At 62.5% G+C, this 53791-nt stretch carries 59 protein-coding genes and 1 pseudogene (2 of these 60 running past the window's edge); 29 read left to right on the top strand and 31 right to left on the bottom strand.

Annotation, left to right across the window (positions count from 1 at the left end):
• The 3 genes from NKH73_RS17295 to NKH73_RS17285 all read right to left on the bottom strand — a co-directional run.
• Nucleotides 1-446: the 5' portion of a DUF4142 domain-containing protein gene (locus tag NKH73_RS17295; RefSeq protein WP_352933771.1), read on the bottom strand. Its footprint begins 106 nt before the window's first position; the window shows 446 of its 552 coding nt (coding positions 1-446); the start codon lies at nt 444-446; its stop codon lies beyond the left edge, outside the window.
• A gap of 135 nt (nt 447-581) precedes the next feature.
• Nucleotides 582-1325, bottom strand: a complete 744-nt coding sequence (locus NKH73_RS17290) for a DUF899 family protein (RefSeq protein ID WP_352933768.1) — start codon at nt 1323-1325, stop codon at nt 582-584.
• Between the two features lie 297 nt (nt 1326-1622).
• Complete coding sequence (locus NKH73_RS17285; protein ID WP_352933766.1) at nt 1623-2063, bottom strand: lysozyme inhibitor LprI family protein; 441 nt, start codon at nt 2061-2063, stop codon at nt 1623-1625.
• A gap of 197 nt (nt 2064-2260) precedes the next feature.
• Here NKH73_RS17285 and NKH73_RS17280 point away from each other — a divergent pair, with 197 nt between their 5' ends.
• Nucleotides 2261-2602 (top strand): hypothetical protein, encoded by a 342-nt coding sequence (locus NKH73_RS17280; protein ID WP_352933764.1) that lies wholly within the window; start codon nt 2261-2263, stop codon nt 2600-2602.
• Between the two features lie 364 nt (nt 2603-2966).
• Here NKH73_RS17280 and NKH73_RS17275 read toward each other — a convergent pair whose 3' ends face one another.
• Together NKH73_RS17275 and NKH73_RS17270 are read right to left on the bottom strand one after the other, a co-directional pair.
• A complete protein-coding gene (locus NKH73_RS17275) occupies nt 2967-3455 on the bottom strand; it encodes a GNAT family N-acetyltransferase (protein ID WP_352933762.1) in 489 nt (162 codons plus the stop codon).
• A 110-nt stretch (nt 3456-3565) separates the two neighbouring features.
• Nucleotides 3566-4426: a transglycosylase SLT domain-containing protein gene (locus tag NKH73_RS17270; RefSeq protein WP_352933759.1), complete on the bottom strand. Its 861-nt coding sequence runs from the start codon at nt 4424-4426 to the stop codon at nt 3566-3568.
• Nucleotides 4427-4770: 344 nt separating this feature from the next.
• Here NKH73_RS17270 and NKH73_RS17265 point away from each other — a divergent pair, with 344 nt between their 5' ends.
• Nucleotides 4771-5340 carry a methylated-DNA--[protein]-cysteine S-methyltransferase gene (locus tag NKH73_RS17265; RefSeq protein ID WP_352933756.1) on the top strand — a complete coding sequence of 190 codons (570 nt, stop codon included), beginning with the start codon at nt 4771-4773 and terminating at the stop codon, nt 5338-5340.
• 12 nt (nt 5341-5352) lie between these two features.
• Here NKH73_RS17265 and NKH73_RS17260 read toward each other — a convergent pair whose 3' ends face one another.
• Nucleotides 5353-5679 (bottom strand): hypothetical protein, encoded by a 327-nt coding sequence (locus tag NKH73_RS17260; protein WP_352933753.1) that lies wholly within the window; start codon nt 5677-5679, stop codon nt 5353-5355.
• A 330-nt stretch (nt 5680-6009) separates the two neighbouring features.
• Between NKH73_RS17260 and NKH73_RS17255 the strand changes: the two genes are divergently transcribed.
• From NKH73_RS17255 to NKH73_RS17245, 3 genes are all read left to right on the top strand, one after another.
• Nucleotides 6010-6222, top strand: coding sequence for a cold-shock protein (locus tag NKH73_RS17255; RefSeq protein ID WP_023678332.1), 213 nt, complete (start codon nt 6010-6012; stop codon nt 6220-6222).
• A 258-nt stretch (nt 6223-6480) separates the two neighbouring features.
• Complete coding sequence (locus tag NKH73_RS17250) at nt 6481-6681, top strand: hypothetical protein (RefSeq protein ID WP_352933750.1); 201 nt, start codon at nt 6481-6483, stop codon at nt 6679-6681.
• The gene (locus tag NKH73_RS17245; RefSeq protein ID WP_352933747.1) at nt 6678-6932 is read left to right on the top strand and encodes a type II toxin-antitoxin system RelE family toxin; all 255 of its coding nucleotides are present in this window, start codon (nt 6678-6680) and stop codon (nt 6930-6932) included. The genes NKH73_RS17250 and NKH73_RS17245 overlap by 4 nt, the downstream gene beginning before the upstream one ends.
• A gap of 14 nt (nt 6933-6946) precedes the next feature.
• Here the strand turns inward: NKH73_RS17245 and NKH73_RS17240 are convergent, their stop codons facing one another.
• The 3 genes from NKH73_RS17240 to NKH73_RS17230 all read right to left on the bottom strand — a co-directional run bounded on the left by NKH73_RS17240 (nt 6947) and on the right by NKH73_RS17230 (nt 9406).
• Nucleotides 6947-7558 carry a glutathione S-transferase family protein gene (locus tag NKH73_RS17240; RefSeq protein ID WP_352933744.1) on the bottom strand — a complete coding sequence of 204 codons (612 nt, stop codon included), beginning with the start codon at nt 7556-7558 and terminating at the stop codon, nt 6947-6949.
• A 103-nt stretch (nt 7559-7661) separates the two neighbouring features.
• Nucleotides 7662-8516: an EAL domain-containing protein gene (locus tag NKH73_RS17235; RefSeq protein ID WP_352933741.1), complete on the bottom strand. Its 855-nt coding sequence runs from the start codon at nt 8514-8516 to the stop codon at nt 7662-7664.
• The gene (locus NKH73_RS17230; RefSeq protein WP_352933738.1) at nt 8513-9406 is read right to left on the bottom strand and encodes an EAL domain-containing protein; all 894 of its coding nucleotides are present in this window, start codon (nt 9404-9406) and stop codon (nt 8513-8515) included. Before NKH73_RS17230 ends, NKH73_RS17235 begins: the two co-directional genes overlap by 4 nt.
• 206 nt (nt 9407-9612) lie before the next feature.
• Here NKH73_RS17230 and NKH73_RS17225 point away from each other — a divergent pair, with 206 nt between their 5' ends.
• Nucleotides 9613-10815, top strand: coding sequence for a pyridoxal phosphate-dependent aminotransferase (locus tag NKH73_RS17225; protein WP_352933735.1), 1203 nt, complete (start codon nt 9613-9615; stop codon nt 10813-10815).
• A 64-nt stretch (nt 10816-10879) separates the two neighbouring features.
• Here the strand turns inward: NKH73_RS17225 and NKH73_RS17220 are convergent, their stop codons facing one another.
• Both NKH73_RS17220 and NKH73_RS17215 read right to left on the bottom strand, forming a co-directional pair.
• Nucleotides 10880-11275 (bottom strand): (R)-mandelonitrile lyase, encoded by a 396-nt coding sequence (locus NKH73_RS17220; protein WP_352933732.1) that lies wholly within the window; start codon nt 11273-11275, stop codon nt 10880-10882.
• Between the two features lie 150 nt (nt 11276-11425).
• Complete coding sequence (locus tag NKH73_RS17215; protein WP_352933729.1) at nt 11426-12004, bottom strand: methyltransferase family protein; 579 nt, start codon at nt 12002-12004, stop codon at nt 11426-11428.
• Nucleotides 12005-12152: 148 nt separating this feature from the next.
• On the opposite strand from NKH73_RS17215, the gene NKH73_RS17210 reads away from it, so the two are divergent.
• The 3 genes from NKH73_RS17210 to NKH73_RS17200 all read left to right on the top strand — a co-directional run bounded on the left by NKH73_RS17210 (nt 12153) and on the right by NKH73_RS17200 (nt 16676).
• Complete coding sequence (locus tag NKH73_RS17210; RefSeq protein ID WP_352933726.1) at nt 12153-13019, top strand: alpha/beta fold hydrolase; 867 nt, start codon at nt 12153-12155, stop codon at nt 13017-13019.
• Nucleotides 13020-13420: 401 nt separating this feature from the next.
• Complete coding sequence (locus tag NKH73_RS17205) at nt 13421-15472, top strand: elongation factor G (RefSeq protein WP_352933723.1); 2052 nt, start codon at nt 13421-13423, stop codon at nt 15470-15472.
• A 706-nt stretch (nt 15473-16178) separates the two neighbouring features.
• Nucleotides 16179-16676 (top strand): methyltransferase family protein, encoded by a 498-nt coding sequence (locus tag NKH73_RS17200; protein ID WP_352933721.1) that lies wholly within the window; start codon nt 16179-16181, stop codon nt 16674-16676.
• 234 nt (nt 16677-16910) lie between these two features.
• Here the strand turns inward: NKH73_RS17200 and NKH73_RS17195 are convergent, their stop codons facing one another.
• Together NKH73_RS17195 and trxB are read right to left on the bottom strand one after the other, a co-directional pair.
• Nucleotides 16911-17807: a LysR family transcriptional regulator gene (locus NKH73_RS17195; protein ID WP_126105318.1), complete on the bottom strand. Its 897-nt coding sequence runs from the start codon at nt 17805-17807 to the stop codon at nt 16911-16913.
• Nucleotides 17808-17892: 85 nt separating this feature from the next.
• Entirely contained in the window at nt 17893-18867 is a 975-nt protein-coding gene (trxB, locus tag NKH73_RS17190) for a thioredoxin-disulfide reductase (RefSeq protein ID WP_352933716.1), read from the bottom strand.
• A gap of 261 nt (nt 18868-19128) precedes the next feature.
• Between trxB and NKH73_RS17185 the strand changes: the two genes are divergently transcribed.
• Entirely contained in the window at nt 19129-19605 is a 477-nt protein-coding gene (locus tag NKH73_RS17185; protein ID WP_352933714.1) for an Lrp/AsnC family transcriptional regulator, read from the top strand.
• A 48-nt stretch (nt 19606-19653) separates the two neighbouring features.
• Here the strand turns inward: NKH73_RS17185 and NKH73_RS17180 are convergent, their stop codons facing one another.
• The 5 genes from NKH73_RS17180 to NKH73_RS17160 form a co-directional block, all read right to left on the bottom strand.
• Entirely contained in the window at nt 19654-20295 is a 642-nt protein-coding gene (locus NKH73_RS17180) for an HAD family hydrolase (RefSeq protein ID WP_352933711.1), read from the bottom strand.
• Nucleotides 20288-20860 carry a D-sedoheptulose-7-phosphate isomerase gene (locus NKH73_RS17175; protein ID WP_352933708.1) on the bottom strand — a complete coding sequence of 191 codons (573 nt, stop codon included), beginning with the start codon at nt 20858-20860 and terminating at the stop codon, nt 20288-20290. The genes NKH73_RS17180 and NKH73_RS17175 overlap by 8 nt, the downstream gene beginning before the upstream one ends.
• A gap of 7 nt (nt 20861-20867) precedes the next feature.
• Entirely contained in the window at nt 20868-22358 is a 1491-nt protein-coding gene (gene rfaE1, locus NKH73_RS17170; protein WP_352933706.1) for a D-glycero-beta-D-manno-heptose-7-phosphate kinase, read from the bottom strand.
• A gap of 149 nt (nt 22359-22507) precedes the next feature.
• Nucleotides 22508-23140, bottom strand: coding sequence for a LysE family translocator (locus tag NKH73_RS17165; RefSeq protein WP_352933703.1), 633 nt, complete (start codon nt 23138-23140; stop codon nt 22508-22510).
• 126 nt (nt 23141-23266) lie between these two features.
• Entirely contained in the window at nt 23267-24169 is a 903-nt protein-coding gene (locus NKH73_RS17160) for an alpha/beta fold hydrolase (protein ID WP_352933701.1), read from the bottom strand.
• 337 nt (nt 24170-24506) lie between these two features.
• On the opposite strand from NKH73_RS17160, the gene rfaD reads away from it, so the two are divergent.
• From rfaD to waaC, 3 genes are read left to right on the top strand one after another with little or no spacing between them, the layout of a single operon-like run.
• Nucleotides 24507-25457, top strand: a complete 951-nt coding sequence (gene rfaD / locus NKH73_RS17155) for an ADP-glyceromanno-heptose 6-epimerase (protein ID WP_352933698.1) — start codon at nt 24507-24509, stop codon at nt 25455-25457.
• Nucleotides 25430-26437, top strand: a complete 1008-nt coding sequence (gene waaF / locus NKH73_RS17150; RefSeq protein ID WP_352933695.1) for a lipopolysaccharide heptosyltransferase II — start codon at nt 25430-25432, stop codon at nt 26435-26437. The genes rfaD and waaF overlap by 28 nt, the downstream gene beginning before the upstream one ends.
• Nucleotides 26434-27408 carry a lipopolysaccharide heptosyltransferase I gene (gene waaC / locus NKH73_RS17145; RefSeq protein ID WP_352933692.1) on the top strand — a complete coding sequence of 325 codons (975 nt, stop codon included), beginning with the start codon at nt 26434-26436 and terminating at the stop codon, nt 27406-27408. Before waaF ends, waaC begins: the two co-directional genes overlap by 4 nt.
• A gap of 27 nt (nt 27409-27435) precedes the next feature.
• On the opposite strand, the gene greA is transcribed toward waaC, so the two are convergent.
• Together greA and NKH73_RS17135 are read right to left on the bottom strand one after the other, a co-directional pair.
• Entirely contained in the window at nt 27436-27909 is a 474-nt protein-coding gene (greA, locus tag NKH73_RS17140; RefSeq protein WP_065012064.1) for a transcription elongation factor GreA, read from the bottom strand.
• 262 nt (nt 27910-28171) lie between these two features.
• Nucleotides 28172-28708, bottom strand: coding sequence for a tetratricopeptide repeat protein (locus NKH73_RS17135; RefSeq protein ID WP_352933688.1), 537 nt, complete (start codon nt 28706-28708; stop codon nt 28172-28174).
• A gap of 197 nt (nt 28709-28905) precedes the next feature.
• Between NKH73_RS17135 and NKH73_RS17130 the strand changes: the two genes are divergently transcribed.
• The 3 genes from NKH73_RS17130 to NKH73_RS17120 all read left to right on the top strand — a co-directional run bounded on the left by NKH73_RS17130 (nt 28906) and on the right by NKH73_RS17120 (nt 31292).
• Entirely contained in the window at nt 28906-29331 is a 426-nt protein-coding gene (locus NKH73_RS17130) for a DUF3775 domain-containing protein (protein WP_352933685.1), read from the top strand.
• A gap of 75 nt (nt 29332-29406) precedes the next feature.
• On the top strand, nt 29407-30372 hold the full coding sequence (locus NKH73_RS17125) for an extensin-like domain-containing protein (protein ID WP_352933682.1): 966 nt from the start codon (nt 29407-29409) through the stop codon (nt 30370-30372).
• A gap of 119 nt (nt 30373-30491) precedes the next feature.
• Nucleotides 30492-31292: an extensin-like domain-containing protein gene (locus NKH73_RS17120; RefSeq protein ID WP_352933679.1), complete on the top strand. Its 801-nt coding sequence runs from the start codon at nt 30492-30494 to the stop codon at nt 31290-31292.
• A 1-nt stretch (nt 31293) separates the two neighbouring features.
• On the opposite strand, the gene NKH73_RS17115 is transcribed toward NKH73_RS17120, so the two are convergent.
• Entirely contained in the window at nt 31294-31611 is a 318-nt protein-coding gene (locus NKH73_RS17115; protein WP_352933676.1) for a gamma-glutamylcyclotransferase, read from the bottom strand.
• Nucleotides 31611-32069 carry a gamma-glutamylcyclotransferase gene (locus NKH73_RS17110; RefSeq protein ID WP_352933673.1) on the bottom strand — a complete coding sequence of 153 codons (459 nt, stop codon included), beginning with the start codon at nt 32067-32069 and terminating at the stop codon, nt 31611-31613. The genes NKH73_RS17115 and NKH73_RS17110 overlap by 1 nt, the downstream gene beginning before the upstream one ends.
• A gap of 53 nt (nt 32070-32122) precedes the next feature.
• Here NKH73_RS17110 and NKH73_RS17105 point away from each other — a divergent pair, with 53 nt between their 5' ends.
• Nucleotides 32123-32830, top strand: coding sequence for an LssY C-terminal domain-containing protein (locus NKH73_RS17105; protein WP_352933670.1), 708 nt, complete (start codon nt 32123-32125; stop codon nt 32828-32830).
• Nucleotides 32831-32855: 25 nt separating this feature from the next.
• On the opposite strand, the gene NKH73_RS17100 is transcribed toward NKH73_RS17105, so the two are convergent.
• Entirely contained in the window at nt 32856-33113 is a 258-nt protein-coding gene (locus tag NKH73_RS17100) for a hypothetical protein (protein ID WP_352933668.1), read from the bottom strand.
• 77 nt (nt 33114-33190) lie between these two features.
• Between NKH73_RS17100 and NKH73_RS17095 the strand changes: the two genes are divergently transcribed.
• Nucleotides 33191-34501: a hemolysin family protein gene (locus NKH73_RS17095; RefSeq protein ID WP_352933665.1), complete on the top strand. Its 1311-nt coding sequence runs from the start codon at nt 33191-33193 to the stop codon at nt 34499-34501.
• A gap of 342 nt (nt 34502-34843) precedes the next feature.
• On the opposite strand, the gene NKH73_RS17090 is transcribed toward NKH73_RS17095, so the two are convergent.
• Entirely contained in the window at nt 34844-35638 is a 795-nt protein-coding gene (locus NKH73_RS17090; RefSeq protein WP_352933662.1) for an alpha/beta fold hydrolase, read from the bottom strand.
• 144 nt (nt 35639-35782) lie between these two features.
• Between NKH73_RS17090 and NKH73_RS17085 the strand changes: the two genes are divergently transcribed.
• Nucleotides 35783-36253, top strand: coding sequence for a MarR family winged helix-turn-helix transcriptional regulator (locus NKH73_RS17085; RefSeq protein ID WP_352933659.1), 471 nt, complete (start codon nt 35783-35785; stop codon nt 36251-36253).
• Between the two features lie 23 nt (nt 36254-36276).
• Here NKH73_RS17085 and NKH73_RS17080 read toward each other — a convergent pair whose 3' ends face one another.
• Both NKH73_RS17080 and NKH73_RS17075 read right to left on the bottom strand, forming a co-directional pair.
• Nucleotides 36277-37056, bottom strand: a complete 780-nt coding sequence (locus tag NKH73_RS17080; RefSeq protein WP_352933656.1) for an SDR family oxidoreductase — start codon at nt 37054-37056, stop codon at nt 36277-36279.
• Nucleotides 37053-37376, bottom strand: coding sequence for a nuclear transport factor 2 family protein (locus NKH73_RS17075; RefSeq protein WP_352933653.1), 324 nt, complete (start codon nt 37374-37376; stop codon nt 37053-37055). Before NKH73_RS17075 ends, NKH73_RS17080 begins: the two co-directional genes overlap by 4 nt.
• A 100-nt stretch (nt 37377-37476) precedes the next feature.
• Between NKH73_RS17075 and NKH73_RS17070 the strand changes: the two genes are divergently transcribed.
• Complete coding sequence (locus NKH73_RS17070; RefSeq protein ID WP_352933650.1) at nt 37477-38391, top strand: LysR family transcriptional regulator; 915 nt, start codon at nt 37477-37479, stop codon at nt 38389-38391.
• Nucleotides 38392-38491: 100 nt separating this feature from the next.
• On the opposite strand, the gene NKH73_RS17065 is transcribed toward NKH73_RS17070, so the two are convergent.
• On the bottom strand, nt 38492-39274 hold the full coding sequence (locus NKH73_RS17065; RefSeq protein ID WP_352933825.1) for a class I SAM-dependent methyltransferase: 783 nt from the start codon (nt 39272-39274) through the stop codon (nt 38492-38494).
• A 270-nt stretch (nt 39275-39544) separates the two neighbouring features.
• On the opposite strand from NKH73_RS17065, the gene NKH73_RS17060 reads away from it, so the two are divergent.
• Nucleotides 39545-40573 carry a hypothetical protein gene (locus NKH73_RS17060; RefSeq protein WP_352933647.1) on the top strand — a complete coding sequence of 343 codons (1029 nt, stop codon included), beginning with the start codon at nt 39545-39547 and terminating at the stop codon, nt 40571-40573.
• A gap of 1100 nt (nt 40574-41673) precedes the next feature.
• Here the strand turns inward: NKH73_RS17060 and NKH73_RS17055 are convergent.
• Nucleotides 41674-42654: a quinone oxidoreductase family protein gene (locus tag NKH73_RS17055; protein WP_352933644.1), complete on the bottom strand. Its 981-nt coding sequence runs from the start codon at nt 42652-42654 to the stop codon at nt 41674-41676.
• Between the two features lie 97 nt (nt 42655-42751).
• Here NKH73_RS17055 and NKH73_RS17050 point away from each other — a divergent pair, with 97 nt between their 5' ends.
• Nucleotides 42752-43168, top strand: a complete 417-nt coding sequence (locus NKH73_RS17050; RefSeq protein ID WP_352933641.1) for a winged helix-turn-helix transcriptional regulator — start codon at nt 42752-42754, stop codon at nt 43166-43168.
• Between the two features lie 48 nt (nt 43169-43216).
• Here the strand turns inward: NKH73_RS17050 and NKH73_RS17045 are convergent, their stop codons facing one another.
• The gene (locus NKH73_RS17045; protein ID WP_352933638.1) at nt 43217-43822 is read right to left on the bottom strand and encodes an NADPH-dependent FMN reductase; all 606 of its coding nucleotides are present in this window, start codon (nt 43820-43822) and stop codon (nt 43217-43219) included.
• A gap of 91 nt (nt 43823-43913) precedes the next feature.
• On the opposite strand from NKH73_RS17045, the gene NKH73_RS17040 reads away from it, so the two are divergent.
• On the top strand, nt 43914-44282 hold the full coding sequence (locus tag NKH73_RS17040) for a winged helix-turn-helix transcriptional regulator (protein ID WP_352933635.1): 369 nt from the start codon (nt 43914-43916) through the stop codon (nt 44280-44282).
• Nucleotides 44283-44768: 486 nt separating this feature from the next.
• On the opposite strand, the gene NKH73_RS17035 is transcribed toward NKH73_RS17040, so the two are convergent.
• Nucleotides 44769-45164: an acyl-CoA thioesterase gene (locus NKH73_RS17035; RefSeq protein ID WP_352933632.1), complete on the bottom strand. Its 396-nt coding sequence runs from the start codon at nt 45162-45164 to the stop codon at nt 44769-44771.
• Between the two features lie 451 nt (nt 45165-45615).
• Between NKH73_RS17035 and NKH73_RS17030 the strand changes: the two genes are divergently transcribed.
• From NKH73_RS17030 to NKH73_RS17010, 5 genes are all read left to right on the top strand, one after another.
• Entirely contained in the window at nt 45616-47433 is a 1818-nt protein-coding gene (locus NKH73_RS17030) for an OmpA family protein (protein ID WP_352933629.1), read from the top strand.
• Between the two features lie 221 nt (nt 47434-47654).
• Nucleotides 47655-48083 carry a YybH family protein gene (locus tag NKH73_RS17025; RefSeq protein WP_352933626.1) on the top strand — a complete coding sequence of 143 codons (429 nt, stop codon included), beginning with the start codon at nt 47655-47657 and terminating at the stop codon, nt 48081-48083.
• 94 nt (nt 48084-48177) lie between these two features.
• A complete protein-coding gene (locus NKH73_RS17020; RefSeq protein ID WP_352933623.1) occupies nt 48178-48750 on the top strand; it encodes a GNAT family N-acetyltransferase in 573 nt (190 codons plus the stop codon).
• Nucleotides 48751-48915: 165 nt separating this feature from the next.
• The gene (locus tag NKH73_RS17015) at nt 48916-50532 is read left to right on the top strand and encodes a GMC family oxidoreductase (protein WP_352933620.1); all 1617 of its coding nucleotides are present in this window, start codon (nt 48916-48918) and stop codon (nt 50530-50532) included.
• The gene (locus tag NKH73_RS17010) at nt 50529-51740 is read left to right on the top strand and encodes a mandelate racemase/muconate lactonizing enzyme family protein (RefSeq protein WP_352933617.1); all 1212 of its coding nucleotides are present in this window, start codon (nt 50529-50531) and stop codon (nt 51738-51740) included. The genes NKH73_RS17015 and NKH73_RS17010 overlap by 4 nt, the downstream gene beginning before the upstream one ends.
• Before the next feature lie 111 nt (nt 51741-51851).
• Here NKH73_RS17010 and NKH73_RS17005 read toward each other — a convergent pair whose 3' ends face one another.
• A complete protein-coding gene (locus NKH73_RS17005; RefSeq protein ID WP_352933614.1) occupies nt 51852-52790 on the bottom strand; it encodes a diacylglycerol/lipid kinase family protein in 939 nt (312 codons plus the stop codon).
• A gap of 880 nt (nt 52791-53670) precedes the next feature.
• Here NKH73_RS17005 and NKH73_RS17000 point away from each other — a divergent pair.
• Nucleotides 53671-53791 (top strand): annotated as a pseudogene (locus NKH73_RS17000) (hypothetical protein); it runs 389 nt beyond the window's last position.

Genomic DNA, 53791 nt, shown 5'->3' with positions numbered 1-53791 from the left:
GCATAGGTGGAAAACAGCGCCAGCGCCTGCTTGTGTGCCTCGGTCTGCAGGAGGATGTATTTCGCCTGGAATTCATCGCCGTCGAGATTCTTGAGCTGGTCCAGCATCGCCTGGTCTTTCGGCAACAAAGCGGGGCCGCTCGGAGTCACTGAGGCCGTCGTCTGGCTGTGTTCGAGCGCTGCCTTGAAATCCTCACCAGCCTTGGTGTGATCCCTGACCATCAGCGCGGCGAATTCCCTGACATCGGCGGCGACGTTCTTTTTTTCCGCCAGCCTGCTGCTTTCAATCTCGAACCGGTTGGCACTGGCGGCCGTTTTGGAGAAGGTCTCGGTGTCGACCTTGGTTTCGCCGACAGCAGGAAGATCGGCCGGCGTGGCGGACTGGGCGAAGGCCGCCGGCGCAGCGGCAAGCAAAGCAAGCATGGCAATAGCGAGATGCGGTCTCATCGAAAATCTCCGGGTTGTGTGTCCTCGGAGAGTCCAACGCGACACAAGCGGCGAAGTTGCGCACGGGACAGGAATGAAGTGTCAGCACTCCTGTCCCACCCCGCTCGGCGGCGAAAATGTGCCTGGCTGCCAAGGTCAGTGGCAGGACGCGCCGGCATACTGCAGCTGCTCGTCCCAGTTCGGCCGGCCTTCCGGCGTGAAATCCATCAGGTTCCACAAGGGCTCGCAGGTGCCGACAGCGCGCGGATCCTGGCCGGGCTCGGACGGCGTGAAGCCAAGTTCGGAGCTCCAGAAATGGCGGATGCCGTCGGCATCGCGATGGAACACCGATAGCATCGGCAACTGCGCGCCGTCGTCGGCCTCGGCATGGTAGTCGCGCTTGAAGCTGTTGCCGGCCGAGGAGACCAGCCGCATGTTCGTCCAGCCGCGGTCGCGGCCGAGCGTGATCAGGTTTTCAAGCGCGGTCTTGCCCACCACGGCGAAATTGAAGCCGGCGGCCTCGAGATGGGCAATGGCGCCGTCGAACTGGTCGAGCAGCGCCGTGCAGGACGGGCATGGCTGGTCCGGCCGCGCGAGCTTGGCCGTGCCGCCGCTCGTCGCCACGTCGCGCGTCTCTTGCGGATGGCGCGGAAACATCATCGAGTAGACGATCAGCGTGTCCTTGCCGGGTGAAAACAGCTCCGACAGTGTTATGCGGGCCGGCTTACCATCGGCGCCAAGCCCGTCGAACACATAATCCTCAGGCACCAGCCCGCCCTTGGGCAGCGCGCGGCGGGCGACGGCCACATCCTCCATGGCGCGGCGCAGCTCGATCTCCTTCTGCAAGAGGGTTTCGCGGGCGGTGCGGTATTCCTGGGATTCGTTGGGAAAGCTGATCATCGTCATCTCCATCTGTGGGGATTTTGACGACGCGCGCCAAGGTTCCGGCAACGCGCCTTGCCTCTCAAGGACGCATGACGACGGACGGTTCCGACATTTTGCGCAGACGGGCGGCAGACGCCCCCTCACCCGGATTGCTAACCGAATTGCGAAGGGCAATTCGGGGCAATCCGACCTCTCCCCGAGGGGAGAGGAGGTCGGCAGCGCCGGCGCCAGCCTCTTCTCCCCGGCGGGGAGAAGGTGGCCGCGAAGCGGCCGGATGAGGGGGCAGCCGCGACGGGAGCGGAACAAACGAAGCTACTGCGCCGCCGGCACCGGGCAGCTCGTGTCGCCTTCCTGGCAATTGAGGTAGCCCTCGAAATCCTTCAGCCGGTCGTTGGTGAGGCTCTCCCGGCAGCCGGCGACCACCATCGGATACATGCTGCCGGCCATATCGGGCGGGCCGCCCTGGAAAGCGCATTCGGAATCGCGGAAGGCGACCCAGGCGCGCTGCGCACCGACCAGCAGCTTCTTTGATGCCGCATCGTCCTTCAGCCGGCCCTCGATCTGCCTGTAGGCGTGGTTGAGCTTCTTGTCGGCTTCGGTGAACGACTTGCCGGCGCATTCGTTCATGGTCGCCTGGTCCTGCGCGTTGGCGCAATCGTCGGCACGCGCCGCGTTGGCAAGCAGCGGAACGGCGAGGAGCAAGGTGGCGAGGCCGGTTTTGGCCAGACCCGTTTTGGAATGCAAAAGCCGCATTGTGTTTCTCCGATTTCGAAAGCCCGCTGTAACAAAGCCTAACCGTGCGACGAATACAGGCAAGATGCAGCCTGTCGCCATGGTGGACAGTTCCTTTCAGGCCGGCTCCGACGGCTGCGAAGCAATAGCGTTGCGGAACGGGATGCATTTCACCGCATTTTTCGTTCAGGAGGATAGGTCCACATCGGGGAAAAACCATGCGCGAAGCCGACAATGACGAAATCGACCTGCGCTGTCCGCAGATCGTCGCCGACAATGCCGCGACGGGCCTCAGGCTGCGCGGCATATTTGGCCGTGGCGGCACCGAGGTCGGGGTTGCGCAGGCGACCGAGCTCAAGAACCGCGATACGCTTTCGCCCTCCACCATCCAGCGCATGGTCAGCTATTTCGCCCGCCATGAGATCGACAAGAAGGACCGCAACTTCGGCAGTGAAGAAAACCCGTCGGCCGACTACATCGCCTGGCTTTTATGGGGCGGCGACGAAGGCCGGGCCTGGGCGCTCGAGCTCAAGCAGAAGATCGGCAACGCGCCTGACTGAGCGATAACAAAGCAGCTTGGAACGGAAAGGTTCGCGGGCGGTGCTTGGTAGCGTACGAGGAGGCGGATCCCGAACCCGCCTCGGGACCCGCCGTGGAGTGCGGCTGACACATGCCGGTGCAGCCCCCTCCGACACCCTCCGCTCGGTACCCCGACCGAACGGCGTGGCAGGGTCTTAGCACTTGCCGTCGGCGACCTATGTGAAGCAGTTCACAAACGATGCACTTTCCCCTGCGTAAGGGCAGCCGACCGGAGCCGGGGTAGAGCATCGGACCCAAAAGTGCGAAGCGGTTTTGGGAAATCCGATACTCAAACAAAGAGATAGAGCGGTGGTACGATTCGACTTGAGAGTCCGCCGCTCACATCTAGCCCGCCCAGTCGACTTCGAACATCCCCAGCCGCTCGTAGAGCCTGACGGCGGCGGCATTCTCAACCGTGTTGGTTTTGAGATCGACATGCGCAGCGCCCCGTGCGTGAAAGGCGGAGAAGACGTGCCACATCAGCGCTTCGGCGATGCCTCGGCCGCGCGCCTCGGGATGGACGGCAAGGTCTTTGACGAACGCCCGCGTCCAGCACAGCGCAGCACCCGCCAGTCGGCCTTTGCTGTCGATGACCAGGAAACACAAAGCAGGGTCGAATTCCGCGTCGCTTGAAATGCGTGGCCACCATTCGTCGAACGGCCCATCGGCGCCATCGTCGAACACGGTGGTCAGCAGCGCATGCAAAGCGAGCGCGTCGGTGGTCTCGAAGCCGCGCATGATGAAGCCTTCCGGCCAGCGCGGCGGAGCAAGCGTGTCATCGAGGATCTTGCGCAGCCTCACGTCGTTCGGCGCCGGCGGGCGCGGCTCGGGCATGGCGTCTATGCCTGTTGCGCAAAAGTGCGCAGCGGTTTTGCGATAACGGCATGCATCAAAACAGGAACCTAAAAGCCCTTTGCATCAACCCGTCCAAACGCGACGCGCTTTTAGGCGTCGGGCTGCAGGCGGCGCCGACCGCGGTCGCGGCCAAGGCCGGTTTCTTCCAGCATGCCCTTGCGCTTGGCGTCGTAATAATAGCCGCTCTGGTAGAGCCGGTCGGCGCGCTTGGCGTTGCCGCCGGACACCAGCCAGGCGCCGCGCAGATATTTTACTGCATATTTCAGATTGGTTTCGGCGTCGAACAACCCGCTCGCCGGCCCGTCATAGCCCATGCCGCGCGCCGTCGCGTGCTTGATCTGCATCAGCCCCCAATGGCCCCGATTGTAGGCCTTGGGATTGAAGGTGCTCTCGCGATTGACGACGCGGCGCACCAGATCGACCGGCACCTCATAGAAGGCGGCGTATTTCTCGATCAGCCGCTCGATCTCGCCGCGCGGCCCCGTCGAGTACTCCTTGGCAGGGCTGGTCGAAAGCAGGGCGGACGGATTCTCAGGCACGACATAGGTGGCTTGCTGAACCCCGGGCATCGTCTTGCCTGCCGCGCCAGTGACCGGCATGGCCACAGCAGCCGTCGCATAGACAGGTGCTGCGCTGGTGGGCGCGGCATCGGCCGTCATGGCTGCAGTTGCGGCCAGCGGGGTCGGGCCGGCAAAGGCGGCTGGCTGGGCAGGCGTTGCAGCGGAATCGAAAGGCAGCGCCGCCGTCTGGACAGGCGCGACGCCGGATGATTCCGGCAGCACTGAAACCGTGTCGGGCAGCACCAGCGTAAAGCCGGCATCGCTACCGGCTGCGGTCGCGGTTTCAGTCAGGGAAGGCACCGGCTTCGTCTGCGAAGTCGAGGTACAGCCGCTGAGGCCAGCCGCAGCGAGCATCACGCCGATCGCGGGAAAGATGATTTTTGCTGGCAAGCCGCGCTCGGGTCCGGTTCGTCTGTTAAGAAAATCCTTACACCAGCGCCTTTCCCCCGGCAATCCGCAGCCTGCCGGCTTCGAATACAGGGCAATCGGGTGAAGGAAAAAGTCCTGTTCACTGCTCCGCGCGATCGGTGGAAACCATTTTCGCGAAGCGAAAATGGCAAGGCCGACCGGCCGTCGCGCCTTTTGGCGCGTGAAGCCAAGGTCGCGGATGCGACCGCCGGCGTTTGAGGCAGCAAGAAAAGAATGGTTTTCGGGTGGCAACCGCCACCTGGAAATGCGATATCTCGTTCTCGATATGTACTGGATTCCCGTCCGTTATCGGAAAGGAGCACATCATGGAAAGCACCTCTCAAGCCACCGCCGGCCACGCGGTCTTCGAAACCGTGATCGGCTTCATGGGCATCGCCTGGAGCGGAGCCGGATTGACGAGGCTCTGCCTGCCCCAGCGCAACCGCGACGCGGTGGAACGCCGGCTCTTGCACCATGCCGGCAGCGCCGCTTCGAGCCCCCAACCGCAGTGGGTCATCGAGCTGATCGCGGCGATAAAGGCCTATGCGTCAGGCGAAGACACCGATTTCTCCGATGTGCCGGTCGATCTCACCGGCGTCGACGATTTCCGCCTCGCCATCTACGACGCGGCGCGAAAGCTCGCCTTCGGCGAGACCACCACCTATGGCGAGCTGGCCAAGCGCGCCGGCCATGCCGGGCTGGCGCGGGAAACTGGTGCTGCGCTCGGCGCCAACCCGGTGCCACTGGTCATCCCTTGCCACCGCATTCTTGCCGCCGGCGGCAAGATCGGCGGTTTTTCCGCACCGGGCGGCTCGACCACCAAGGAAAAGATGCTGGCGATGGAAGGCGTGCGCGTCGGCCCGCCGCCTCCGGCGCAGGTCTCATTCGGCTTCTGAGACCAGGCGTAGCTAGTCGGGGAGAATACGCCGGCGGAAGCGCCGGTCTGTGTCCACCCGCTTGCATTTGTAGACGATGCAGGATTTCGTATCGGCGCTTGGCACTGAAGCGCGTGCCCTGACCTCGCCCATGTTGCAGAAGCGCTGGCTCCGCACATAGCGGTCGTAGAGCGGCAGCCCTGGCGTGCGCGCCGACTGGTAACGCAGGATGACGGCACCTTCCCTCGCGATCGTCGCCCGCACCCTGCCGCAGCTCATGCGGCTCGGGTCATAGCGCGAGATCGCTTGAGCCTCGGCGGCCACCAGCATCAGGCAGGCGGCAAGCAGAACAGTTTTCATGGTCCTCTCCCAAAACAGGACCGGACGCTCGAAGGCGGCACGGTCCTTCCCCGCAATGTGCGCGATAAAGATGCGACCCTCCGCAACGCGCGACGTTACAAGGCTTTCACGCGATTGGGGCGGCCGTTGGGCAGCGCCGCATCAGCGCCTTTTTTCGCGCAGTCTTGTTTTTTGCGCAGAAGCGGACTATATCAGGTCCATTGATATTTCGGCCGATCGATCCGGGCCTCGCGATATTCGCGTTTGCTGACGTCTATCTCCAAAATCTCGATACAAACCGGCTGGACTTCGGTTCGGTCAAGCTAAGGCAAACGTATAAGGACTATCGAAATGGCAACAGGTACGGTCAAGTGGTTTAATTCCACCAAGGGTTTCGGCTTCATCCAGCCTGACAGCGGCGGCGCGGACGTTTTCGTGCACATCTCCGCAGTCGAGCGCGCTGGGCTGTCGACCCTGGTCGAAGGCCAGAAGATCAACTTCGAGATCGAGCAGGACCGCCGCACTGGCAAGTCGTCCGCTGGGTCTCTGAGCAAGGCAGCCTGATTTTGCGAATGGCGCGCGCCGGGCGATAGCTCGGGGCGCGCGGCAAGTCACGGATGTACTGACGGTCGCGCGAGAAGCGCACCGGAGCGGAAGATCCCGACAAGCCGAGCAGCAGATTGCTGACGGCCCGGACCGAACGCTCCCGATCAGGCTACCAAGCATGGGAAGGCGGGATTTTGTCCCGCCTTTTTGCTGTCCGGATTTCCAATGAAACAAGCTACCTTGGCCTTATTGTACCAATCATGGTATTTTTAGCCCATGAGCAAGCTCGAACAGATCGAAAAATCCGTTGCCGAATTGAGCCCCGAGGAGCTGAAGGCGTTTGCTGCCTGGTTCGAGGGGCTGCAGGCGGATATGTGGGATCGGCAGATCGAAGCCGACGCCAAGGCTGGCAGGTTGGATAGACTTGCCGAGCAGGCACTGGCTGATCATCGCGCCGGCCGGACCCGGCCTCTGTGAATCATGTCGCCGCTCCCTCATTCTGGGAGGCTTACAGCAAATTACCTGCGTCGATCAGATCCAAAGCAGATAGGCGTTTCGACAAACTGCGCTCTGATCCTTTCCATCCATCGCTGCATTTCAAACAAGTTGGACGCTACTGGTCGGCGCGGGTTGACCAGAACTATCGCGCCGTTGCTGTGCGCGCCCATGAAGACATGGTCTGGTTTTGGATCGGCACTCACTCCGAATATGATCGCCTGCTGAAATAGCCGTGAGGACAGAGCTATCCCAGCCATTCGATCGGCACGTGCCCCTTATCCGCCTCGACCCGTTTCAGCCAGGCCGCCACCGCCGGATAGGCGTCGAGTTGAAAGCCGCCCATCTCGGCCGTATGGGTATAGGCGTAGAGCGCGATGTCGGCGACGCTCAATGCATCACCGGCAAAGAACGCGCTCCCCGCCAGATGCTTGTTCATCACGCCGAGCGCCTTGTTGCCGCGCTCCAGCGTCACCGCCAGCCGCTCCGGCGTCGCGTCCTTGGCCCGTTCGGGAAAAGTCAGCAGCGCCTTGCGCACCGCGATATAGGGTTCGTGGCTGTACTGCTCGAAAAACAGCCATTGATAGGCCAATGCCCGCTCGTATTTATCGGCAGGCAGGAACTGCGTGCCTTCGGCGAGGTAGAGCAGGATGGCGTTGGATTCGGCAAGCAGCCTGCCGTCGTCGAGCTCGAGCAGCGGCACCATGGCGTTCGGGTTCTTGGCGACATAGTCGGGCTTGCGGGTGTCGCCGGTATGCGAACTCACCTCGACATTGGTGAAGGCCATGCCGAGCTTGGCCATCAGCAGACGCGGCTTGTAACAATTACCGCTGTCGATCATTCCATAGAGTATGGTCATTTTTGCTCCCATCGCTCGTGCAACGACAGCCCAGGCTCTATCCCGGCAGCAACGGCTTCATCCAGTGATTTGTTTTGGCGCAACCATCAGCGCCGCTGATAGATCAGCCAAACAGCGGCACGACGTTGTTGGTCCTGCCAAGCAGTCTGTCGATCGATTGCGGCTCCTCGTCGAAAACCGTGCCGGCCAGCGCCGGCCGGCCAAGGTAAAAACCTTGCATCAGATCGACGCCGCCGTCCAGCGCGACACGCAGATGCGTGGATTGCTCGATGCCTTCGACCAGCACCTTGGCGCCGCGGTCGTGCAGCGCGGAAACCAGCGGCCGGAAAAATCGTTCGGCGGCGGCATGGCGACAGAATTCCGCAAACCAGGTGCCGTCGATCTTGACGATGTCCGGCTGGACAAGGGCGACCCGCTCCTCCGTCGAATGCCCGGTGCCGAAATCGTCGATGGCGATGCGGACGCCGTCACGCCGCATCTCGCGCACCAGGCTGACGAGCACCTTGTCGTCAGCCGCCTGCTCGGTGATCTCGCAGACCAGCATGCCGGGGTGCAGGTCGAATTCGGCGAGATGCCGGGTCATCAGCCTGATTTCGGCCAGCGCCCGCCCGGGGTCATCATTGATCAGCGGATTGTAGTTGAAGAACAGGTCGAGCCCGTCGACGCCGATGTTGCGGAAGTTCCGGAGATGCAGCACCCGGCACATCGTCTCGACGAACAGGCGATCCGGCAGAGGCACGCCCTCGAAAAACGCGGGTGGCGCGACTGACCTGCCGGCGCGGTGCGGCTCAATCAGGCCTTCGACTGCAACGGCCGTCAAAAACCTGCCGCGCGGCGCAAAAATCGGCTGATAGGCACTCCTCAGCCGGAACGCGCCATAGACGCCATATTCGATCCCGACCTCGTCGGCGAAGATCGCCTCGCCGACATTGCGCCGCCTGTCGTGCCGCTCGGTCATGGCGCGACCTTGCGGCCGAAAGCCCGTTTCGGCCGCAGCGAAGCCGGTACGGTCGCAGGCGCACCGCCGGCATTGGGCACTGCCGCGGGCGTCTGCCTGTCCTTACCGAAGACGTGGAAGCTGGTCGGCGCGAGCTCCGGGCGCGCCAGCGCGAATCCCTGCACCATCGAGGCTCCCGATTTTTCGGCCAGTTCAAGTTGCCAGCCCTCCTCGATGCCCTCGAACACCGTGCGGATGCCTTGTTCTTCGAAGCTTGCCACCATGGCGGTCAGCAGCGCGAAACCGGCGCCGGACTCCATCAGTTGCACGATCCAGCGAGCGTCGAACTTGACGATATCAGGCCTGAGCGCCTTGATGCGGTTGATGTCGGACTCGTCGGCGCCATAGTCGTCCACGGCGATGCGGAATCCATTGGCCCTGAGCGCCTCGACGAAATTATAGAGCGTTTCCTGCGACGCCGATTTCTGCTCGGTCACCTCGCAGACGACGCGGCTCGCATCGATTTCAGCCTCATGCAGCACCAGCCGCATGTCGCGTAGCGCCTTGTCGGCGATGCTGCGGTCGGTGAACACCGACGGATTGAAATTGATGAAGATGAATGCCTCTTGCGACAGGCAGGCGCCGGCGTTCAAAAGGTGCAGAGTCCTTGTCAGCGCCTCGATGTGCAGGCGGTCGATCGTCGGACAGGTGTCGAAAAAGCTCATCGGCGACTGCGGCTCGCCGTCGCGGAACGGCCGGATCAGCCCCTCGAATGCGGTGGCCGATAATTTGCCGTTGCTGAAGGCAAAGATCGGCTGGAAAGCGCTCCGCAGCGTATAGGCGCCCCAGACACCGCTGGCGGTGCCGTCATCATGACGGATGATGTGGGCATGCCCGATGCTGCGCGACACGGTTCCTCGCTTTGCGAGACTGGCGGAATGGATCGTGATCCAGCCACCCGGGTTTTTACCGCCGGTAAGTGAATTTATTGTTGCCGGATTTGCCGGGGATTTGAGATCTGGCTCATCCGACAGTGCTTGCGCTCGGCGGGATGATGCGACATGAGAGACGCCGCGGTCGGACGGACCGCCTGCATCCCCAAGGAGACAACATCGTCATGGCCTTTCTTGCCGACGTCCTTTCCCGCGTAAAGCCTTCCGCGACCATCGCGGTGACGCAGAAAGCGCGGGAGTTGAAAAACGCCGGCCGCGACGTGATCGGGTTGGGTGCCGGCGAACCGGACTTCGACACGCCCGACAACATCAAGAATGCTGCGATCGAGGCCATTCGCCGCGGCGAAACGAAATATCCGCCGGTTTCCGGCATCGTGCCGCTGCGCGAGGCGATCGCGAAGAAATTCAAGCGCGAGAACAATCTCGACTACCGGCCGGAGCAGACCATCGTCGGCACCGGCGGCAAGCAGATCCTGTTCAACGCCTTCATGGCGACGCTGAACCCCGGCGACGAGGTGATCATCCCGAGGCCGTACTGGGTCAGCTATCCCGAGATGGTGGCGATCTGCGGCGGCACCTCGGCTTTTGCCGACACCTCCATCGACAACGGTTTCAAGCTGACGGCGGCGGCGCTGGAAAAGGCGATCACGCCGCGCACCAAATGGCTGTTGATGAACTCCCCGTCGAACCCGTCGGGCGCCGCCTATACCGAGGCTGAATTGCGCGAACTGGCCGACGTGCTGTTGAAGCATCCGCATGTCTGGGTGTTGACCGACGACATGTATGAGCACCTGATCTATGGCGACTTCGTCTTCAGGACCATCGCCGAGGTCGAGCCGAAGCTTTATGAGCGCACGCTGACCATGAACGGCGTGTCGAAGGCCTATGCCATGACCGGCTGGCGCATCGGCTATGCGGCCGGACCGGTCGCGCTGATCAAGGCGATGGACATGATCCAGGGCCAGCAGACATCAGGCGCCTGCACCATCGCGCAGTGGGCGTCGGTCGAGGCGCTGAACGGTCCGCAGGATTTCATTGCGAAAAACAAGGCGATCTTCCAGGCGCGGCGCGATCTCGTCGTGTCGATGCTCAACCAGGCGCGCGGCATCACATGCCCATCGCCCGAAGGCGCCTTCTATGTCTATCCGTCCTGCGCCAAGCTGATCGGCAAGAAGACCAAAGCCGGCAAGGTGATCGATAGCGACGAAGCCTTTTGCTCGGAACTGCTCGAGGCCGAGGGGGTGGCGGTGGTGTTCGGTTCGGCCTTCGGCCTCGGCCCGAACTTCCGCATCTCCTACGCCACGTCGGAGAAGTTGCTAGAGGAAGCCTGCACGCGCATCCAGCGCTTCACCGCCTCGCTGATCTAAGGCGACCATCAAAATCGAAAATGAAACCCGGCCGCGAGCCGGGTTTCATTGGGCTTAAAAAGCCTCAGCCGCCATACTGCTCGTCCGTCACCTTTTCCAGCCAGTCGGCGTGGACGCCGTCGAGCGCCTCCTGCATGGCGATGTGCGCCATCGCCGATTTCGGGGCGGCTCCGTGCCAGTGTTTTTCATCAGGCGCAAACGAGATGACGTCGCCGGCCCTGATCGCCTGTATCGGGCCGTCCCAGCTTTGAGCGAGGCCCGCGCCCGATACCACGTAGAGTGTCTGGCCTAGCGGGTGTGTATGCCAGTGTGTACGCGCGCCCGGCTCGAAACTGACCAGCACGGCGCGCAGCCGCGCCGGCGATTCCTTCTCGATGATCGGCGTCTGCAACACACGGCCGGTAAAGTACTTTTCCGGCGCAATAATGGTCGGTGCGCTGCCACAGGCAATGATCTTCATCGTTGCGAATCCTCAAGCTGATGGTGGATCGGTCGGCGGCGACCGTTCCTTTTGTTGCTAGAAACGGGCACTTTCGTCCGATAGCCACCATGCTGCAACCGCTTTCGCGGCTGTTCGGCGACGGCTCTGTCGCGGGATTTGATGGGACGCCTATGCCCGGATCCGACGGCTTCGCCGATCACGGCGCAGGCGCGGCCAGAACAGGCCGGTGCGTGCGCGGTACGCTCCATAGGCACCGGCCAGCGCAGTGCGCGAAAACTTCCTCTCTTCGTCCAGCGCAGCGATCGTATAGATGACGACGATCCCGGCGACAGGCACCACCGCCCAGATCGACCAGGTCGCGATCCCCCATCCGATCCAGAAGATGATGTAGGACGCATAGAACGGATGGCGGATATAGAAGTAAGGGCCGTCGGTCACCAAACTGTCGGGATTGTCGGCGTCGAACGCAAAGCGCAGCCGTGCCTTGCGGGAAATGGCGATCGCCCACCAGAACAGAACGGAGCTTGCCAGTTCGATGGCGAGCCCGCCGATCTTCGCCGCCACCGGCTGCCGTTCGATCCACAGGATTGCGAGAAAGAACAACGCCACGCCGATCACGACAGCCGAAACGATCATGGCGCCAGGCGGCATGGTCGGCGACTGGAAATGAGCGCGCATGGACCAGGCATATTGACCGAGCGTCGCGATGCTGGTGATCGAGACAAGAAGATCGAGCGCGCCTTCCATCACTAATGGTCCCCTTAGATTAGCTCTCGTGGATTCGTCATTGTACCCGATTGCCGCTGATAAATCCTTTCTTAACCACAAACCTAAACAACATGGTGACCTTGAGATGCGACGTTGGCCGTCAGCCAATCCGAGGGTCTAATCCAGCATGGTCGTTTCCCACCGCACGATCCGCACCCAGCATGCGGAGTTGCGCCTCAGCCAGTCGTCGGGCTCTGGCATCCCCATCGTGCTGATCCATGGCTCGGGCAGTTCGCGGGCGGTATTCGCTCGGCAGTTCGACAGCTCCCTGGCGGCTGCCCACAGGTTGATCGCCTTCGATCTTCCCGGCCACGGTGAATCGTCCGACGCCGATGACCCGGCAACCGCCTATACGATAGCTCGCCTAGCTCAATCGGCGGCTCAACTCCTCGACCGCCTGGGAATCGATCGCGCCGTCGTTTTCGGCTGGTCGCTCGGCGGGCACGTTGCAATCGAGCTCGCGAGTTTTCACCAGGCGGTCGCCGGGCTGATGCTGACCGGCGCGCCGCCGGTGTCGAAAGGACCGTTCGGCATGCTGCGTGGCTTTCATGCCAGCTGGGACATGCTGCTCGCGTCCAAGAAAGCTTACTCGGAGCGCGATGCCGAGCGCTTCGAAGCCCTATGCTTCGGCGACACCGCCGATCCATCCTTCCGCCAGGCCATCCTGCGCACGGACGGCCGGCTGCGCTCCGCGGTGACGCGGGGCATGATAACCGGCAAGGGTGCCGATCAGAAGCAGGTTGTCGAGCAGGCTGCATTTCCGCTAGCGATCGTGAACGGCGAGAATGACCCGTTTGTCCGGCTCACATATTTTGAAACGCTCGCCTACGGCTCGTTATGGGAGCATTGCCACGTCATCCCCAATACCGGGCACGCTCCATTCTGGGAGCGTCCGGACCTGTTCAATCCGCTGCTGGCGCGCTTTGCCGAAACGGTAGCCGAGCAAAGCAGGGACGAAGCCACGCTGGCACCACGCCGAACCCGGGCCGGCTGAAACCTGTCGGCGGGCTGGTGTTCACCCTGCGTCCGTAGCGGCAACATCCGCGATGTCTGGCGAACCTCAAATCAGGGCAATCGGGTGAAGGAAAAAAATCCTGTTTCCTGCCCTGCATCGGCGATGGAAACCATTTCGCGAAGCGAAAATGGCAAGGCCGACCGGCCGTCGCGCCCTTTGGCGCGTGAAGCCAAGGTCGCGGATGCGACCGCCGGCGTTTGAGGCAGCAAGAAAGAAGGTCAATCGGCCCCACCCGACTGACCCGAACCTCAAATCCCTTGCCCTCCCGGCTAACCCGTGGGACGATGCTTTTGGGTAGGTGGCAAACTGAAAAAGCCCCGCCCGCGACGGTCGACAGGCCGGCCGCCGCTCCCAGGGAAACGCCTGAGTGGAGGTCAGTCATGGGAACTCGCGCCGGAGGACGACGTACGGGACCGAAATGCATTGCCATAGTCGGTCCCTTTGCAAGCGGTAAAACGACACTTCTCGAAGCCATATTAGCCCGTACCGGCGCCATTCCCCGCCAGAATCCCGTATCGTCGGGAAACACCGTTTCCGATCATTCGCCTGAGGCGCGCGCCCACGCCATGAGCGTCGAGGCGACCTTTGCCACCACCGAATTCATGGGCGAGCAGCTCACCTTTGTCGACTGTCCCGGCTCCATCGAATTCTCCTTCGAGGCAGAGCCGGTGCTCGCCGCCTGCGACATCGCCGTCGTCGTCGCCGAAGCCGACGAGAAGAAGATTCCTGCCCTGCAGCTGATCATGCGCAAGCTCGACGATCTCGGCATGCCGCGCATCATGTTCCTCAACAAGGTCGACAAGGCCATATCAGCCGTGCGCGACACGCTGAAGATGCTGCAGCCGGCAAGCTCGGCGCCGTTGCTGCTTCGCCAGGTTCCGCTGCGCAAGAACGGCGTCGTCATCGGCTCGATCGATCTCGCTCTGGAGCGCGCCTACATCTATCGCGAATATGCCGAAAGCGAGATCGCCGAGATTCCAGGTGACGACAAGGCGCGCGAGCTGGAGGCGCGCTTTTCGATGCTGGAGACGCTCGCCGATCATGACGACCAGTTGATGGAACAGCTCCTCGAAGAGATCGAGCCGCCGAAGGACGCGATCTTCGACGACCTCGCCGCTGACCTCCGTGACGGCGCAGTGACGCCGGTGCTGATCGGCACCGCCGAGAAGGGCAACGGCGTGCTGCGCCTGTTGAAGACGATCCGCCACGACGCGCCCGACATCGAGGCGACCCGCAAGCGCCTTGGTGCACCCGATGGCAAGGGGACCGTCGTCCAAGTGATGAAGACAATTCACACCGCGCATGGCGGCAAACTGTCGGTCTCGCGCATCCTGACCGGCCAGCTTGCCGACGCCTCCGAGCTCTTCCTTTCGAATGGCGCCACGGCAAAAGTCTCCGGCATCTACAGAATGCTCGGCAAGGACCAGACAAAGCTCACCTCGACTACGGCCGGCGACACGGTCGCCCTCGGTAAGCTGGACGACGTCACGACCGGCCAGACGCTGAGCTCGGTCAAGGGCGGCATCAAGCCGCTGGTCACACTGGCGCCGCCGCAACCGGTCTTCGCCTTCGCGCTGCGCCCGAAGGAACGCAAGGACGAGGTGAAGATGTCGGCGGCCATCCAGCGCCTTGCCGAAGAAGATCCTTCGCTCAGCCTGCGCCACAATCAGGATTCGGCCGAAACTGTACTGTCGGGCCATGGTGAGATGCATCTGCGCGTCGTGCGCGAGCGGCTGGAAGGTAAGAACCAGATCCCGGTCGAGGGCCATCCGCCGGCCGTGCCTTATCGCGAGACGATCCGCAAAACGGCGCAGCAGCGTGGCCGCCACAAGAAGCAGTCGGGCGGCCATGGCCAGTTTGGCGACGTGGTGATCGAGATCAAACCGCTGCCGCGCGGCTCCGGCTTCCAGTTCACCGACACCATCACCGGCGGCGCCGTGCCGAAGACCTATATCCAGTCGGTCGAGACCGGCGTACGTGATTATCTGAAATCCGGCCCGCTCGGCTTTCCGGTGGTCGATGTCGCCGTCAACCTCTCCGACGGCTCGTACCACGCCGTCGATTCGTCGGACATGGCCTTCCAGATGGCGGCGAAGCTGGCGATGAAGGAAGGCATGGCGGCCTGCTCGCCAGTGCTGCTCGAACCGGTCATGAAGGTCGAGATCGTCACGCCGTCCGACGCGACGTCGAGGATCATCGCCCTGATCCCGCAACGGCGCGGCCAGATCCTCGGCTACGATGCGCGGCCCGGCTGGCCTGGATGGGATGTCGTCGAGGCAACCATGCCGCAGGCCGAAATCGGCGACCTGATCATCGAACTGCGTTCAGCCACCGCCGGCGTGGCCAGCTATCGTGCCGCCTTCGACCATATGGCCGAACTCACCGGCCGCCTGGCCGACGAGGCGTTGAGCGCCAACGGCAAGGCCGCCTGACACTGGACTTGGCGAACACAAGGAAACGGCGCCCGGAATGATCCGGACGCCGCTCTCTTGCGGACCGTCTTCGTGGGAGGCGAAACGGCAGGTCCGCCGCACATGCCGCCAGCGCCTGACGGCTTCAGCGGAAGAATGGTTCGGACGCGGTAGCCGCCTGAGCCCGGATCGTCCGAGTGATGCCCCCATCTCCCGCACGAACCACACCGCGTCCTATGATCTGCCTAGTCGATGCGGAGCGCTTGCGATATGTTACCTGAGGTTACATGTCACTGTTACGTGACAATTCGGTTGGCTTTCCCTCGGCGCCGGCAGGTTTCAGGCAACAAAAAAGCCGGATCAATGAAGATCCGGCTGAGTTTGATTGGAAGTGCCTGTTAGGGCTAACCTCCAGAGGGGAACACTCTAGGGCGCTAATGGGAGGAGAACGCGCCCAGGAGATGATCTATATATGTGCTCATCATGCCCAAGAAACAAGCATCTATTTTGCAACACACACATGCAAAATGACACAGGCTGTGGTCTAACCCATTCCTTGGACTCATAGGACCAGCAAAATCGTTGAAATGCAGGGTTTCGCGAGCCGGGAATCACAGCGGAAAAGGCGAATCAACATTAATTCTCGGTGAAAACACTGAAAACGCCGAATGACGTGGAATCGGGCAGTTCGCGTTCATTTCTGTGGCAATCTGGCAGGGAGCCACCGGTGCGGAGAGTTTCGGCGATCGCCGGCAGCGCATTGTTCTTCATCGCAGCACCCGGCATGGTCGCGGGATTGCTGCCCTGGTTGCTGACCAATCGCTATCGTCTGCCGTGGTCGACCCTGCCCGGCTTGGTACCGGTCGGCTGGGTCCTGATTGTCGTCGCCACGACCTTGCTGCTTCATGCCTTCGCCCGTTTTGCCCTCCAAGGGCTGGGCACGCCCGCGCCGGTCGCGCCGACCGAACGACTGGTCGTCGGCGGCGTTTACCGCCATGTCCGAAATCCGATGTACCTAGCCGTGCTGTCGATCATCCTTGGCCAGGCGCTGCTGTTTTCGAGCTGGGCGCTCGTTGCCTACGCCGTCAATGCGGCCGCCGCCATGGTCTCATTCGTGAAGTTCCATGAGGAACCGACGCTTGCCCGCCGCTATGGCGCCGACTACGAGGCCTACCGCCGCGCCGTTCCCGGCTGGCTGCCCCGCCTGACGCCATGGCGTGAGTGAGCCCGGAAACGGAACCGCTTTATTTCAAAGTATGTTGAGATTCAGGTCAGGCCGAGCCGAGAATGGGGGATTCCGAGAACCGGAACGGAGCGGACATTTGGGTCCGTGACCACCGGCCTACGCCGGCCGTAGCCTTGACTGCCGCGAACGCCCATGAGTGCTTCGGCCGGCGAAGACCGGAAGCGCAGGAAGCCCTCCTTCGCAGGCCGGCATCACCTGAATATCGACATGCCCTTAGAACGACCAGCTTCGCGCCTTGGCAATGATGAAATCGCGAAAGACATGCAGTTTCGCCTGGTTCTTCATGGCATCGGGATAGGCGAAATAGGTGTCGAAGGACGGCACTTCGGTCTCCGGCAGCAACTGCACCAGCCCTGAGTCCTTGCTGACCACATAGTCGGGCAACATGGCGATGCCGGCGCCACCCTGTACCGCGCGCTTGATCGACAGTATGTCGTTGATCTGCAGCGTCGGCACTCTTTGCCCGCCTTCGAAATCACCGACTGTTTCAAGCCAGTTCAATTCCGACAGATGCGCCGGCACCGGCACGCCGAAGGTGACGATGCGGTGGGCCTTCAACTCGGCGATCGACGCCGGCTTGCCATACTTGTTGACGTAAGAAGGCGCCGCATAGAGATGGAAATGCACGGTGAACAGGCGACGCTGGATAAGATCGGGCTGCTGCGGCTGGCGCAGCCGGATAGCGCAGTCCGCCCGGCGCATGGTGAGGTCGAGTTCCTCGTTCGCCAGGATCAGCTGCAGGCTGATCTCGGGATAAAGCTCGATGAATTCCTGCACGCGCTCGGTCAGCCAGCCGGCGCCGAGCCCCACCGTGGTCGTCACCCTGAGCACGCCGGAGGGCCGGTCCTTGGCCTCGGTCAGCCGCGACTTGATCGTCTCCAGCTTCATCAGCACGTCATGCGCCGTGCGGAACAGCATCTCACCCTGCTCGGTCAGCACCAGGCCGCGGGCATGGCGATTGAACAGCGGCACGCCGACGTCGTGTTCGAGCGCGCTGACCTGACGCGAAATCGCCGATTGCGACAGATGCAGTGTCTCGGCGGCATGGGTGAACGACCCAGCCTCCGCCGCAGCGTGAAACACGCGTAGCTTGTCCCAGTCCAACGCCATGATGCCCCCGTTCTGTTTTTTGGCGTCTGCCTGTTTTTAGCGCCTGAATGAGAAATCAGGCTTTTGCGCGGCTTTCTCCGCTTTCTTACTCCGCCGCTTCGCGGTGAACTTCGATCCCGGCGAGGTACTTTTCCGCCTCGAGCGCAGCCATGCAGCCGAGTCCCGCCGCCGTCACCGCCTGGCGGTAGATGTCGTCGGTCACATCGCCGGCAGCGAACACGCCCGGCACGTCGGTGCAGGTTGAATCCGGCGCCGTCCACAGATAGCCGTTCGGTTTCTGCTTCAGCTTGCCGGCGAACAGCTCGACCGCCGGCGCATGGCCGATCGCCACGAACACGCCGTCAACCGTCAGATGCATCTCCTGGCCGGTCACCAGATTGCGCAGCTTCAGCCCTTCCACCGAGGGCGGCAGCGGCATCTTGCCGGACTGGCCGGTGATCTCGTCGACGACGGTGTCCCAGATGATGCGGACATTGTCCTTCTTGAACAGCCGCTCGCTCAGGATGCGCTCGGCGCGGAAGTCGCTGCGCCGGTGGATGACCGTCACGCTCTTTGCCAGGTTGGAAAGGTAGAGCGCCTCCTCCACCGCCGAATTGCCGCCGCCGATCACCGCGACATCCTTGCCGCGATAGAAGAAGCCGTCGCAGGTGGCGCAGGCCGATACGCCGAAGCCCATGAAGGTCTGTTCGCTCGGGATGCCCAGCCATTTCGCCTGCGCGCCTGTGGCTATGATCAACGCGTCGGCGGTATAGGTAGTGCCGGAATCACCCTTGGCGCGGAACGGACGCACATTGAGGTCCACCTCGGTGATGATATCGTTGATGATGTCGGTGCCGACATGCTCGGCCTGTTTCAGCATTTGTTCCATCAGCCACGGACCCTGGATCGGATCGGCGAAACCCGGATAGTTTTCGACATCGGTGGTGATCATCAATTGGCCGCCCTGCTGCAGGCCGGCGACCAGCATCGGCTTCAGCATGGCCCGGGCGGCGTAGATTGCCGCCGTATAGCCGGCAGGACCGGAGCCTATGATGAGAACGGGCGCGTGCTTGGTGGTCATAGCAGGGCTTTCACAACAACCGGACGCGAATGAAGCGTCCGGCACAGGGAGATCGATATCGGCCTTAATCTAGGTGTTGCAGGCGACGCCAGCAAGACGACCTGGCCTTCGTCCCCGGAAAGCTTCGGCACAAACAGACGATCCATGAACATCTTGCGCGGTAACTGTCCGAAAATCACTAGGCGAAGGGATGGAATGGACGACGAAGTCGTTTAATTACAGAATCGCGAAAGATTCTTGCGTGAAGCGCCGAAGGTATCCATGCCGCTCAAAGCCGACCTCGATGCCATCGACTGGAAGATCCTGCGCGAGCTTCAGCAAGACGGGCGCATGACCAATGTCGAGCTGTCCGGCCGTGTCGGCATTTCGGCGCCGCCATGTCTGCGCCGCGTCAGGCGGCTGGAAGAGACCGGCATCATCCGAGGCTACCGCGCCCTGCTCAATGCGCCGGCTCTCGGCCTGGACGTCGTCGCCTTCTGCCTTATCGGCCTGCACCACCAGGCGGACGCCGAGCTGAAAACCTTCGCCGAACGCACACGCGGTTGGCCGATCGTGCGCGACGCCTGGATGGTGTCGGGCGAATCCGACTTCCTGCTGCATTGCGTGGCAAGCGACCTCGGCGCCTTCCAGACATTCGTCATCGAGGAGCTGGCCTCGGCGCCGAACGTCGACACGGTGCGGACGGCATTGACCATCCGCCGGGTCAAGGACGAGGGCCTGGTGGCTTTCTCGGCTTGATCTGGATGGCAGGGCACGCCGGACGCGATTTATCCTGACCTGGATAGATCAAGGGCAGAGCGCCTCGATCGCCCTCAGCAGCCCGCTCAAGTCGCTACGGTTGCGCAGCGGTAGAACCGGAAAACCTCGCTCGCCGGAGGCCTCGCCGTCGACCAGCCAGCCCCGCGAAAGACCCGCGCGCCGCCCCGCCTCCATATCAGCCGGCTTGTCGCCAACGATGAGCGAGCGCTTGAGATCGAGCCGTAAACGCTTCACTGCCTCAAGCAGCATGCCCGGATTGGGCTTGCGCATCGGGTGGTCAGCGATGCCCAGCAGCCCCTCACCCGCCTCGTGATAGGCGCAGGCAAGCACCATGTCCACGAACGAACCTCGATCGCGCAGCAGATCCAAAACGCGACCGTTCACATTGGCGAAAACGTTCCAGTCAAAATACCCGCGCGCGATGCCGGACTGGTTGGTCACTACGACGACCGGAATTCCGGCCTCGTTGGCGGCAGCGATCGCTGGCGCGATATCTTTGCGCAGAACGATCTGAGCCGGATCGCTGGGGTAGTCGGTATCGACATTTATGGTGCCGTCACGATCGAGAAACAGCGCCGGCATCCGTTCAGGAAAAACCCTGTCGCCGATCCGCTCCACCCAAAGACCCGGCTCAACCAGCGAGTGCGGCGTTACCGCTTTGTCAGCCATCGCAGAGGCGCGCTTCGACTATTTCGCACAGATGATGATAGAGGCACAGATGCCCCTGCTGGATGATCGGCGTGAAGGTCGAGGGCACGTTGAGCAGGATGTCGGAGAGCGGCTTGAGCTTGCCGCCGGTCTCGCCGGTCAGGCTGATCACCGTCATGTCCATCCTGCGCGCCTGTTCGGCGGCGGCAAGGATGCTGGGCGAGTTGCCGCTGGTCGAGATGGCGAGCAGCACGGCACCCGCCGCGCCATGTGCCTCGACCTGGCGCGAAAACACCGTGTCGAAGCCGTAATCATTGCCCCAGGCGGTCAGCACCGCCGCATTGGCCGGCAGCGCGATGACGTTGTAGGCCTTGCGTTCCCTAAGGAAGCGGCCGACCAGTTCGCCGGCGATATGGATGGCGTCGCTGGCCGAGCCGCCATTGCCGCAGATCAGCAGCGCCTTCCCTTGCGAAAGTGCGGCGACGATGGCGGTAACCGCCCGCTCCATCTCGCCGGTGAGGTCGCGCTCGACCATCGCGGTGATCGCGGCCGCCGAGCGGACCAGGTAATCGTTCAGTTCGGACATGAAAACCTCAGCTTGTACTGCCGGCGCGCAACTTGCCGATGGTGCCGGTCGTGCTTTTGCCGGCGACGAGATCGACCAGCACGACGCGGCCGCCCGCCTTCTGCACCACTTCGGCGCCGACCACCTGATCGATCGTGTAGTCGGCGCCCTTGACCAGTATGTCGGGCTTAAGCGCCTCGATCAGCGCCAGCGGCGTGTCTTCCTCGAAGACGACGACGGCATCGACCGAGGCTAGCGCGGCCAGCACGCAGGCCCGGTCATGCTCGTCGTTGACCGGGCGCCCCGGCCCTTTCAGCCGGCGCACCGAGGCATCGCTGTTGAGCCCGAGAACCAGCCGGTCGCATTGGCTGCGCGCCGCATGCAAAAGGCTGACATGGCCGGCATGAAGGATATCGAAGCAGCCATTGGTGAAGCCGACGCTCAGGCCTTCGTCCTTCCACGTCGCCACCAGCCGTGCGGCGGCAACGGCATCGAGGATTGCGTCCTTGTGGGCAATCGGTCCGTGCGAGCGAAACAGCGCGCCGCTGAGTTCCTCAACCGTCAGCCGCGCGGTCCCGCGCTTTCCCACCACCACGCCACCCGCCGCGTTGGCGATGGCGGCGGCCATGCTACGGTCGGCGCCGGCGGCGAGAGCCAGCGCAAACGTCGCGATGACGGTGTCACCGGCGCCTGAAACATCGAACACTTCTCGCGCCTGCGTGGCGATGTGGCGGGCATCGTCCGCGCCGACGACGCTCATGCCTTTTTCGCTGCGCGTCGCGACGACGAAATCGAAGCCATGCGCCGAGATCAGCTCACGTGCCGCGGCCACGATCTCGTCATCGGCAAATACCGCGCGTCCGACCGCCTCGCCAAGTTCCTTGCGGTTGGGCGTGATCGCCGTCGCCCCGGCATAGCACGCATAGTCGCGGCCCTTGGGATCGACCAGCACCGGCTTTCCTGCTTCACGGCACATCGAGATCAACTCGCCGGCGACGCCGTCGAGCAACATGCCCTTGCCGTAGTCGGACAGGATAACGATGTCGGCTTGCGCGAGCGCGGCGCGGAAATGCCGGATCAGCGTCGCCCGCTCCGCGTCGCCCAGCGGCTTGATTTCCTCTTCATCGAAGCGCAGTACCTGCTGGTTGAGCGCGCTGAAGCGGCTTTTCGACGAGGTCATGCGGTTCGCGTCCTGTGCGAGGCCGCCAGTGCCGACACCAAGCTCGGCGAGCATCCGCATGATATTGTCGCCGGCATGATCGTCGCCGATCACCGAGACCGGAAGCGCCGCAGCGCCGAGCGACACAATGTTGGAGACGACATTGCCGGCGCCCCCTATCGCCAACGTTTCACCACGCCCGCGCAGCACCGGAATAGGCGCTTCAGGCGAAATCCGCTCGATGATGCCGTTGACGAAACGGTCAAGGATGAAGTCGCCGACCACCAGCACGGTGACGCCGCTGAACCGCGAAATGGCGCGGTGAAGGGGTTCGGGAGAAGGCAAATATTGCTCGCTCATGTTATCCGCGACGTGCGATGGGAGCCAGTCCCGGCCGTGAAAGCGCTGGACTGGCGGGGCTGGTCGTTCATGGCGAAGCCGATATACCGCAATTCGGCCCAAGGCAACGGCAGGCGCCTAGCGGATCACAGCCAACGGCGGCCGACGGATCAGCTTTTCTGCAAAGCGACATGAACGCCCAATCCGACGAGCACCGCACCGCCGGCACGCCGCATGAGGCGCTGCGCGTGGCTCGAGCGCCGCAGCCTCGTGATCAGCACACCTGCCAGCACCACGCACATGACATCCGCCGAGGAGAACATCAGGTTGACGATCGTCCCGAGAACGAGGAACTGGAGCCAGACGGGAAACGTCGCCGACGCGTCGATGAATTGCGGCAGGAACGCCATGAAGAAGATTGCCGTCTTGGGATTGAGCACCTCGACGGTGATGCTCTCGAAAAAGGCGCGGCGGGCAGATTTCGGAACAACGCCCGGGATTACCGCATCGTCTTGCGCCCTGGCGCGGAACAGCGATACGCCCAGCCAGATCAGATAGAGTGCGCCGGCCAGCTTGACCGCCACGTAGAGCGTCGGCACGGCATGGAAAAGCACGGACAGTCCGGCAGCGGCGGCGATGACATGCACATAACCGCCGAGATGAATACCCAGCGCCGCCGTCAGGCCGGACCAGCGGCCGCGAGCCATGGTTTGCGCAGCAGCGTAAAGCATCGCCGGGCCGGGGATATAAGCGAAGATCGCCGTGGTGGCAAAAAAGGCGATAAGCAGTTCGGTCGACGGCATTGCCTTGCTCCTGTCGCGCTTTGCCGGTGGATCGCCGACTGAAGCGATTGCTTTGCGGCGGCACTGTGACGCTTCAACACCGGCCTTGGTACAATGGATTGGTCGTGAGGTAGCTCGCTTCCCGATTCACGCGAGATCGGTCAAAAACTCCGTCAAGCGCTGCGCCGTTTCTACCGGAAACTGATCGACGAAGAAATGGCCTCCTGGAAGCGATGCTTCGGTCACATTGGAACAGCGCTTGCGCCACTCCGACGGGATATCGAACAGGGACGCCATTGTGCCGGACGAGCCATAAAACACGAGCGTTGGGCAAGCGACCTTCAGGTCGAGATCGGCTGCATCGTGCTGGAGATCGATGCTCGCAGCCGCCCGGTAGTCGGAACTCGAGCCATGGACCATGCCGGGATCACGCCACGCACGCCGATACTCCGTCATCATCTCGGGGTCGAAATCCGAGATTTTGGTCGCACCCCAGCCAACAAGGCAGGTTTCATAGAAGAAGTCGGGATCGTTGCCGATAAGGCGTTCGGGGAAGGGTTCGGGCTGCGAAAGAAAATACCAATGCCAATAGGCGCCGGCGACCTTCCGGTTGGTGTCCATGAACATCGCGTAGGTGGGCACGATATCCATGACGGTGAGCGACAGCACAGCGTCGGGATGATCGAGTGCCATCCGGTGTCCGGTGCGCCCACCCCGATCGTGACCAACCATGTGAAAGCGATTGAAGCCAAGATGGCGCATCACACCGACTTGGTCGGCAGCGAAAGCGCGGAAGGCGTAATTCGAACAATCGGCCACGCATTTCGGCTTCGCCGAATCGCCGTAACCGCGCAGGTCGGCGCAGACAACCGTGAAGCGGGTTGCAAGTTGCGGAGCAACCCGTGCCCACATGGCCCGGCTCTGCGGAAATCCGTGCAGCAGGAGCAGCGGTGGTCCGGAACCACCCACGTCGCAAGCGATATCTATACCCTCGACCGAAACAATCTTGTGCTCGAAGCCTTCAAACATGCCGGTCTGTTCCAGTTGCATTGAAGATATGCGAAAGCTTGACCGTCGATGGTGCTGCTGCTGTTCGGGTTTGATGGAACCGGTGCAATGCTTTCCAACGAAAAGACGAACGATTAAACGACCGTTACGCAGACCTTATTTCGAAAACAGTCCGGTCGATCCATCCCTACGTTCGTCGTACCGGTCTCGATAATCCCGCGTATGTCGCTGTCGAACTTGAACCGAGTTCAACATGGGCCGTTGGCAAAGCTGCGGCGTCCAGCCAGCCCAGGCCGCCAGCGGCCTTTATCGACAGGCCCGCCAGCCTCCCCTATAAGGGCCGGAATCGGCAAGCAACCGCAGGTCAGGGCGTACTGATATGATCATCGTCACGGGCGGCGCCGGCATGATCGGCTCCAACATCATCGCCGCGCTCAATGCAGACGGGGTTAGCGACATCCTCGTCGTCGACGACCTGACCGATGGCCACAAGATCGCCAATCTCGCCGATCTCCAGATCGCCGATTATCTCGACAAGGACGATTTCCTGACGCGGATGGAGGTCGGGGACCTCGGTCGCATCGAGGCCGTCTTCCACCAGGGCGCCTGCTCGACCACCACCGAGTGGAACGGCAGGTTCATGATGGAGGTGAACTACGCTTATTCGAAGCGGCTGCTGCATGCTTGCCTGGCACTGCGCGTGCCCTTCCTCTATGCCTCCTCGGCTTCGGTCTATGGCGGCGGCGCCGAGTTTCGCGAGGAGCCGGAATGCGAACGTCCGCTCAACGTCTATGCCTATTCAAAGAAGCTGTTCGACGACTATGTCCGCCGCACCGTCTTCAGCACAGACCATTCGCCTGTCGCGGGCCTGCGCTATTTCAACGTTTATGGACCGCGCGAAGCGCATAAGGGCGCCATGGCCTCGGTCGCGTTCCACCTGTTCAACCAGGTCGAGCAGGGCCAGAACCCGAAGCTGTTCGGCGCCTATGACGGTTTCGGACCCGGGGAGCAGAGCCGCGACTTCATCCATGTCGGCGATGTCGCCGACGTCAATCTGTGGCTATGGAAGCGGGGTTCAAGCGGCATCTTCAACTGCGGCACGGGCCGTGCCCAGCCGTTCCGCGCCATTGCCGAAACGGTGATTGGCGCGCTGGGCAAAGGCGAGATCGAGTTCATCGACTTCCCCGATCATCTCAAGGGCAGCTACCAGAGTTTTACCCAAGCTGATATGTCCCGGTTGCGCGCCGCCGGTTACAATGGTCAGTTTCGCACAGTGGAAACCGGCGTCAGAGACTATGTCGAATGGCTGAAAGCCCAACGATCCTCGTGATCGGCCCACGCTGGGTGGGCGACATGGTGATGGCGCAGTGCCTGTTCTCGGCGCTGAGAGAACTTCACCCCAACGCCGCGATCGACGTGCTGGCCCCGGCATGGGCGGCGCCACTGGTCAAACGCATGCCCGAGATACGTCAGCAGATCGATCTGCCGCTGAAATCCGGCGCACTGGAATTCCGCATCCGAAGGCGCTTCGGCCGCCTGCTGCGCGGCCACTACGACATCGCCTATGTCATGCCCGGCAGCTGGAAGTCGGCGCTGGTGCCGTTCTTTGCCCGCATTCCGCGCCGTGTCGGCCATCTCAAGGAAATGCGCTACCGGCTGCTGACGGATATCGTTCCCTTGCCCGACGATATGAAACGGCGCACGGCGCAGGCCTATTTCGGTCTCGCGCAGGGAGGTACGTTCCGCGCTCCCAAGCTCGCCGTCGACACGAAAAACCAGGCCGAATTGCTGAGCCGTTTCGGGCTGAAGGCAAAAGAGTTCGTCGCGCTGATGCCGGGCGCCGAGTTCGGCCCGGCCAAACGCTGGCCGAGCGAACGCTATGCCGGCCTTGCCCGCGAGATGATAGCGAAAGGCTTTAGGGTCGCGCTGTTCGGATCGAAGAACGACGCCGAGGTGACGGCGGAAATCGCCACGCTTGCACCAGGCGTTGTCGACCTCGCCGGCCAGACGCGGCTAGAGGACGCCATCGACCTGATCGCCGCGGCCAGGCTTGCGGTGTCGAACGACAGCGGGCTGATGCATGTCGCCGCCGCGGTCGGCACGCCGATCGTTGCCGTCTACGGGTCGACCTCGCCGCAGAATACGCCGCCGCTGGCCGAGCAGCGCGAACTTGTCTGGCTCGGCCTGTCTTGTTCGCCCTGCCACCGGAAAATCTGCCCGCTCGGCCATCTCAATTGCCTGAAAACGCTCGAGGTGGCACAGGTCGCGGCGGCAGCGGAACGGCTGCTGGAAATGCCGGCCGCCGCATGAGGGTGCTCATCGTCAAGACATCCTCGATGGGCGACGTCATTCACACCTTTCCGGCCGTCGAGGATGCACGCCGCAGCCGGCCGGATGTGTCGTTCGACTGGTGTGTGGAAGAGGCTTTTGCCGGCATCGTGGCCCTACATCCGGCGATCGCAACCATCCACACTGTGGCGATCCGGCGCTGGCGCACGCGCCCGCTCGTCCCCAGCACATGGCGCGAAGCGGCAAGATTGCGCCGCGCCTTGCGGGATTGCCGTTACGATCTCGTCATCGATGCGCAAGGATTGCTGAAATCGGCCCTGGTGGCGAAACTGGCTGCGGCGCCGATCGCCGGCTTCGACCGATCGAGCGCCCGCGAACCTTCGGCGACTTTATTCTACGACCGCCGCTACGCGGTGCCGCGCGATCTGCACGCCATCGAACGCACAAGGCGGCTGTTCGGGCTGGCGCTTGGCTATGAGCCGGATTTTTCAAGACTCGAGTCCGGCATCGTGCCGTCGGCCGGCAGTTCGGATTTTGCCGGCGAAAAACCGGCCTTCCTGCTGCACGGCACCAGCCGCGAGGACAAGAAATGGCCGGCCGGCGACTGGGTCGAAACTGCCCGGCTTCTCGTAGAAAGAGGAATGACGCCGGTCACCACCTGGTCTAACGACAGGGAAAAGGCGGTTGCCGAAGCGATCGCCGAGGCCGTTCCGCAGGCCGTTCTAGTGCCGAAATCACCGCTTGCCGAGGTTGCCGCGATCATCGGCCGCTCGGTGCTGGTCATCGGCGCCGACACCGGCCTCACCCACCTCGCCAGTGCATTCGGTCTGCCGACCGTCGCCGTGTTTCTGGCGACAGAACCCGGTCTGACCGGGCCGCGCGGACCGTTCTCGTCAACGCTACTGGCCCCGCCCGGCAGTCGCGTCGTGCCTGCGGACGTGCTGGCAGAGGCCGAGAGGCTGCTGGCACTCAAATCGCAGGCCGCGACATAGGACCTTTTTCAGAATTATCAAAAGGTCCTAAATGAACTGCACCTGGACGATCTCATAGCCCCGCGCACCGCCCGGCGCATTGACCTCGATCGCATCGCCGACTTCCTTGCCGATCAGCGCCCGCGCGATCGGTGAGGAGATCGAGATGCGGCCGGACTTCACGTCCGCTTCCTGGTCGCCGACAATCTGGTAGGTCTTCTTCTCTTCCGTGTCCTCGTCGACCAGCACCACGGTGGCGCCGAACTTGACCTTTTCGCCGCTGAGCTTGGTAACGTCGATCACCTCGGCGCGTGCGATGAAGTCCTCAAGCTCGTTGACGCGGCCTTCATTGAGGCTCTGCGCCTCTTTCGCCGCGTGATACTCGGCATTTTCCGAAAGATCGCCATGCGAGCGCGCTTCTGAGATTGCTTCGATGATGCGCGGCCGCTCTTCCTGCTGGCGCCAGCGCAGTTCTTCCTTCAATGAAGCGAACCCCTCGCCTGTCATCGGGACCTTGTTCATGATGCCTGACCTTTCCTGCCGCCGCCCCCGCATTCCGGGAGCGACCTTGTCGATGGGTACAAAAAGAAAACGGTCCGGCAGCCTCGGGCTAACGGAACCGTCTCACCGCAATTTCCCTAGATATAGCAATCTTGGCGCGTTTTTCACGCCCAAAAAAGGGGGTTTCTGAAAATTCATCGACCGTTTGTGGAAATGCCGCCACGCCGGCAACAAAAACCGGCTGCGATTGCTCACAGCCGGTTGAGGAGGATTGGGATCCGAATCAGCTCCTCATGAAATGGTCGATCTGCTCCGACAGCATGCCGTATTCACGAGACCCCTTGCCGGCGCGCTTCTCGATCTCGCGGAGCTGTTCCTGGGCTCCGGCGAGATCGCCGATCTGCAGATGAGCCTCGCCCAGATATTCACGGACCAGCGTATAGTTCGGGTCGATGCGCAGCGCTTCCTCGTAATAGCCGAGCCCGACGGTGACGCGTCCGGAATGGCGATGCGAGTAGCCGAGATAGTTGAGGATGCGTGGGTCTTTCTTGTCGGCAGCCAGGCTGAGCACGGCGATCGCCTCGTCATAACGTCCGGCCATCGCCAGCGCGTGGCCGGCTTCATAGATGTTGTCGTCGTCCAGCATGCCTTGCTTGGGCGCCACGCACTTCTTCAGCTTCTTGTCCCAGACCGTGCCTTTCTTGCACTGGGTGGTGGTCTGGTCGCTCCCGCCTCCACCTTCACCGGCCGAAAACGCCGTAACCGCAAACAGCGGCAGGGCGGCAACCGCCAGAACGTGGATCAGCAATCGTCTGCGCATCGAAGCCTCCTTGAAGCATGACAATGCAGGACTAACGCCGGGCAAAAGCCTTTTCATCCCGGAAAAGTCATAGCCGCTGAAAGCTTTTTTAAACGATCCGTGCCGGTCGGAAAATTGAAGCGTCGAACATGACGTGACGAGCGCTGCAAATTCGCTATCATCCGGAAGACGGCAAACGGAGTATCCGGAGACGGCCAGTGCAGCGGCGCCTTGAAAAGGAATGGGAACTTTCGATCGGTCCCGACACGGTGCGCCTGTTCATCCTCAAGGCGAAGGCGCTGAGCGCCGCCGTCAACGAAGACTATGCCGATGGCGCCGAGCACGAGGTAGAACTGGATGGCGAAGCGCATGACAACCACCATCATGACGGTCTGGCGGAGGAAAGTTCCGAAGATCTCACCGAAGAGGAACTGCGCGAACTGATCAACGACCTCAATGTCGACGAGGCGGCCGAGCTCGTAGCACTGGCCTGGGTCGGCCGCGGCGATTATGACGCCTCGGAATGGGCCGACGCGCTGGCGGCCGCGCGCGAGCGCGCCAACAAGCGCACGGCGAAATATCTGCTCGGCATGCCGCTGCTGGCTGACTGGCTGGAGGAAGGACTGGAAGCGATCGGTGCGTAACACCGCGGTCACCTATCGTGATCGGCCAACCCCTCATTCAGGGCAACTTCCGCATTCGCCCGCCGTTAAGATCGAATGGCGGCGTTCCCCCTTCCCGGATTGATCAGATTGGCGCTGCCTTTGGCAGCGGCGATACTGTTCGCAGGAGCGGCGCTGGCCCAAGCTCCGGAATTGCCTGAAACCGTGCCTGTCCCGGAGCTCAATCAATCACAATCGGCCCAGCAAGCCCCACCTGCCGACGTGCCGGTTCCCGAGCCGCGCCCTGCGGATGCGCCAAAGCCTGATCAGCCCGCGACCGACAAACTGAACCAGCAGAAATCGGACCGGCATAAGGAAGCCCGGCCGGAGCCGCCGGCAATCGCTCCAACGCCGGGCGAAAAGCCCGCCGAGGCGGAACCGCCGCCCACCGTCCCGAAACCGCCGGAGAAGCCGGCGCAAGCGCAGGAAAAAGAAATCCCTCCCGACCCGCGCTCGGCCTCTGTGCCGCAGGAAAAAATGCCGGAGGAAGAACTTGCCTGCCGCGGGCGGCTGAAGTCGATGGGCGTCGACTTCGAGGACCGCAAGGCCGAGCACGATGCGGCGCTCGGCTGCTCGATCCCCTATCCGATCGCGCTGAAGACGCTGGGTAAGTCTTTGGATATCAGCCCCGAAACCGAGCTGAACTGCGGGATGGCCGAGGCCGCCGCGCGGTTCGCCGCCGATATCATCCAGCCGGCGGCCAAGGCCGAATTCGGCGCCGAGCTAAAGTCGATCGGCCAGGCATCCGCCTTTGTCTGCCGACACCGCAATGGCGGCGGGAAACTGTCGGAGCACGCCTTCGGCAACGCGCTCGACATCGCCAGCTTCACCTTGTCCAACGGAAGAAGGATCGATGTCGGCCCTGTGCCGCCGGAAAAGGACGCGAAATTCCTGAACGCGGTGCGCAAGGCAGCCTGCGGACCGTTCAAGACAGTGCTCGGCCCGGGCAGCGATGCGGATCATTCGCTGCATCTCCATCTCGATCTTGCACCGCGCCGCAACGGCGGCACCTTCTGCCAGTGACATGATGCCGAACCGACATGCAGCGCCGCAATTTGGCCGCAGCGGTAAACGCGGCCGCTGATTTTTCCTTTACTCTTGGCGGCTAAGCTCTGTCTCATCTAGGGACAGGGAACCTGCCAATGGCCGGGATATTTCGCGCAGCGTTTGTCGCCGTGCGGCAAACCAGACGCGCGCGCATGGTTGCCGGCGCGCTTGCCATCGCAGCGATCTCGGCCTGCACTACAGGCAGCGTGCTTTCGCTGGAACCGGCGGTCGATGTCGGCAGCCAGACATCAGCCGTTCCGAAATACGCAGGCATGCAGAGCCTCGTTCCATCCAACCCATACATGACCGCCGCCTATCCGCGGATGGACGAGCCGATGGCGCCGCCCGAACAGATGCCGGCCAGCGAGATCGACTGCCGCAAGGAGTTGAAACGCCTCGGCGCCGTCTACACCGACCTTGCGCCGATCCGGGAAGGCCAGTGCGGCATCGACTATCCGGTCAAGGTCTCGGCTATCGGCAGCATCCAGATGAAGCCGGCCGCGACGCTGACCTGCGATATGGCCGCCACCTTCGCCGGCTGGACCAGGAATGAACTGGTCCCGTCCGCCCGCTGGCGTTATTTCTCCGGCGTCAAAACCATTCGCCAGGGCTCGAGCTATTCCTGCCGCAGGATCGCCGGCGAAGGCGTGCTGTCGGAGCACGGCAAAGGCAACGCCCTCGACATCATGAGCATCGAGCTCAGCAATGGCAACGACATCGACGTGCGCAAGCCCGGCCTGTTCGCCTTCCGCACGCGCGGCTTCCTCAACACGGTGCGCGCCGACGGCTGTCAGTATTTCACCACCGTGCTCGGCCCCGGCTACAATTACGACCACCGCAACCATTTCCATTTCGACATCAAGAACCGCAAGAACGGCTACCGCGCCTGCCGCTAGATCAGACGCGCAGGGTGGCGCCTGTGGAAGCGGCGATTTGCTGTGCTACCAAATCCTGGATGCGCCACAGATTCCTGTCCCTGATGCCGCTTTCTTCGAGCTTGCTGACGGTCCGAAACAGATACTGCGCCGATGAGCCCCAATGCCCGGCGGCGCGCGCCAGCGTCTGCGCTACCTCATCAAGCGGCAAGCGTCCGGCATAAGCCCTGCCGTCCGGCGCGGCGACAAAGGCCAAGGCATGCAGCGGCCCATCCTGGGTGCGGACCGTAATCCAGCATGGCACGTTGGTTGGTGGGTTCGCATTGATTTCGCGCCGCATCAACTGGCCGAGCTGTCCGAAATGGTCTTCCGCTGGCAGCCGGTAGACGATACATTGCAACTGCCTCCCCGATCAAAAACCAGCATCAGCGCCGGCAATTCACGGGTTCCACGCCAGCGGGTCAGCTTCAGGCAGAATGAGCGGTGCCACCCCGGCGCTCTGGCCGGGCGCTGTTCGATGTGAGTGAATTCGGGATTCCAGATCAGCGAGCCGTAGGCAAAAACCCACAGCGTTTCGGGCCGGTATTCGGAAAGCAGACGTTCGACCAGATCATCGAACTCCGCGTCTGTATGCTCGCTGGTACCGGGTTCAGGGCCTGGGTCCGGCTCGATCCGCTCGACCCGAGCGATAAGTTCGGCAGTCAAGGCCATTGACTTGCGGGTTATCGGCTTCCGGCTCATTTTGCCCAGTGTCCCCAATGACGACCGAAGATAGATTGACGGTACATCGATAGCCATTGATTTCCGGGGGCTATCGCGAGAGAGATACTCGCCACCATTGGGCGGCAATCATGAGCCGACGAAGCCTTCGACGACGGGCAACGACCTGGCTGGTGGCGTTCTGCGCCGGCTATCTCGTGCTCGCCTATTTCGCCGCGCCGGAATTCTGGACCTTGCGGGACCGCAACTTCCGCTCGCAGCGCTTCGAGATGGTGACGCGCACGCCGCAAGGCATTGCGGGCGATCCGATCAATGTCGGCCTCGTCGGCACCAAAAAAGAGCTGGTCCACGCCTTCGCCGTCGCCGGATGGGATACGGCCGACGCCATCACGCTGAAGACCGCGATCGAGATCGGCGAAAGCGTGCTGTTCGATCGGCCCTATCCCGACGCGCCGGTCAGCCGGTTGCTGTTCGAAGGCCGTGGCCAGGACCTGGCCTTCGAGAAGCCGGTCGGCGATAGTGCCGACCGTCGTCACCACGTCCGCTTCTGGCAGACCGACTCGACCGGAGACGATGGCCGGCCGCTCTGGCTGGGTTCGGCAAGCTTCGATCGCGGCGTTGGGCTCAGCCACGACACCGGCGCGATCACACACCATATCGGTCCCGACATCGATGCCGAGCGCGATTTCCTGATCCGCGACCTGTCTGCCGCAGGCATGCTGACCTCGACCAGCGAGATACCAGGTATCGGTGCGACAAAGGCCGGGCGCAATGGCGGTGGCGACCTCTATTTCACCGACGGAAAGGCGGTGGTAGGCGTGCTCAGGCAACTGCCATAGGCGTCGCTGGCGATCCTTGGCCCGATCACGCCAGCGCGGTGCGGCTTCCGCTTTCGGCTGCTCTCTCGATCGCGGCGATGATCCGATGCACTGCGACCGCATCCTCGAAGCTCGGCGCCGAGCGGGTACCCTCGCGCACATCCCTAGCCATCCTCGCATAAACGCGGGCGACGTTCCCCGGCTCCACATCCTCCGGCCAGCCGGAACGGTATGAGGCGGGGACCTCCAGCGGCCGGAACACCTCCTCCCCGTTCCGCGCGCCTTTGAGGGAAAGCTGCACCATCTGCGTGTGCCTCCGACGCGATGAAAAATGACGTCTATCTATTTTCGAAACCCTCGCCGCAATGCTATTGACCCCTCATGCTTTACGCTGAAATCGCTATCGTGGTCGTCCTCATCTGCGTGAACGGCCTTCTGGCAATGTCCGAGCTTGCCATTGTCTCGTCACGGCCTGCCCGCCTCAAGGCGATGATCGACCGCAACGTCACCGGTGCCGGACGCGCTTTGGCGCTCGGCTCCAATCCAGGCAAATTCCTGTCATCTGTGCAGATCGGCATCACCCTGGTCGGTGTTTTATCAGGCGCCTTTTCCGGCGCCACGCTCGGTGAGCGGCTGTCCGTGTTCCTGGCATCGACCGGCATCCGCGAAAGCCTTGCCGATCCGATCGGCGTCGGCATCGTCGTCGCCCTCATTACCTATTTTTCGCTGATCATCGGCGAATTGGTGCCCAAGCAGATCGCGCTGCGCGATCCGGAACGCGTCGCCGCCAGGGTTGCTCCGGCGATGACCATCCTTGCCGCCGTCTCGGCACCGCTGGTGTTCCTGCTCGACATCTCCGGCCGCGCCATGCTGTGGCTGCTCGGCCAGCGCGGTGAAAGCGAGGAGAAGGTCACCGACGAGGAGATCAAGATGCTGGTCGCCGAGGCAGAACATCACGGCACCATCGAATCGGACGAACGGCGCATGATCGCCGGCGTCATGCGGCTCGGCGACCGCGCTGTCCGCGCGGTGATGACGCCGCGCACCGAGGTCGACTGGATCAACCTGCAGGCCGACGACGCGGCGACCCGCAAGCTCCTGATGGAGACCCAGCATTCGCGCCTGCCGGCCGGCGATGGCAGCGTCGACGCCATGATCGGCGTCGTCCAAACCCGCGACGTGCTGGCCGCGATGCTTGGCGGTCGCGCGCTCGACCCGCGCCGGCACGTGCGCGCCGCTCCCATCGTCCACGACCAGGCCGACGCGCTGGATGTCCTTTCGACACTCAAGGAATCCGACGTGCCGATGGCGCTGGTCCATGACGAATACGGCCATTTCGAAGGCATCGTCACGCCGGCCGATATACTGGAAGCCATCACCGGCGTCTTCCGGGCGGATCTCGACGCCGGCGACGAGGAAAACGCCGTCAAGCGCGAGGACGGCTCATGGCTGCTCGCCGGCTATATGCAGGCCGACGAGATGGCGGACATTCTCGGCATCGACTTGCCGGAGAATCGCGACTACGAGACAGTCGCCGGTTACGTCCTGTCGCACATGCACCATCTGCCGGCGACCGGCGAATGCGTCGATGCGCAGGGCTGGCGCTTCGAGGTCGTCGATCTCGACGGCCGCCGTATCGACAAGCTCATCGCCACGCGCTTGCCCGGCGGCCATCGCGAAATCGTGCGGTGACAGACAACACGATTTATACACCGGTACGAATGTCAGCTCTTGGCCCGTGGCGGGTCGCTATACCGTCACCGGCATATGGCAGCTTCGCGCCTCAAAGTCGGTCGTTTCGGCGATATCCGAATTAGCCTGAAACCGGACATTCCGCGATCGCCTTGGTCCCGGCGAAGAAGTGCCGGCGCAGTCCTCTGCCGGTTCCGCCTCAAGGAGACAACCGGCAGTGGTCTGCGGACGTTAGAAAGAAACACTCTCGAAACAAAAACCGCCGGATGATCCACCCGGCGGCCGTATTTTCGTTTTGACACCTTAAAAGCTCGAAATGTCCGCACACGGCGGGTGGCCGAATTATCGCGCTTCGACAGATCCCTTGCGGGCAGCTTCGTCGATCACGTCAGCGACGACCTTTGGCTGAGTCATAAAGACCGCATGGCTTGCCGCGACCTCCGTGATTGTCGCCCCGATGCGCTTTGCCATCGCTTGCAACATACGCTGATCGAAGGCCTTGTCGTCGGTTGCAATCACTGCCCAGCTCGGCTTGCTTCGCCAGGCGGCATGCTCGAGCTTGGTTGCGAAGGCGGACATGTTTATCGGCACCTGAGAGTCCCGCATGAAAGCGGCATCCGCGTCCGTCGTGTCGTTGGCGAAGCCAATCTTGAACCTGTCGGGAGAAACGAAGCCGAAGCCGTCCGCGGCAGTTTCGATGACAAATTCAGGCGGGGTCTGGTAACCCTCGTACTGCTGCGCAGTCGTCTCTCCGGCATCTGGCGACAACGCCGATACGTAAACCAGGCCTGTCACGTTTGAATGGGTACCTGCTTCCGTTATCACCGTGCCGCCCCAGGAATGCCCCACAAGGACCGCAGGTCCATCCTGACGGTCAAGAATGCGTCTGGTTGCGGCAACGTCGTCCGCAAGCGAGGTGAGCGGGTTCTGGACGATCGACACACGATAGCCGCGAGCGGTCAGTTCGTCATAGACGCCGCGCCAACCCGATCCATCAGCGAACGCGCCGTGCACCAGCACCACGTTCTGGACGGTCTGGTTGTCGGGAATTCTCTCGGCAGAGTGAGTGGCCGTGGCTGCGGCAATTCCTGCGACGGCGGCAGTTGCGGCCAGAAGGTTGGTCGTCCTGGAAGTCATGCTAATCTCCTTTTACTTATCCGATAATAATTATCGCGATATCTTTCTTTACGGTTCCGGCCGCGATATGTCCAGCATAATTTTTATCGCGATATTCTTTTTTGGGATCAGGTAGGCTATATCGGGTCCAAGGAGGAGCCACCCATGCCGGCGAAAAAACTCAACAACCCATTGCCGCTCGACGATCAGCTCTGTTACGCGATCTACTCTGCCGGCATGGCCATCCAGAGAGTGTACAAGCCACTGCTGGACGATTTGGGCCTGACCTATCCCCAATACCTCGTACTCAATGTCCTCTGGCGCGAGGACAAGCTGACCGTTGGCGGCATCGCCGAAAGGCTCGCGCTGGAGTCGAGCACTCTGACGCCGTTGCTCAAACGGCTCGAAGCGGCAGGACTTCTGCGCCGGACACGGAACCCCGCGAACGAGAGGCAGGTAGTGGTTGCGCTAGCTGATAAGGGACGCGAACTCAGATCTCGTGCGGGCTGCCTTGCTGACGCTCTGCTTGCCTCCTCAGGGCAAAGCCCAGCGCATCTCAACCAGATCAACCGTGACGTCAGGGAGCTACGTGACGCGATCTATGAACATACGGGCGTCTGGGGGAGCACGGCCTGAGCCGGCAAGCACGGGAGGCTTTTTTACACTGTAGGCACGGTTCCTCCGTCAATTACGTACTCCGCACCCGTGATGGAAGAGGCACGATCGGAAGACAGAAAGGCAACGAGATTGGCGATCTCGGCCGGGCTTGAGGGGCGACCGAGGGGGATACCACCGAGGGAGTCCATTATGATCTTCTTGCCCCCTTCAACGTCGGTGCCTGCCTCATCCGCGAGACGTCGGGCGAGTTTGACGGAAGCCTCGGTTTCTATCCAGCCCGGAGACACGCGAACGACACGCACGCCTTTCGGCGACACCTCCTTGGAGAGGCTTTTGCTGTAGGTCGACAACGCCGCCTTCGCCGCGGCGTATGCGGTCGTGGCTTCTGGCAGGGGAAGCAGCCTCTGGATGGAAGAGACGTGGATCACCACGCCGCTTCCCTGCGCGATTATTCCCGGTATCAGTTCTCGATCGAGCCGCACGGCGGGAAACAGGTTGAGATCGAGTTCCTTGTGCCAATCACTGTCGCCCAGCGCCGAGAAGCCACCTGCCGGCGAGGAAGACCCGCCGAGCATGTGAACGATAATATCGACGCCACCCAACTGACCCCTGACGGCTTCGGCCACCGTGAAGCAGCCTTCGCTGGTGGAAAGATCGGCAGCCACGAAAAGGTCCGCCGAAGAGTTCGCGGGGAACGAGCGGGCCGTCGTCAGCACACGCGCGCCGAGTTTGCGGAACAGGTCGACGGTTGCGGCACCGGCCCCCTTTGTGCCGGAAGTGATCAGGGCGCGCTTGCCTGATAGATTCAGGAAGTCGCTCATGCACCGATCTCCAGGGCTGCGATCTTGTCGCCCATCAGACGGAAGACGTAGGTGAGATTTGCAGGGCTGCCGGGAAACTCGCCGGTGACTTTGGCGACCACCTTCGTCCCATGCTCGTCAGTGAGGGCTTCGACCGGATCGGCGACGTGCCGATACCTGGCTTTCGAGTATTCCCACCAATTGCCGATGGCATAGTGCCCGGAGTGGGAGCGGCCCTCGTCATGAACAGCGGCCCCGGGCGCGAAGCAGGCCAGCAGAGCCTCGCAGTTGTTCTTCCGATCCGCGTCGAAATAAGCCTGGATCGCCTGCGGCAGTTGCATCTCTCATCTCCTCTTGGGGTTGTTCGCCCCACAAGTAGGGGTATTCCGATGTTCGGATAATTGGGATAAATATGGATGTCGAATTGCGGAAAGTGGGATAATGGCGAGGCCTGGCCTTCACGATCTGGAAGCTGTCGTAGCCGTTGCTCGCAGATCCTCTTTCCGCGGCGCGGCGCTTGACCTGGGAATGTCGACGACTGCCCTTAGCAATGCCGTCGGCAAGCTGGAGGCCCACCTTGGCGTTCGCTTGTTCAACCGAACCACCCGCAGCGTATCTCTGTCGGATGCCGGTCGCCTGTTCGTCGAGACCGTCGGTCCTGCGTTGCAGGACATCCACGGCGCCATGGATGCAGCGCGCTCAAAGCAGGCAAACCCCACGGGAACACTCCGCATCAATTCCTATGCCACTGCCGCGCGAGAAATCCTTTCACCTCTGCTTCTGGAGTTCATCAGGCGTTACCCGCAGGTCCATATCGATCTGGTGACCGAGGGACGGCTCCTGGACATCGTCGCGGAGGGCTTCGACCTGGGCGTGCGTCGCGCCACCCTCGTGCCGAGTGACATGATTGCGATCTCGCTGGGTCGGCCGCAGAGAAATGTGGTCATAGGCTCGCCCGACTATTTCAAAAGCCATGGCACGCCTTCCACGCCGACCGACCTCCTTCAACACAGGTGTATCCGTATCCGGCTGCCGAATGGCGCGCTCTTTCGCTGGCGCTTCGAGAAGGATGGTGAACCGCTCTTGATCGATGTGAACGGACCGATGACTTTGGATGAGGCAAGCCTGTCCCGCGGCACAGTGCTCGAAGGCGTGGCGCTGGGCTACGTAATGGAACGTGACGTGCGCGAGGATATTGAGGCAGGGCGGTTGATCAGCGTCCTGAAGGAATGGATGCCGCCTACCGACGAACTCTGCATCTATTACCCGGGACGACGGAATCCATCCGCGGCGCACAGAGCATTCGTTGAGCTAGCACGGGAACTCGGCTCAAAAGGCCGAAACACGGCTCTATAAGCGCCGTTCCGCTTTGCGCCGGAAGCGGTGATTCAGGCTATTCGGCCAACCAACGCCGCCGCTGCCCGCTCCGTTCGGACATGGCAGGGACCGCTCGTGACTACTCGCTCGCCCGCTGAGCGGTGATGATCCACGCACGCGAGTCGAAAAACACACCGTCGGCAGTCAAGTGCGCGTCCAGCAAGGCGCATAGCCTCTGCGACGCTTTGTCAGCCGCCGCCGCACCGACGCCCGCCAGTGCTTTCTGCGCAAACCCGAAGCCGACGACAGCGTCATACGCCGCATCGACATCCGGACCATAGAAGACCGGCTCATGCACCTCGGCAAAGTCAATGAACGCAAAGCCGGCCGCGGTCAGGACGCTGATGGCGGCAGCGGGATCGCTGAGCGAGAACGCGCCATTGGCGCTCACAGGAGCGACTGAGTCCGGAGCCAGCGCGCTCGGAATGGCGGTGGCCCATTCGTTGCGCTCCCGGCTCTGCCACACCATCCACACCAAGCGCCCGCCCGGCCGCATCGCCCGCGCAATGTTGACGAACGCAGCGGCCGGATCGGCAAAGAACATCACCCCAAATCGGCTTATGCAGAGGTCGAAATGATCAGCGGGGAACGCCTGGACCTGAGCGTCGCCCTGTTCAAACCTGACGTTCCGTAACGCTTGCTCTGAGCTACGCTCGCGAGCGACCTCGAGCATCTCTGCCGATACGTCGATACCGATCACGCTTCCCTTGACGGCCATGCGAGCAGCGTCACATGTGGTTTGCCCTGCACCACAGCCGATATCGAGCACGCGGTCCTGTGGTCCGGCGTTGACGGCAGCACGAAAGTGTTCGTTGTGCTTTCGCAACTCCGCGTCGTAGAAATCAGCGCGATTGAAGGCCATCATCTGTACCTGTCTTGGCGGATGGCCAACCTAGCTCAGCGCCGAAGCGCGCGGCAATATGGCCTGCGGCATTGAGCAGGCAGCCTTTCGAAAATTTCAGCCAACCCCTAGGGGTAACAACTCCACGAGTAAATGAACAAAATTTCGTTCGTTCGAATGACGAAAAACAGGAAATCGGAGATAACCTTGAGGTGGCGCGTCATCCAGTGCCGCGGCGTGCAGTAAGTGGAGAATACAATAGCGGTGAGCCGCGGTCAGTGAGTTTCAGTGATGGGTCATGTGCAGAGCACCAGGTCAAGATGTCGCCGCTGTGACTTCACCTTCATTAAACCACCGCCTTTGATTTTCCTTCACGCCACACGTGGCAGGGCCGTCATTCCGTACCTCGTTCCGCTATTCCTCATTCTGCTGTTGGCGTCTCCGGCAAACAGTCAGGTGGCGCCAGAAGCGTCAGAGATCGCCGCTGCTAACGACAGCTCGCCGGTCGCGGTTTCGCAAGAATTGGGCAAGGCGCAACTCGGCGCGCTCGGATCCGAGGAAGCCTTACGCCGCGAATTGGCCGCGGCACGAGCGGAACTGGCTAAGCAGGCACAAACCCTGAAAGAGCAGCAGCAAATAGACGAAGCGCTGGAGAGCGCGCAGCGCGTTATCGAACGCTTTAGGGCCGAAGCCGTTCTCTGGGACCGCGAGAAGGCTGCCGGAGCGCACGCGTCTATTGAAGCCTCTCAAGTGGCTGCGAAGCGAACGCTTGATGAGGAAAGGCACAAGGTTGAACTCTTGGAACAAGAACTCACCATGGCTCGCCAAACTATCGACGCTCTTAAGACAGGCGCAAACCTGGCCGCGGTCGAGAAGACCAACGCCATAAAAGACCGAGTGGTGGCCGAGACCGCTCTAAAGCAAGCTGGAGAAGCACTCGAACTGGAACGCGAACGAGCAGATGCAGCCGTACGCGACCTCGATATTGTTCGAAAGGAACGCGACGCTTCAAAGCAGATCTCGGCAGCGTTGAGTGCGGCGCTGGAGAAAGAGCGTCAAAGGGGCATCGGTCTAGGTCGCAGCCTCAGTGCCGCGCGTGAGGCCATCGACATCGTCAAGGAGAAGCGTCGCACTGTGGTGGCGCGCGCGCCGAAATCACGTACCCCACTTGCAAGTACGCTATCGCGTTCGGGCGTCCAACCAGCCCGTAAACCGGGCTTGCCGAAAAAACAGAAAGTGAAGGTCCAAAAGTCACGCCATCCTGTTCTGCCGGCAACCATCGCTCTTCCCGCCGCATTGCTCCCGACGCGACCAATGTAAAGCTCGACCTACGCCAGTGAAGACTAGCGCGTGAAATGGATGCCGCAGGGAGTATGACAATGAAAAAGTACGTCGCAGCCGCGCTGACGATCGGGATCGCAATCGGGCCTGCCTCGGCGCTTGACGCAGGTTTAGGCGGTAAGGCCGGCGGTCTCGGGGTCGGTGGTGGCGTGAGCGTCGGTTCGAAAGGCGCATCTGTGGGGGTTGGCACGAGCGTCGGCGGTCTCGGGCTCGGTGCTGGCGTGAACACCGGTTCACAAGGCGCATCTGTGGGGGTCGGCACGAGCGTCGGCGGTCTTGGGGTCAATGCTGGCGTGAGCGCCGGTTCACAAGGCGCATCTGTAGGGGTTGGCACGAGCGTCGGCGGTCTCGGGGTCGGTGCTGGAGTGAGTGCAGGTTCGCAAGGCGCATCTGTGGGGGTCGGCACGAGCGTCGGCGGTGCGAGTGGAGCAAACGTTGGAGCTTCGGTCGGCGCAGGTAATGTGTCCGTCGGCGCAGGCGTTAGTGCCAGCGGCAGCCCTTCGACAGTGGGCGACCATCCGTCCGCCGAAAACGGATCGGCTACCGCTCCCGGTAGTCCGGCCGCAATCACGGCCGCCACTGCCTCTGCCAAGACCAACAGGCAATCGATCGCCCTGCCATCCGTGCTTAGGCCTTCCAAAGCCGGTGAGGGTGGCTCCACCAGGGGCTATCCCTTTGGGTCTCTGGGACCCCTGAAATCGAAACCGGGTACGCCAGCTCAGGTCGTGCGAGCCTGCCGCGCGGCGATCATATCCGCTGCGACGCCGCTTGGCGCCGTCGGTGTGCACGCGGTAAGCGCCGGCGCCTTGCGTCAACGCCGAGGCGCACTCACGGCGCCGATCGAGGTGCGAATAGACTACGCAAGACAAGGCGGCATCGAAGTTCGGCGGGCGCAAGTCGGCTGTCGCCTCAATACGGCAGGCAGGGTCACTGCAATAAAGTAGCTCCAGGCCTGTACCTGTAAGTGGGACGCACGGGCGCTGCCGAAGTCGCTTGAGCTGGGTCGGAAGTCAACCCGTGCCCGCGAGCGTGGGTTTGCCAGCCCGGCCAGCACGCGTCCGCGTACTGGCCGCAGATACTCAAGGCACCAGCACGACCTTGCCCGTCGAGCGGCGCTCCTCCAGCGAGCGATGCGCTTCGGCCGCCTGGTCGAGCGGATAGCGGCCGCCTTGCGTTACGGCAAGCTGGCCGCTGGCGGCCAGGTGGAAAAGCTCTGACAGGCTGGCCCTGAGGCCATCGGCAGAGAGCAGCGGAAGCAGCGCGAAACCTCGCAAGGACTGGTTGCGGGTGATCACCGCTTCCATCTCCGAGGCATCGATCGCGTATCTGCCCAGCGCCGCAAAGACCAGCTCTCCGCCAGGCGCGAGCGCCCGCAGCGATGCCGCTGTCATCGAGCCGCCGACAATGTCGTAGACTATATCGACGCCGGCGCCGCCTGCCGCTTCACGGACGCGCGTCGGCCAATCCGGCGTGCTGTAGTCGACCGCGGCATCGGCTCCAAGCGACAGGGCAAGATCGAGCTTGGGCCTGCTGCCGGCGGCCGCGATCACCGCGCTGGCGCCGTGGCGTTTGGCGAGCTGGACAAGCAAGGACCCGACGCCGCCTGCAGCTGCAGTCACCAGCACCGACTTGCCGGCGGGCGAGCTTTGCCGCAGCAGATAAAAAGCCGTCAGCCCTTGCACCATCAAGGCCGTCGCGGCTTCGAACGAGAGTGTACCTGGCAGAGGCACGGCCAGCTTTGCGTCGATCGTCACATACTCGGCATATCCGCCGAGCGGGCGCTTTGAGGCAAATAACGGCGCCGCCACACGGTTGCCCAGCAGTCGTTCGTCCACCTCTTGCCCAAGCGCCTCCACTGTGCCGGCGGCCTCGACGCCGAGAACCATCGGCAAGTCCGGCGTCACCGCATAGCGATCCGCGCGCATCAGCACTTCGAAGAAATTCACGCCGGCCGCATGAACGCGGATAAGCACCTCGCCGGCCTGTGGCTCAGGCTTCGGCATCTCGACGACATCAAGAACGTCGGGACCGCCGAAACGGTTCAGTTGAATGGCTCTCATGGCACGCACCCATCGCTATGGCATCGACTGCTGTTTGCCACTATCTGCCTGATCGCGACTACACACTCATTTGTCCGCTGCTGACCAGGAGGTGACCATGGCCAAGCTGACCAAAAGACTGCCAACCAAAAGACTGCCCATGCTGCCGGCGGAACGCGCTTTGAAAGTGATCTCGGGCCGATGGAAGGCTGTTATTCTCTACCATCTCTTCGACGGCCCCCGCCGGCTGTCGTCGCTAAAGACGTTGGTGCCTGACATCACGCAGAAGGTGCTGATCCAGCAGCTTCGCGAAATGGAAGAACACGGCCTGGTCCGCCGCGAGATCTTTGCCGAAATTCCTTCACGCGTCGAATATTCGGCGACGCGCCTCGGCCTCAGCCTCGAGCCTATCCTTCTGGCGCTCTGTGAGTGGGGCCAGCACCACGCGGATGAGCTGAATGAACTGGACCGCCTTGCCGATTGCATCATCAGGCCTCGGCAGGTGGAGCGGCCCGTCACCGCCTTCAGAAACTAAAAAGGGGCGACGTAAGCGCCGCCCCAGATCCTTGGGAAGAAACCGTCGTCAGGCGGCTCTGACTTCCTCGGCGACGGCGTCGGCCTGACGCGCCGCCTTCAGCACCTTGGCCCACCATGCGACGTCGTTGACCAGCGCGGTGGCTGCCTGGTTCAGGTGCTCGATTTCTTCGAGCTTCTTCTCACCTTGGCGGACGGCAAGGAAATCGCCCCAGGCGATATGGACTGCGGACTTGACCGGCGCCATCTGCAACTCGACGGCATAGAGACGGAGTTGCTCTACGGCGCGCGAGCCACCGACGCTGCCATAGCCGACGAAGCCGGCGGGCTTCTTGTTCCATTCATTGGCGGCGTAATCGATGGCGTTCTTCAGCACGCCCGTCGGGCCGTGATTGTATTCGGCGGCGGTGAAGATGAAGCCGTCGAACTCGGCAACCTTCTTTTGCCAGCGCTGCGCCACTTCGTTCTGCGATGGCGCCCAGGCGGAGGATGCGACCTCGTCGAAGAACGGCAGCGGGAAGTCGCGTAGGTCGACGACTTCGACATCGATGTCGGCATGCGACTTGGCGATCTTGGCAATCCATTGAGTGGGCACGTCGGCGAAGCGCGCGGCACGGGTTGAGCCGATGATGATGGCGATTTTCGGTTTTGACATAGAGAGGCTCTCCTTGCAGGAAATAGTGGTATCGTTTGGATACCTAAGCTATATGTTATACTGACAGCTTGACGCGCAAGGAGGCACTTTTTTGTTACCTAGGCACCCGCACCGCTCCGAAGACTGCCGCGCCGTGTCGGAGATCCTGCAGCGCGTCGGCGACAAATGGACGGTGCTTGTCGTCGGAAAGCTTGGCGAAGGGCCGCTGCGCTTCAACGAATTGCGTAGCGCCGTCGGCGGCATTTCGCAGAAGATGCTGACCACCACCTTGCGCGGGCTGGAGCGCGACGGCTTCGTCACCCGGACCGTGTTCCCGACCATTCCGCCACGCGTCGACTATGAGCTGACCGATCTGGGCTACGAGCTTCTGGTGCCGGTCGGTGCGCTCGGCGAGTGGGCGCGCAAGAACACCGAACGAGTGAAGGTGGCACGCGAAAAATTCGACCGTATGCATGCTTGAAGCCATTGATCTGAAAGGGTTTTGCATGGTCCCCTCTCCCGGACAAACCCTACTGCCGTAGCTGCATGCTGGACATCTCGATCCGGTCCATTTCCGATCGGGATGGCCGCTTCTACCGCCGATTATCCAGGTCGTCTCCTTTGCGGCAATTGCTCACCATCGTGCCGCTGGTGTCCCACTTCGTCGCCGTGCAGATTTCGCACTTGACTGCCTGCCCGTCGATGGTGCGGTCCGCGACGTGGAACTGGCACCTGAATCACCTTGCTCGACTTCAGCAAACGCGGTTCTCGACTGCAGGCCGAGCAGCGCTGCCAAAAGCGCTCGCCAAAGCAGCGTTCAGGATGTGTTGACGCATTGTCTTTCCTCCAAGGCTCCTTCGGTCGCGCCGCAGGCACTTACAGGCAAAGACGACGCGCGATGATTGCCCGCATCCCCCAGCGCGGCAGGGGCGGCCAACCAAAATTCGGGCTTCCGAAATCGGGCTGATCAGCTTTCCGGCGGAACCGCCTTCGGCCTGCCTTCGCCATCCAGCGCCACCATGACGAAATCGGCATGAGTGACCTTCTCCATCAGATCGGAGAGGTAGCGCTGTGCCCAGGCCTCGACCTTGAGCGTCATCGAGGTGCGGCCGACGCGTTCGACATGCGTGTAGATGCACAGCGTGTCGCCGATCTTCATCGCCTTGGCGAATGACATTTCCTTGACGGCCGCCGTCACCACGCGGCCCTTGGCGCGCTCGGCGGCGCGGATGCCGCAGGCAAGGTCCATCTGCGCCATCACCCAACCGCCGAAGATATCGCCCGCCGCGTTTGCGTCCGAGGGCATGGCCAGTGTCCTGAGCGTCAGATCGCCGATTGGCCGGCCGTCAGCGTAGTGCACCATGCGCCAAATCCCTTCGAGATCGATTGTCTCGATCCCGTATCGGGCCGGCGATGATGCGTCAACGCGCCGCCAGCCGGCAGCGTCGCGGTTTGAAATTCGGCTATGGGGTGGACTATTGCCCTTTGACTCATCGATCGGAACGAGCAGGTAGCGCCATTTCCGGACCAACATCGAGGCGACCTTGTCGCTCGCGATGCCGTACGCAGAGGTCCAAAGTTGTTTTTCGTTCTTGAAGATCGGTCTGATCATCGACAGCGGTCCCGTGAAAACTCATCAAAAGCGTCGCGCTTCTCGGGGCCTTCCCGGCTTCGGCCGGTTAAGCGCCGCGCCCTGGCCATATTCTCGACGGAAAAACGCCTCGAAGCGCCCGGGAATCGACCGATTGGGAACAATCTTACCTGTTTCAAGGTTGAGGATGCGCAAGGGACTGCTCGACGGGATCGTTGCCCAGATGAAACGTCATTTTCGGATTCTTGTGGGTGCCGCGGTCGGCCTCATGTTGACACCTGCTCCGCTTCCCGCATTTTCGCGCGACGCCCAGCCGCACGCCGCCCCTCTTATTCTGGCCCAAGCCCAGTCGCCCGAAGAGGAAAAGCAGCTGCGCAGGAAGAAACGAAAGGAGGCCAGACGCGACGAGCAACCGACTCCCCGGGCAGAAAGGCCGGCGCAGCGCGAGCGGGCCGAGCGGCCTGCGGCGCGGGAGCGCGAAGCCGTTAAACGGCGTACCGCCAAACCCGAGCCCGCGATCGCCGAGGAGCGCCAGAAGCGGCGCAAGGTGCGCGAAGCTGTCAAACGGCGTGCCGCCGAACCCGAGCCCGCGATCGCCGAGGAGCGCCAGAAGCGGCGCAAGGTGCGCGAAGCCGTCAAACGGCGTGCCGCCGAACCCGAGCCTGCGATCACCGAGGAACGCCAGAAGCGGCGCAAGGTGCGCGAAGCTGTCAAACGGCGTGCCGTCGAACCCGAGCCTGCGATCACCGAGGAACGCCAGAAGCGGCGCAAGGTGCGCGAAGCCGCCAGACAGCGTGCCGCCGAACCCGACGCGCCTGCGATCACCGAGGGACGCCAGAAGCGGCGCAAGGAGCGCGAGGCCGCCAGACAGCGTGCCGCCGAATCCGAGCCCGCGATCACCGAGGAACGCCTGAAGCGGCGCAAGGAGCGCGAAGCGGCGATGCGCCGTCCCGAAAACGCCGCCAGGCTCTTCGACAGCGCCAAGGAAAAGCCGGTGAGGCGCAAGCCGGGCGGCACCGAGTCGGACCAGCCCGCTCGGGCCAGGGCCGAGCGGCTACCCAAAAGCGACGCCGCGGCGCAGGCGCGAGCCTCGACATATCCAGTGCAATTCGGCTCCGTCATCTCCGAGGAAGGCCGCCGCATCGAACGCCCGCGCAGGGAGCGTCCCGAGGTGCCGGAGGGCGCGAAACTCGTGCGCGAGGTCAACAACCGCTTCATCTTCCAGACCAACAACACCTATTTCATCGAGCGGCCTCGCGAGGAGCGCTTCATCATCGACGCGCGCGAGGTCTACTACGAGGAACTGCCGCGCAGCCGGCAGCGCGAGGTTGTGGTCCGTTCCGACGGGACGCGGATCGTCACGATCCGCAACCGCTGGGGAGATGTCGTCCGTCGCGTGAAAATCCTGCCCGACGATCGTGAGATCGTCCTCGTCTATGTCGAAGACGACTACTACGACGAGGTGCTGGAATGGCGCGATCCCGGCCTCGATCTGCCGCCGCTAGACCTCGACATTCCGGCTCGCGACTACATACTGGACGCGGAATGGGTTGAGGACCCCGAGGACTACTATACGTTCCTCGACCAGCCGCCGGTCGAGCAGGTGGAACGCACCTACTCGCTTGACGAGGTCCGGCGTTCGGCGCGCATCCGCGACAAGGTCAGGCGCATCGATCTCGACATCATCAATTTCGAGTTCGGCTCGACCCAGATCCCGGAGAGCGAGATCGGCAAGCTCGAAGGCGTCGCCGAGGCGATGCAGCGCCTGCTCAAGGAGAACCCGGGCGAGACCTTCCTGATCGAGGGCCACACCGATGCGGTCGGGGCGGAGGTGGCGAACCTGGCGCTGTCGGACCAACGGGCCGAGGCGGTGGCGGCCGCGCTGACCAACGTCTTCGACATCGCGCCCGAGAACATGGAAACGCAGGGATATGGCGAGCAGTACCTGAAGGTTGAAACCCAGGAGCCCGAACGCGAAAACCGGCGCGTCTCGATCCGCCGCATCACGCCGCTGGTCGCACCCGTGGCGAGCTCCGAATAGGCCCCCACTCTTGTTTTGAGCCTGCCGGGAAGGAAGCGCCAGCCTCACCATTGCAAGCCCGCTCATATACCCCCGCGTAATTACGGTGACAGCGCACTAATTGCTCGCAACCCGCTGCGCTCGCGCTCGCAGTTAGTGCACTGTCACGGTAATGCCATGGCAATTTGGGAGGACAGCCTCATGCCCGGCGAGCGGGCGAAATGATGAGATTGGAGGAGACGATGCCAGGCGTTGAAGCCGCGATTAGGGAACTGCTGGAGAGCCGATCTGCCGCCATGGGCGGCAAAGACATCGAGTGGCTTATGTCCCTTTACTCCAACGACATAGTCTATTTCGACCTTGTACCGCCACTTCGGTATATGGGATCCAACGCGCTCCGCGAGCGGTTCTTAGACTGGTTTCCCCGCTGGTCTGGTCCGATCGGCCAGGAGCTTGGCCAACTGGATGTCGCTGCCGGCGACGCGGTTGCCGCCGCATGGATGCTTATCCGAGCGCATGGCACCCTGAAAACAGGCGCGAATGTCGGCTACTGGGTTCGCGTGAGCAATGCATTTCGTCGATCTGGAGACAGATGGACGATCACGCACGAGCACGTTTCCCTCCCCGTCGACATGCGGAGCAGGACAGCAGTCTTGGACTTGACCCCATAGCGTCGCTGGAACGACATTCGAGAGGGGATTTTGACGACGCCAGAGGCCCGCGTCCATCATGCAGACCTGTGGTTTCATCGTGAAGCAACCTGACATGAAACTTACCTTTCACCCTCTGACATCAGATCTATGGCCCGCACTCGAAGACCTGTTCGGTGAGAGCGCCGTCTGCAGCCGCTGTTGGTGTATGTACGGGCGCATCGGCAGTACTTATCGAAAGCGGCCAGGCGAGGAAAACAAGGCCGCGTTCCGGCAAGCCGTCGAGAATGGTCCCTCCCCGGGCCTACTTGCTTTCGACGGCGATACCGCCGTCGGCTGGTGCCAGGTGACACCGCGAGATGCCGTGCCCTGGCTCGATCGGCTGTGGCAGCTCAGGCGGGTGGATGATGCGCCGGTCTGGTCCTTGTCCTGCCTCTACGTGCGAAAGCGATACCGCCGGCAGGGTGTCACGTCACACCTGATCGCAGCGGCGCTGGAAGCTGCACGGAGCGCAAATGCCCCTGCGCTCGAAGCCTATCCTTTTGATGCCGATGTATCGCCGAGCGCTTCCGGCTGCGGATACGCCTCCACCTTCGCGCGCGCCGGGTTCAGGGTCGTCGCCCGCAGGGTGCCGGCTCGCCCGATCATGCGTTATGATCTCAACCAAAATGCTGGTGATGGCGTGTGATGCTTATACGCTTGTCCAGGAGGCAAAGGCTACTTCGTGCAGGACACCCGAATCCAAACGAAGTGCCGGTCGCTTTTTTCACAGGCGATGCCGGAAGCTCCGGTGATCGCGGCGGCTTGCGGCGTCTAGGCTGGCGCCAAATTTCCGGAGCCGGCCACATCCACCATGCAGACCTTTGACTTCATCATCGTCGGCTCCGGCTCGGCCGGCTCGGTTCTGGCCGAAAGACTGTCGGCTTCCGGCCGCTTCTCGGTTCTGGTGCTCGAGGCCGGCGGCACCGACCGGCGCTTCTACGTGCAGATGCCACTCGGCTACGGCAAGACCTTCTTCGACCCTGCGGTCAACTGGAACTACAAGACCGAGCCGGACCCCGGCCTTGCCGGCAATGTCGACCACTGGCCGCGGGGCAGGCTGCTCGGCGGTTCGAGCTCGATCAACGCCATGGTCTGGATCCGGGGCGCGCGCGAGGATTTCGACGCTTGGGCAGCGGCCGGCAATCCCGGCTGGGGCTTCGACGACCTGCTGCCTGCCTTCAAGACGCTCGAGGACAATCAGGCAGGCGCCGACCAATGGCGCGGCGTTGGCGGTCCACTGCACATCACCGATTGTTCTAGGGCTGTCCACCCGCTAACCAAGCGCTACCTCGCGGCTGCCAGCCAGGCCGGCCTGCAGTTCAACCCGGATTTCAACGGCGCCTCACAGGAAGGCGTCGGCATCTACCAGATCACCACCAGGAACGGCCGCCGCATGTCGGCCGCTCGCGCCTTCCTGCGCCCCGCCATGAAGCGAAAAAACGTCCGCGTCGAGATCAACGCGCTAGCGACCAGGATCCTGTTCGACGGCAAGCGTGCCGTTGGCATCGAGTACCTGCAGAACGGTGAGACGAAGACTGCCCGCGCCGGTCGCGAGATCATCCTCTCCGGCGGCTCGGTCAATTCGCCCCAGTTGCTTCAGCTTTCCGGCGTCGGTCCCTCGTCGCTCCTTGGCGCGCTCGGCATTCCCGTCCTTCATGCCAATCAGAATGTCGGGGCGAACCTGCAGGACCATGTCGGCATCAATTACACTTTCAAGGGCCGGCTGCCGACGCTCAACCAGATCCTGCGGCCCTGGTGGGGCAAGCTCATGGTCGGCATGCAATATATCCTGATGCGCTCCGGTCCGCTGTCGCTGTCGATGAACAATGCCGGCGGCTTCTTCCGCACCGATCCGGCTGCGACACGGCCCAACATGCAGCTCTATTTCCAGGCGTTCTCGACCGTGATCCCGAAGAGCGGCGAGCGCCCGATCCTGACGCCAGATCCGTGGCCGGGCTTTTCCATCGGCCTGTCCAACTGCCGCCCGTCGAGCCGTGGCGAAATCATGATCCGCTCCAGCAATCCGCGTGACTATCCGAAGATCGTCGCCAACGCTTTTTCGACCGAAGCGGACGTGGCCGAAATGCTGGCGGCAGTAAAATTCGTGAGGAAGATCGCCTCCATGCCTGATATGGCCGACATCATTAGGGAAGAGGTGTTGCCGGGCCCGTCAATCACCTCCGACGCGGATTTGATCGAGGATTTCAGGAAACGCTCCGGCACCGTCTACCACCCGGTCTCGACCTGTCGGATGGGGCCGGACGCTGCCCGCGCCGTCGTCGACCCGCGCCTGCGGGCTCACGGCCTCGCTGGCTTGCGCGTCATCGACGCCTCGATCTTTCCCGATAACATCACCGGCAACACCAACGCCGCCTCGATCGTGACCGGATGGAAGGGGGCCGAACTGGTTCTGGAGGATCAAAAATGAAAATCACCGACGTCAAAACCTGGGTTGTCGGCAACCCGCCACCCGGCATCGGCGGCAAGTATTTCATCTTCGTCAAACTCACCACCGATGGCGGCGTGGTCGGCTATGGCGAAGCCTACAACGCTACCTTCTCTGCGCATGTCACCGCAAGAATGGTCGAGGACATGGCCGAACGCTACCTCGTCGGCCGCGATCCGCACGACATCGAGACCTTCTTCCGCCGCGCCTATTCCTCCGGCTTCACCCAACGGCCGGACGTTTCCGGCATGGGCTGTTTCTCGGCGCTCGAAATGGCCTGCTGGGACATCATCGGCAAGGAGGCCGACAAGCCGGTCTACAAGCTGCTCGGCGGCCAGGTAAACGAAACGTTGCGTTCCTATACCTATCTCTATCCGCACACCGGCAGCGTCCATTCGGAGGACGCGCGCGGCAAGAACGTCTACAATGATCCCGACCTGGCGGCCGAATGCGCGCTCGAATATGTCGAGCAGGGGTTCAACGCCGTCAAGCTCGACCCGGCCGGCCCCTACACCGCCTTTGACGGTCACCAGCCGCGCCTTGTCGATATCGATCTCGCCGCCCGCATGGTCAAGGCGATCCGCGAAGCGGTCGGTACCAGGGCCGACATCCTGTTCGGCACGCACGGCCAGTTCACCGCATCGGGCGCGCTGCGCATGGCGCGCGCCATCGAGCCCTACGACCCGCTGTGGTTCGAGGAGCCGGTGCCGCCCGATATGCCCGAAGTGATGGCGCAGGTGGCGCGCGGCACGTCGATCCCCATCGCTACCGGCGAGCGGCTGACGACCAAGTTCGAATTCGCCCGCGTCATCGAGAACCGTGCCGCGACCATCCTGCAGCCCGACCTCGGCCGTTCCGGCGGCATTCTCGAAACCAAGAAGATCGCCGCCATGGCCGAGGCCTATCACATCCAGATCGCGCCGCACTGCTATTGCGGGCCGATCGTCGGCGCGGCCAACATCCAGCTTGCCGTGACCTTGCCCAACTTCCTCATTCTGGAATCGCTGAAGCAGTGGGACGGTTTTCACGAAAAGCTGCTGAAGAAGAAGATCGAGTGGCAGGACGGCAACGTCATTCCGTCGAAAGAACCAGGCCTTGGCGTCGAGCTCGACGAAGCGGTCTGCGAGGCGCATCCCTGGACCGGCACGGACCTGCATTTGCAGATGATGCAGACGCCGCTAATGCCGTGAGCGGTTGGGGCGACCATCTGTAAAGGCAGATAGCCAAGCGATTCCAGCATGTTGGCCGGATCAATGGACTCACACCCGAAAGGACTTGAATCAGTCTCTCAACGCCTTGATTCAATATCTGAGCGTCAGCGCGCCGGGCAGGATCTCGAAGGTCGCTGGTATGCGCCCCGGCGATTCGCCGTCGATGTCGACCAGCGCGCCGTTCTCTCGCACATCGCCCAACGGTTCGACAATCACTTTCTTGCCGCGCAAAATGGTGATCGCCGGATGGTTGCGGTGCCGCCCGCCATAGAGCAGACGGATGTCCCAGATCAGTTTCAGCTTGCCAGCCGCACGCAGGATGACGATGTCGAATAGTCCGTCGTCCAGTTCGGCATCGGGCGCGATCATCATGCCGCCGCCGAAGAATTTTCCGTTGGCCACCGCCACCAGCGCCACGCGCGCCTCGACCGGGGCGCCGTCGTCGACGGTGATTACAACGTCCTGGAACCGGTAGCGCATGAATTCCCACACGGTGCGCCAGTAGAACAGCGCCTTGGCCGACACCCTGCCCTTGCGTTTGTCGGCGTTGACCGCGCGGTCGGTGGCGCCCGAGAGTCCGAGGCTGGCGATGTTGATGAAATGGCGGCTGGCCAGCGCGCCATGGTCGTCGACATAGCAGATGCGGCCGGCATCGACTTTGCGGGCCTTGGCCCCGGCGATGCGCTTCAGCGTCAGGTCGACCTCAGCAGGCAGGCCGAGCCCGCGGGCGAAATCGATGCCGGCGCCGCAAGGCAGCAGGCCGAGCTCGGCCGTCCGACCGCTTTCTGCAAACGCCTGCAGCAGCCCGTCGGCCACTTCGCTGGCGGTGCCGTCGCCGCCTGCCGCGATCACCAGTCCGAAGCCGCTGGCTGCAAGGACGAGCGCCAGCCGTTCGGCGTCGCCCTCGGCTTGCGTCTCGCGCAATTCGAAATCGCCAAAATGCTTTTTCAGCGAAGCACTGACCTCAGGCCAATGCCGTTTGAGCCGGCCACCACCGGCAATCGGATTAAGAACCACCCCGACCTTCAACAACGCCCTCCCAAAGGACAGCCACGACACTGCGCTCTAAAATCCTTTGCCGGCATTGAAGCCCGCGCCGCTCTATGGGGCAAGGGCCGAATGTTTGACCTCGCCACAGATGAGGGAGCGTGTCTCGCGCCGCACCTCGTCGAAAAACCACGCCGCCGCCGAGCTCAGTCCCCGATAATCCCGCTATCCACAGGCTCGCGGCTGTTTCGCCAAACGCTTATCCCCGGTATGTTAAACCCATCTCAGGCGGCTACCGATCGCCAAGTCGAAAGGCAAAGCGAAACGGCGGATTTCCTGAGGCCCGTACGGCCCCGAATGAAGGCAGGCTTGCTTGTTTTGAGGAGGGATGCCGAGACCTACGGGGCCGCGGAAAGCGTGCGAACGCCAACGGCGGACCGATGCTGCCATGAAGGACGGCAAAAACCTTCGATGGCGCGCTGGACGAAGCTCGCAAGGGTGGAAGACTGGCGTGGTCCCGAACGGACGCTGCTCTCGGGCAGTGACTGGCAGGACCGTCAACATCAAGGCCGGCATGGCGCGACGTCTTTACGGAAGTTGCTGCCGCGACCGTGTCCTGATCTGACAGGGAGGCGCTGGGAGAAATCCCGGCGCCGACTGTCTTTCTGGGCTCCTCTCGCGATCTGATCGCCTGCTTCACTTGAAGCAGACTCAGGTTGAACGCATCCACAATTGGTGAGACCTTTCGGCCACAGTCAGCGACTGTGAAAAATTGCGCGGCGCACCGTCACGCTCATTCCACAATCGCGGCCAAATCCCGCCTTGATCCACAGCGATTGATAACACTTCAGCGTCGCGCGTCCTTTTCGGCCACGCGACGGATCCCAGTGGTATTTGCAGAGCAACTCAAAGGCACAAGACCGTGATCAAGACCGCCCTTGTCGCGATGACCATCGTCGGTTGCGACTGCGATGCCAGGCTTTGCGAGTATATCGGCGAGACGCCGGCCAAGTGGTCGACCATCGCCGATTGAGCGGCCATGA

Origin of the sequence: Mesorhizobium sp. M0938, from assembly GCF_040319125.1 — a bacterium.
Taxonomy (GTDB): Bacteria; Pseudomonadota; Alphaproteobacteria; order Rhizobiales; family Rhizobiaceae; genus Mesorhizobium; species Mesorhizobium robiniae.
The sequence above is the reverse complement of the archived record's forward strand: the minus strand, read 5'-3'. Positions and strand labels throughout refer to the sequence as shown.

Bases quoted from the DNA above. Each gene is read 5' to 3' on its own strand.
- NKH73_RS17125 (WP_352933682.1), top strand. From the start codon at position 29,407: ATGGCGGCGTTCCCCCTTCCCGGATTGATCAGATTGGCGCTGCCTTTG.
- NKH73_RS17095 (WP_352933665.1), top strand. From the start codon at position 33,191: ATGCTTTACGCTGAAATCGCTATCGTGGTCGTCCTCATCTGCGTGAAC.
- NKH73_RS17015 (WP_352933620.1), top strand. From the start codon at position 48,916: ATGCAGACCTTTGACTTCATCATCGTCGGCTCCGGCTCGGCCGGCTCG.
- NKH73_RS17055 (WP_352933644.1), bottom strand. From the start codon at position 42,654: ATGAGAGCCATTCAACTGAACCGTTTCGGCGGTCCCGACGTTCTTGAT.
- waaF (WP_352933695.1), top strand. From the start codon at position 25,430: ATGGCTGAAAGCCCAACGATCCTCGTGATCGGCCCACGCTGGGTGGGC.
- NKH73_RS17105 (WP_352933670.1), top strand. From the start codon at position 32,123: ATGAGCCGACGAAGCCTTCGACGACGGGCAACGACCTGGCTGGTGGCG.
- NKH73_RS17030 (WP_352933629.1), top strand. From the start codon at position 45,616: ATGAAACGTCATTTTCGGATTCTTGTGGGTGCCGCGGTCGGCCTCATG.
- NKH73_RS17010 (WP_352933617.1), top strand. From the start codon at position 50,529: ATGAAAATCACCGACGTCAAAACCTGGGTTGTCGGCAACCCGCCACCC.
- NKH73_RS17160 (WP_352933701.1), bottom strand. From the start codon at position 24,169: ATGCAACTGGAACAGACCGGCATGTTTGAAGGCTTCGAGCACAAGATT.
- NKH73_RS17255 (WP_023678332.1), top strand. From the start codon at position 6,010: ATGGCAACAGGTACGGTCAAGTGGTTTAATTCCACCAAGGGTTTCGGC.
- NKH73_RS17075 (WP_352933653.1), bottom strand. From the start codon at position 37,376: ATGCAACTGCCGCAGGCGATCCAGGCTTATTTCGACGCGGATCGGAAG.
- NKH73_RS17070 (WP_352933650.1), top strand. From the start codon at position 37,477: ATGGCGAGGCCTGGCCTTCACGATCTGGAAGCTGTCGTAGCCGTTGCT.
- NKH73_RS17205 (WP_352933723.1), top strand. From the start codon at position 13,421: ATGGGAACTCGCGCCGGAGGACGACGTACGGGACCGAAATGCATTGCC.
- NKH73_RS17265 (WP_352933756.1), top strand. From the start codon at position 4,771: ATGGAAAGCACCTCTCAAGCCACCGCCGGCCACGCGGTCTTCGAAACC.
- NKH73_RS17165 (WP_352933703.1), bottom strand. From the start codon at position 23,140: ATGCCGTCGACCGAACTGCTTATCGCCTTTTTTGCCACCACGGCGATC.
- NKH73_RS17260 (WP_352933753.1), bottom strand. From the start codon at position 5,679: ATGAAAACTGTTCTGCTTGCCGCCTGCCTGATGCTGGTGGCCGCCGAG.
- NKH73_RS17220 (WP_352933732.1), bottom strand. From the start codon at position 11,275: ATGAAGATCATTGCCTGTGGCAGCGCACCGACCATTATTGCGCCGGAA.
- NKH73_RS17025 (WP_352933626.1), top strand. From the start codon at position 47,655: ATGCCAGGCGTTGAAGCCGCGATTAGGGAACTGCTGGAGAGCCGATCT.
- NKH73_RS17180 (WP_352933711.1), bottom strand. From the start codon at position 20,295: ATGGCTGACAAAGCGGTAACGCCGCACTCGCTGGTTGAGCCGGGTCTT.
- NKH73_RS17110 (WP_352933673.1), bottom strand. From the start codon at position 32,069: ATGGCTATCGATGTACCGTCAATCTATCTTCGGTCGTCATTGGGGACA.
- NKH73_RS17175 (WP_352933708.1), bottom strand. From the start codon at position 20,860: ATGTCCGAACTGAACGATTACCTGGTCCGCTCGGCGGCCGCGATCACC.
- NKH73_RS17235 (WP_352933741.1), bottom strand. From the start codon at position 8,516: ATGACCGAGCGGCACGACAGGCGGCGCAATGTCGGCGAGGCGATCTTC.
- NKH73_RS17135 (WP_352933688.1), bottom strand. From the start codon at position 28,708: ATGCGCAGACGATTGCTGATCCACGTTCTGGCGGTTGCCGCCCTGCCG.
- NKH73_RS17285 (WP_352933766.1), bottom strand. From the start codon at position 2,063: ATGCGGCTTTTGCATTCCAAAACGGGTCTGGCCAAAACCGGCCTCGCC.
- NKH73_RS17085 (WP_352933659.1), top strand. From the start codon at position 35,783: ATGCCGGCGAAAAAACTCAACAACCCATTGCCGCTCGACGATCAGCTC.
- NKH73_RS17115 (WP_352933676.1), bottom strand. From the start codon at position 31,611: ATGCGGCGCGAAATCAATGCGAACCCACCAACCAACGTGCCATGCTGG.
- NKH73_RS17290 (WP_352933768.1), bottom strand. From the start codon at position 1,325: ATGATCAGCTTTCCCAACGAATCCCAGGAATACCGCACCGCCCGCGAA.
- NKH73_RS17215 (WP_352933729.1), bottom strand. From the start codon at position 12,004: ATGGAAGGCGCGCTCGATCTTCTTGTCTCGATCACCAGCATCGCGACG.
- NKH73_RS17090 (WP_352933662.1), bottom strand. From the start codon at position 35,638: ATGACTTCCAGGACGACCAACCTTCTGGCCGCAACTGCCGCCGTCGCA.
- NKH73_RS17195 (WP_126105318.1), bottom strand. From the start codon at position 17,807: ATGGCGTTGGACTGGGACAAGCTACGCGTGTTTCACGCTGCGGCGGAG.
- NKH73_RS17045 (WP_352933638.1), bottom strand. From the start codon at position 43,822: ATGTCAAAACCGAAAATCGCCATCATCATCGGCTCAACCCGTGCCGCG.
- NKH73_RS17050 (WP_352933641.1), top strand. From the start codon at position 42,752: ATGGCCAAGCTGACCAAAAGACTGCCAACCAAAAGACTGCCCATGCTG.
- rfaE1 (WP_352933706.1), bottom strand. From the start codon at position 22,358: ATGAGCGAGCAATATTTGCCTTCTCCCGAACCCCTTCACCGCGCCATT.
- NKH73_RS17035 (WP_352933632.1), bottom strand. From the start codon at position 45,164: ATGGTGCACTACGCTGACGGCCGGCCAATCGGCGATCTGACGCTCAGG.
- rfaD (WP_352933698.1), top strand. From the start codon at position 24,507: ATGATCATCGTCACGGGCGGCGCCGGCATGATCGGCTCCAACATCATC.
- NKH73_RS17065 (WP_352933825.1), bottom strand. From the start codon at position 39,274: ATGGCCTTCAATCGCGCTGATTTCTACGACGCGGAGTTGCGAAAGCAC.
- NKH73_RS17100 (WP_352933668.1), bottom strand. From the start codon at position 33,113: ATGGTGCAGCTTTCCCTCAAAGGCGCGCGGAACGGGGAGGAGGTGTTC.
- NKH73_RS17020 (WP_352933623.1), top strand. From the start codon at position 48,178: ATGAAACTTACCTTTCACCCTCTGACATCAGATCTATGGCCCGCACTC.
- trxB (WP_352933716.1), bottom strand. From the start codon at position 18,867: ATGACCACCAAGCACGCGCCCGTTCTCATCATAGGCTCCGGTCCTGCC.
- waaC (WP_352933692.1), top strand. From the start codon at position 26,434: ATGAGGGTGCTCATCGTCAAGACATCCTCGATGGGCGACGTCATTCAC.
- NKH73_RS17250 (WP_352933750.1), top strand. From the start codon at position 6,481: ATGAGCAAGCTCGAACAGATCGAAAAATCCGTTGCCGAATTGAGCCCC.
- NKH73_RS17080 (WP_352933656.1), bottom strand. From the start codon at position 37,056: ATGAGCGACTTCCTGAATCTATCAGGCAAGCGCGCCCTGATCACTTCC.
- NKH73_RS17120 (WP_352933679.1), top strand. From the start codon at position 30,492: ATGGCCGGGATATTTCGCGCAGCGTTTGTCGCCGTGCGGCAAACCAGA.
- NKH73_RS17060 (WP_352933647.1), top strand. From the start codon at position 39,545: ATGGGTCATGTGCAGAGCACCAGGTCAAGATGTCGCCGCTGTGACTTC.
- greA (WP_065012064.1), bottom strand. From the start codon at position 27,909: ATGAACAAGGTCCCGATGACAGGCGAGGGGTTCGCTTCATTGAAGGAA.
- NKH73_RS17210 (WP_352933726.1), top strand. From the start codon at position 12,153: ATGGTCGTTTCCCACCGCACGATCCGCACCCAGCATGCGGAGTTGCGC.
- NKH73_RS17275 (WP_352933762.1), bottom strand. From the start codon at position 3,455: ATGCCCGAGCCGCGCCCGCCGGCGCCGAACGACGTGAGGCTGCGCAAG.
- NKH73_RS17240 (WP_352933744.1), bottom strand. From the start codon at position 7,558: ATGACCATACTCTATGGAATGATCGACAGCGGTAATTGTTACAAGCCG.
- NKH73_RS17280 (WP_352933764.1), top strand. From the start codon at position 2,261: ATGCGCGAAGCCGACAATGACGAAATCGACCTGCGCTGTCCGCAGATC.
- NKH73_RS17225 (WP_352933735.1), top strand. From the start codon at position 9,613: ATGGCCTTTCTTGCCGACGTCCTTTCCCGCGTAAAGCCTTCCGCGACC.
- NKH73_RS17185 (WP_352933714.1), top strand. From the start codon at position 19,129: ATGCCGCTCAAAGCCGACCTCGATGCCATCGACTGGAAGATCCTGCGC.